This window comes from Ideonella sp. (genome assembly GCF_041287625.1).
Lineage (GTDB): Bacteria > Pseudomonadota > Gammaproteobacteria > Burkholderiales > Burkholderiaceae_C > Ideonella.
In genome coordinates this window covers 56,358-112,599 of record NZ_JBGGNH010000058.1, presented here as the reverse complement: position 1 = coordinate 112,599, position 56,242 = coordinate 56,358, and the positions used below count along the sequence as shown (strand labels likewise).

Annotated in this window: 48 protein-coding genes (1 of these 48 running past the window's edge); 29 read left to right on the top strand and 19 right to left on the bottom strand. The window is 70.1% G+C overall.

The features are described from left to right. Window positions 1-23 precede the first annotated feature (23 nt). From ACAH41_RS21665 to ACAH41_RS21585, 17 genes are all read left to right on the top strand, one after another. Window positions 24-1,040 carry a sulfate ABC transporter substrate-binding protein gene (locus ACAH41_RS21665; RefSeq protein WP_325653813.1) on the top strand — a complete coding sequence of 339 codons (1,017 nt, stop codon included), beginning with the start codon at window positions 24-26 and terminating at the stop codon, window positions 1,038-1,040. A 282-nt stretch (window positions 1,041-1,322) separates the two neighbouring features. Beyond that, window positions 1,323-2,150, top strand: a complete 828-nt coding sequence (gene cysT, locus ACAH41_RS21660; RefSeq protein WP_325653926.1) for a sulfate ABC transporter permease subunit CysT — start codon at window positions 1,323-1,325, stop codon at window positions 2,148-2,150. A gap of 35 nt (window positions 2,151-2,185) precedes the next feature. Next, window positions 2,186-3,124, top strand: coding sequence for a sulfate ABC transporter permease subunit CysW (gene cysW, locus ACAH41_RS21655; protein ID WP_325653815.1), 939 nt, complete (start codon window positions 2,186-2,188; stop codon window positions 3,122-3,124). A 19-nt stretch (window positions 3,125-3,143) separates the two neighbouring features. Next, the gene (locus ACAH41_RS21650; protein ID WP_325653817.1) at window positions 3,144-4,166 is read left to right on the top strand and encodes a sulfate ABC transporter ATP-binding protein; all 1,023 of its coding nucleotides are present in this window, start codon (window positions 3,144-3,146) and stop codon (window positions 4,164-4,166) included. A gap of 232 nt (window positions 4,167-4,398) precedes the next feature. Beyond that, window positions 4,399-5,472 (top strand): CysB family HTH-type transcriptional regulator, encoded by a 1,074-nt coding sequence (locus ACAH41_RS21645; RefSeq protein WP_325653819.1) that lies wholly within the window; start codon window positions 4,399-4,401, stop codon window positions 5,470-5,472. A gap of 144 nt (window positions 5,473-5,616) precedes the next feature. After that, window positions 5,617-6,660 carry a serine acetyltransferase gene (locus ACAH41_RS21640; protein ID WP_325653821.1) on the top strand — a complete coding sequence of 348 codons (1,044 nt, stop codon included), beginning with the start codon at window positions 5,617-5,619 and terminating at the stop codon, window positions 6,658-6,660. A gap of 121 nt (window positions 6,661-6,781) precedes the next feature. Next, window positions 6,782-8,113: an SfnB family sulfur acquisition oxidoreductase gene (locus ACAH41_RS21635; protein ID WP_325653823.1), complete on the top strand. Its 1,332-nt coding sequence runs from the start codon at window positions 6,782-6,784 to the stop codon at window positions 8,111-8,113. Window positions 8,114-8,139: 26 nt separating this feature from the next. Beyond that, window positions 8,140-9,393 carry an SfnB family sulfur acquisition oxidoreductase gene (locus ACAH41_RS21630; protein WP_325653825.1) on the top strand — a complete coding sequence of 418 codons (1,254 nt, stop codon included), beginning with the start codon at window positions 8,140-8,142 and terminating at the stop codon, window positions 9,391-9,393. 119 nt (window positions 9,394-9,512) lie between these two features. Beyond that, window positions 9,513-11,237, top strand: a complete 1,725-nt coding sequence (locus tag ACAH41_RS21625; RefSeq protein WP_325653827.1) for a methyl-accepting chemotaxis protein — start codon at window positions 9,513-9,515, stop codon at window positions 11,235-11,237. 151 nt (window positions 11,238-11,388) lie between these two features. Further along, entirely contained in the window at window positions 11,389-12,588 is a 1,200-nt protein-coding gene (locus tag ACAH41_RS21620) for an acyl-CoA dehydrogenase family protein (RefSeq protein WP_325653829.1), read from the top strand. Window positions 12,589-12,625: 37 nt separating this feature from the next. After that, the gene (locus ACAH41_RS21615; RefSeq protein ID WP_325653830.1) at window positions 12,626-13,471 is read left to right on the top strand and encodes an ATP-binding cassette domain-containing protein; all 846 of its coding nucleotides are present in this window, start codon (window positions 12,626-12,628) and stop codon (window positions 13,469-13,471) included. Window position 13,472: 1 nt separating this feature from the next. After that, complete coding sequence (locus tag ACAH41_RS21610) at window positions 13,473-14,162, top strand: methionine ABC transporter permease (RefSeq protein ID WP_370538460.1); 690 nt, start codon at window positions 13,473-13,475, stop codon at window positions 14,160-14,162. 75 nt (window positions 14,163-14,237) lie between these two features. Beyond that, window positions 14,238-15,074: a MetQ/NlpA family ABC transporter substrate-binding protein gene (locus tag ACAH41_RS21605; RefSeq protein ID WP_325653832.1), complete on the top strand. Its 837-nt coding sequence runs from the start codon at window positions 14,238-14,240 to the stop codon at window positions 15,072-15,074. Window positions 15,075-15,082: 8 nt separating this feature from the next. Then, window positions 15,083-16,462 carry an LLM class flavin-dependent oxidoreductase gene (locus ACAH41_RS21600; RefSeq protein WP_325653833.1) on the top strand — a complete coding sequence of 460 codons (1,380 nt, stop codon included), beginning with the start codon at window positions 15,083-15,085 and terminating at the stop codon, window positions 16,460-16,462. A gap of 23 nt (window positions 16,463-16,485) precedes the next feature. Continuing rightward, the gene (locus ACAH41_RS21595) at window positions 16,486-17,457 is read left to right on the top strand and encodes an aliphatic sulfonate ABC transporter substrate-binding protein (protein WP_325653835.1); all 972 of its coding nucleotides are present in this window, start codon (window positions 16,486-16,488) and stop codon (window positions 17,455-17,457) included. Window positions 17,458-17,468: 11 nt separating this feature from the next. Continuing rightward, window positions 17,469-18,314, top strand: coding sequence for an ABC transporter permease (locus tag ACAH41_RS21590; RefSeq protein ID WP_325653836.1), 846 nt, complete (start codon window positions 17,469-17,471; stop codon window positions 18,312-18,314). Beyond that, on the top strand, window positions 18,311-19,063 hold the full coding sequence (locus ACAH41_RS21585) for an ABC transporter ATP-binding protein (RefSeq protein WP_325653838.1): 753 nt from the start codon (window positions 18,311-18,313) through the stop codon (window positions 19,061-19,063). Before ACAH41_RS21590 ends, ACAH41_RS21585 begins: the two co-directional genes overlap by 4 nt. Before the next feature lie 200 nt (window positions 19,064-19,263). Here ACAH41_RS21585 and ACAH41_RS21580 read toward each other — a convergent pair whose 3' ends face one another. Next, complete coding sequence (locus ACAH41_RS21580; protein WP_325653839.1) at window positions 19,264-20,166, bottom strand: LysR family transcriptional regulator; 903 nt, start codon at window positions 20,164-20,166, stop codon at window positions 19,264-19,266. 116 nt (window positions 20,167-20,282) lie between these two features. Between ACAH41_RS21580 and ACAH41_RS21575 the strand changes: the two genes are divergently transcribed. Continuing rightward, complete coding sequence (locus ACAH41_RS21575) at window positions 20,283-21,302, top strand: zinc-binding dehydrogenase (RefSeq protein WP_325653840.1); 1,020 nt, start codon at window positions 20,283-20,285, stop codon at window positions 21,300-21,302. A 112-nt stretch (window positions 21,303-21,414) separates the two neighbouring features. Here ACAH41_RS21575 and ACAH41_RS21570 read toward each other — a convergent pair whose 3' ends face one another. The 3 genes from ACAH41_RS21570 to ACAH41_RS21560 all read right to left on the bottom strand — a co-directional run bounded on the left by ACAH41_RS21570 (window position 21,415) and on the right by ACAH41_RS21560 (window position 24,416). Further along, window positions 21,415-21,645: a DUF3565 domain-containing protein gene (locus ACAH41_RS21570; protein ID WP_325653842.1), complete on the bottom strand. Its 231-nt coding sequence runs from the start codon at window positions 21,643-21,645 to the stop codon at window positions 21,415-21,417. Between the two features lie 9 nt (window positions 21,646-21,654). Beyond that, complete coding sequence (locus ACAH41_RS21565) at window positions 21,655-22,863, bottom strand: HPP family protein (protein ID WP_325653844.1); 1,209 nt, start codon at window positions 22,861-22,863, stop codon at window positions 21,655-21,657. Between the two features lie 62 nt (window positions 22,864-22,925). Beyond that, entirely contained in the window at window positions 22,926-24,416 is a 1,491-nt protein-coding gene (locus ACAH41_RS21560; protein ID WP_325653846.1) for an FAD/NAD(P)-binding protein, read from the bottom strand. A 204-nt stretch (window positions 24,417-24,620) separates the two neighbouring features. On the opposite strand from ACAH41_RS21560, the gene ACAH41_RS21555 reads away from it, so the two are divergent. Next, window positions 24,621-25,526, top strand: coding sequence for an EamA family transporter (locus ACAH41_RS21555; RefSeq protein ID WP_325653848.1), 906 nt, complete (start codon window positions 24,621-24,623; stop codon window positions 25,524-25,526). Window positions 25,527-25,576: 50 nt separating this feature from the next. Beyond that, window positions 25,577-27,397 (top strand): AI-2E family transporter, encoded by a 1,821-nt coding sequence (locus ACAH41_RS21550; RefSeq protein ID WP_325653850.1) that lies wholly within the window; start codon window positions 25,577-25,579, stop codon window positions 27,395-27,397. Between the two features lie 26 nt (window positions 27,398-27,423). On the opposite strand, the gene ACAH41_RS21545 is transcribed toward ACAH41_RS21550, so the two are convergent. The 15 genes from ACAH41_RS21545 to ACAH41_RS21475 all read right to left on the bottom strand — a co-directional run bounded on the left by ACAH41_RS21545 (window position 27,424) and on the right by ACAH41_RS21475 (window position 46,694). Next, on the bottom strand, window positions 27,424-31,089 hold the full coding sequence (locus ACAH41_RS21545; protein WP_325653852.1) for a CheR family methyltransferase: 3,666 nt from the start codon (window positions 31,087-31,089) through the stop codon (window positions 27,424-27,426). 144 nt (window positions 31,090-31,233) lie between these two features. Further along, on the bottom strand, window positions 31,234-33,204 hold the full coding sequence (locus ACAH41_RS21540) for an alkaline phosphatase PhoX (RefSeq protein ID WP_325653854.1): 1,971 nt from the start codon (window positions 33,202-33,204) through the stop codon (window positions 31,234-31,236). Window positions 33,205-33,330: 126 nt separating this feature from the next. Continuing rightward, window positions 33,331-35,472 carry a TonB-dependent receptor gene (locus tag ACAH41_RS21535; RefSeq protein WP_325653857.1) on the bottom strand — a complete coding sequence of 714 codons (2,142 nt, stop codon included), beginning with the start codon at window positions 35,470-35,472 and terminating at the stop codon, window positions 33,331-33,333. Window positions 35,473-35,634: 162 nt separating this feature from the next. Further along, entirely contained in the window at window positions 35,635-36,171 is a 537-nt protein-coding gene (locus tag ACAH41_RS21530; protein WP_325653859.1) for a hypothetical protein, read from the bottom strand. A 76-nt stretch (window positions 36,172-36,247) separates the two neighbouring features. Continuing rightward, the gene (locus tag ACAH41_RS21525; RefSeq protein WP_325653861.1) at window positions 36,248-36,703 is read right to left on the bottom strand and encodes a hypothetical protein; all 456 of its coding nucleotides are present in this window, start codon (window positions 36,701-36,703) and stop codon (window positions 36,248-36,250) included. A 94-nt stretch (window positions 36,704-36,797) separates the two neighbouring features. Further along, window positions 36,798-37,772 (bottom strand): ATP-binding cassette domain-containing protein, encoded by a 975-nt coding sequence (locus tag ACAH41_RS21520; protein WP_370538459.1) that lies wholly within the window; start codon window positions 37,770-37,772, stop codon window positions 36,798-36,800. Next, window positions 37,769-38,611 carry an aliphatic sulfonate ABC transporter permease SsuC gene (gene ssuC, locus ACAH41_RS21515; protein WP_325653864.1) on the bottom strand — a complete coding sequence of 281 codons (843 nt, stop codon included), beginning with the start codon at window positions 38,609-38,611 and terminating at the stop codon, window positions 37,769-37,771. Before ssuC ends, ACAH41_RS21520 begins: the two co-directional genes overlap by 4 nt. A 22-nt stretch (window positions 38,612-38,633) precedes the next feature. Continuing rightward, entirely contained in the window at window positions 38,634-39,866 is a 1,233-nt protein-coding gene (gene ssuD, locus ACAH41_RS21510; RefSeq protein ID WP_325653865.1) for an FMNH2-dependent alkanesulfonate monooxygenase, read from the bottom strand. 31 nt (window positions 39,867-39,897) lie between these two features. After that, window positions 39,898-40,884, bottom strand: coding sequence for a sulfonate ABC transporter substrate-binding protein (locus ACAH41_RS21505; RefSeq protein WP_325653867.1), 987 nt, complete (start codon window positions 40,882-40,884; stop codon window positions 39,898-39,900). An 11-nt stretch (window positions 40,885-40,895) separates the two neighbouring features. After that, window positions 40,896-41,471 (bottom strand): NADPH-dependent FMN reductase, encoded by a 576-nt coding sequence (gene ssuE / locus ACAH41_RS21500; protein ID WP_325653869.1) that lies wholly within the window; start codon window positions 41,469-41,471, stop codon window positions 40,896-40,898. A gap of 192 nt (window positions 41,472-41,663) precedes the next feature. Continuing rightward, window positions 41,664-42,566 (bottom strand): phytanoyl-CoA dioxygenase family protein, encoded by a 903-nt coding sequence (locus ACAH41_RS21495; protein ID WP_325653871.1) that lies wholly within the window; start codon window positions 42,564-42,566, stop codon window positions 41,664-41,666. A 30-nt stretch (window positions 42,567-42,596) separates the two neighbouring features. Further along, window positions 42,597-43,763, bottom strand: coding sequence for a glycosyltransferase (locus tag ACAH41_RS21490; protein WP_325653873.1), 1,167 nt, complete (start codon window positions 43,761-43,763; stop codon window positions 42,597-42,599). 15 nt (window positions 43,764-43,778) lie between these two features. Next, the gene (locus tag ACAH41_RS21485; protein ID WP_325653875.1) at window positions 43,779-44,618 is read right to left on the bottom strand and encodes a DUF692 domain-containing protein; all 840 of its coding nucleotides are present in this window, start codon (window positions 44,616-44,618) and stop codon (window positions 43,779-43,781) included. Continuing rightward, on the bottom strand, window positions 44,573-46,378 hold the full coding sequence (locus ACAH41_RS21480) for a hypothetical protein (RefSeq protein ID WP_325653877.1): 1,806 nt from the start codon (window positions 46,376-46,378) through the stop codon (window positions 44,573-44,575). The genes ACAH41_RS21485 and ACAH41_RS21480 overlap by 46 nt, the downstream gene beginning before the upstream one ends. Window positions 46,379-46,559: 181 nt before the next feature. Beyond that, a complete protein-coding gene (locus ACAH41_RS21475; RefSeq protein ID WP_259372474.1) occupies window positions 46,560-46,694 on the bottom strand; it encodes a hypothetical protein in 135 nt (44 codons plus the stop codon). A 526-nt stretch (window positions 46,695-47,220) separates the two neighbouring features. On the opposite strand from ACAH41_RS21475, the gene ACAH41_RS21470 reads away from it, so the two are divergent. The 9 genes in view from ACAH41_RS21470 to ACAH41_RS21430 are tightly spaced (at most 54 nt apart) and all read left to right on the top strand, a layout consistent with a single transcriptional unit that may run on beyond the window. Next, window positions 47,221-48,804: an AMP-binding protein gene (locus ACAH41_RS21470; protein ID WP_325653879.1), complete on the top strand. Its 1,584-nt coding sequence runs from the start codon at window positions 47,221-47,223 to the stop codon at window positions 48,802-48,804. Continuing rightward, window positions 48,794-49,762 carry a tryptophan 2,3-dioxygenase family protein gene (locus ACAH41_RS21465; protein ID WP_325653881.1) on the top strand — a complete coding sequence of 323 codons (969 nt, stop codon included), beginning with the start codon at window positions 48,794-48,796 and terminating at the stop codon, window positions 49,760-49,762. Before ACAH41_RS21470 ends, ACAH41_RS21465 begins: the two co-directional genes overlap by 11 nt. After that, window positions 49,759-50,988, top strand: coding sequence for a kynureninase (kynU, locus tag ACAH41_RS21460; protein ID WP_325653883.1), 1,230 nt, complete (start codon window positions 49,759-49,761; stop codon window positions 50,986-50,988). The genes ACAH41_RS21465 and kynU overlap by 4 nt, the downstream gene beginning before the upstream one ends. Further along, window positions 50,985-52,337, top strand: a complete 1,353-nt coding sequence (locus tag ACAH41_RS21455; RefSeq protein ID WP_325653885.1) for an NAD(P)/FAD-dependent oxidoreductase — start codon at window positions 50,985-50,987, stop codon at window positions 52,335-52,337. The genes kynU and ACAH41_RS21455 overlap by 4 nt, the downstream gene beginning before the upstream one ends. Continuing rightward, entirely contained in the window at window positions 52,331-52,987 is a 657-nt protein-coding gene (locus ACAH41_RS21450) for an ABC transporter ATP-binding protein (RefSeq protein ID WP_325653887.1), read from the top strand. Before ACAH41_RS21455 ends, ACAH41_RS21450 begins: the two co-directional genes overlap by 7 nt. After that, window positions 52,984-54,303, top strand: a complete 1,320-nt coding sequence (locus tag ACAH41_RS21445; protein ID WP_325653890.1) for a hypothetical protein — start codon at window positions 52,984-52,986, stop codon at window positions 54,301-54,303. Before ACAH41_RS21450 ends, ACAH41_RS21445 begins: the two co-directional genes overlap by 4 nt. 54 nt (window positions 54,304-54,357) lie before the next feature. Further along, on the top strand, window positions 54,358-54,645 hold the full coding sequence (locus ACAH41_RS21440) for an acyl carrier protein (RefSeq protein ID WP_325653892.1): 288 nt from the start codon (window positions 54,358-54,360) through the stop codon (window positions 54,643-54,645). Then, window positions 54,645-55,901, top strand: coding sequence for a beta-ketoacyl-[acyl-carrier-protein] synthase family protein (locus tag ACAH41_RS21435; protein ID WP_325653894.1), 1,257 nt, complete (start codon window positions 54,645-54,647; stop codon window positions 55,899-55,901). Before ACAH41_RS21440 ends, ACAH41_RS21435 begins: the two co-directional genes overlap by 1 nt. Then, window positions 55,898-56,242 carry the 5' portion of a 3-hydroxyacyl-ACP dehydratase gene (locus tag ACAH41_RS21430; protein WP_325653896.1) on the top strand. It continues 159 nt past the right edge of the window, so 345 of the gene's 504 nt are visible here — the first part of the coding sequence; it begins with the start codon at window positions 55,898-55,900; the stop codon falls past the right edge of the window. The genes ACAH41_RS21435 and ACAH41_RS21430 overlap by 4 nt, the downstream gene beginning before the upstream one ends.

Below are 56,242 nucleotides of genomic sequence, written 5' to 3'. Positions count from 1 at the left end.
CCAACGACCCGAGGAACCCTCCGATGCCGTCCCGCCGTACCACGATTGCCCAGTTTGCCGCCGCCGCGCTGCTCGCCCTGACCGGCGCCGCCGCCATTGCCAAGGACGTCACGCTGCTGAACGTCTCCTACGACCCCACCCGCGAGCTCTACCAGGACTACAACAAGGCCTTCGCCGCCTACTGGAAGACCAAGACCGGCGACACCGTGACGGTCAAGCAGTCGCACGGTGGCTCCGGCAAGCAGGCGCGCTCGGTGATCGACGGCCTGGAGGCCGACGTCGTCACGCTGGCGCTGGCCTATGACATCGACGAGATCGGCGAGAAGGCCAAGCTGATTCCGCCCGACTGGCAGAAGCGCCTGACGCACAACAGCTCGCCCTACACCTCGACCATCGTGTTCCTGGTGCGCAAGGGCAACCCCAAGGGCGTGAAGGACTGGGACGACCTGGTCAAGCCCGGCCTGCAGGTCATCACCCCCAACCCCAAGACCTCCGGCGGCGCCCGCTGGAACTACCTGGCGGCCTGGGGCTACGCGCTGAAGAAGCCGGGCGGCAATGACGCCAAGGCCAAGGATTTCGTCACTGCGCTGTTCAAGAACGTGCCGGTGCTGGACTCCGGCGCGCGCGGTGCGACCACCACCTTCGTCGAACGCGGCATCGGCGACGTGCTGATCGCCTGGGAAAACGAAGCCTTCCTGGCGGTCAAGGAACTGGGCCCGGACAAGTTCGAGATCGTCGTGCCCTCGGTCAGCATCCTGGCCGAGCCACCGGTGACGATGGTCGACAAGGTGGTCGACAAACACGGCACGCGCGCCGTGGCCCAGGCCTACGTCGAGTACCTGTATTCGCCCGAAGGCCAGAAGATTGCCGGCGAAAACTACTACCGCCCGGTCGACGCTAAGGCCGCCGCGCAATTCACCAAGCTGTTCCCGGCCGTGAAGCTGTTCACCATCGACGACACCTTCGGTGGCTGGGCCAAGACCCAGAAGACGCACTTCAACGACGGTGGCGTGTTCGACAGCATCTACGTCAACAAGTGATGCACCTGCCGGGCGCAGCCGTGGCGCCCGGCCAGCGCGCTTGCGCGGTTTTCCTGCCTGGGCGCGGCTTTCCGCCGCGTTTCTCATAAGCAAGCGCGTTTTGCTTCGTTCCTCGACTTGATGCTGCTGCCTAGCATCAGTTCACGCATGAAGACATGCGAAAAGCCGCCGTAGCGCCAAGACGACACGCGGTCCCACCCCACCCCATCCAGCCCAGGACCCGCCGTGACCACCGCCTCTCTTGCCGCCCATCCCGCCAGCCGTCCGGCGCGCGGCCCCTGGCTGTCGCGCCTGCTGCTGCGCCGCCGCAGCGTGCTGCCCGGCTTCGACCTGGCGCTGGGCATGACGGTGCTGTACCTCAGCATCATCGTGCTGATCCCCCTCTCGGCCGTGTTCCTCAAGACCTTCACGCTGAGCTGGGACGGCTTCTGGGCCGCGGTCGCATCGCCGCGGGTTGTCGCTTCGTACCGCCTGACCTTCGGCGCCTCGTTCGCGGCGGCCTTGCTCAACGGCGTGTTCGGCATGCTCGTGGCCTGGGTGCTGGTGCGCTACACCTTCCCGTTCAAGCGCATCGTTGACGCGCTGGTGGACCTGCCGTTTGCCCTGCCCACCGCGGTGGCCGGCATCGCGCTGACGGCCCTGTACGCGCCGACCGGCTGGATCGGCCAGTACGTGCCGTTCAAGGTCGCCTTCACGCCGGTGGGCGTGTTCGTCGCGCTGACCTTCATCGGCCTGCCGTTTGTGGTGCGCACGGTGCAGCCCATCCTCGAAGACCTGTCCAAGGAACTCGAAGAGGCGGCGGCCACGCTGGGCGCCTCGCGGCTGCAGACCTTCACGAAGGTGATCCTGCCTTCGCTGGCACCGGCGCTGCTGACCGGCTTTGCGCTGGCCTTTGCCCGCGCCCTGGGCGAATACGGCTCGGTGATCTTCATCGCCGGCAACATGCCGATGGTCTCGGAAATCACGCCGCTGCTGATCATCACCAAGCTGGAGCAGTACGACTACGCCGGCGCCACCGCCATCGCCGTCGTGATGCTGAGCATTGCCTTCACGATGCTGCTGGTCATCAACCTGCTGCAGGCCTGGGCCCGCAAGCGCCAAGGCCGCTGAAGCCTCCCCAAATCATTGTTTTTGCCGAGGTTCGCATGACCACCGCCCAGATTCCATTGACCGACGCGGCCACGCCGCAACAGGCGCCGCCCGTCGCCCCCGTTTCGCAGCGAGGCACGCGCGCGCGTTCCGCGCTGTCGTCCACCACAGAACCCGCCTGGGTCCGCACCACGCTGATCCTGGTCGCGCTGCTTTTCCTGTCGCTGTTCCTGTTCGTGCCGCTGGTGGCCGTGTTCGTCGAAGCCTTCAAGAAGGGCTGGGAGGTCTACGTGGCCGCCATCGTCGAGCCAGACGCGCTGGCCGCCGTCAAGCTGACGCTGATCGCCGCTGGCATCTCGGTGCCGCTGAACCTGGTGTTCGGCGTTGCCGCGGCCTGGGCGATTGCCAAATTCGACTTCCGCGGCAAGGACCTGCTGCTGACGCTGATCGACCTGCCGTTTTCGGTCAGCCCGGTGATTGCCGGCCTGATCTACGTGCTGGTCTTCGGCCTGCAGGGCTGGTGGGGCGAATGGCTGCGCGACAACGACCTGAAGATCATCTTCGCGGTGCCCGGCATCGTGCTGGCCACCGTCTTCGTGACCTTCCCGTTCGTGGCCCGTGAACTCATTCCGCTGATGCAGGCGCAAGGCCAGGAGCAGGAAGAAGCCGCCCGCGTGCTGGGCGCTTCGGGCTGGCAGATCTTCTGGCGCGTCACGCTGCCCAACGTCAAGTGGGCGCTGCTGTACGGCGTGATCCTGTGCAACGCCCGGGCCATGGGCGAATTCGGCGCGGTGTCGGTGGTGTCGGGCCATGTGCGTGGCTTCACCAACACCATGCCGCTGCACATCGAGATCCTCTACAACGAGTACCAGTTCGCGGCCTCGTTCGCGGTGGCCTCGCTGCTGGCCGGCCTGGCGCTGGTCAGCCTGGTGCTGAAGTACATCGTCGAACAACGCGTGAAGCGCGAATCGTCAGCCGCATCCGGCAGCCACTGAAAACCGAGAGAAATTCATCATGTCGATTGAAGTCAAAAACCTGGTGAAGCGCTTTGGTTCGCTCGCCGTCTGCAACAACCTGAACCTGGAGATTCCCTCCGGTGAACTGGTCGCCTTGCTGGGCCCATCGGGCTCGGGCAAGACCACGCTGCTGCGTATGATTGCCGGGCTGGAACAGCCGGACTCGGGCAGCGTGCTGTTCCACGGCGCCGACGCGACCTTCTCCGACGTGCGCGAGCGCAACGTCGGCTTCGTGTTCCAGCACTACGCGCTGTTTGGCCACATGCGCATTGCCGACAACATCGCGTTCGGCCTGCGCGTGCGGTCGCGTGAAACGCGTCCGTCCGAAGCGGCGATCAAGAAAAAGGTCGCTGAATTGCTGAAGCTGGTGCAGCTGGACGCCATGGCCGACCGTTTCCCGCACCAGCTCTCCGGCGGCCAGCGCCAACGCGTGGCGCTGGCCCGCGCACTGGCGGTCGAGCCCAAGGTGCTGCTGCTGGACGAGCCCTTCGGCGCGCTGGACGCCAAGGTGCGCAAGGAACTGCGCCGCTGGCTGCGCCGCCTGCATGACGAGATGCACGTCACCAGCGTCTTCGTCACGCACGACCAGGAAGAGGCGATGGAAGTGGCCGACCGCATCGTCGTGATGAACGACGGCCGCATCGAACAGCAAGGCGCACCGGACGAGGTCTACGACAACCCGGCCACGCCGTTCGTGCTGAAGTTCCTCGGCGACGTGAACCTGTTCCACGGCCGCAATGCCGCCGGCACTGCCGAAGCCGATGTCAGCTACGTGCGCCCGCACGAGCTGGAGATCGTCGCCACGCCCGAGGCCGACACCTGGGCCGTGACGCTGGCGCAGACGCTCACCGTCGGCCCGAACACGCGCATCGAGTTCAAGCGCGACGATGACGGCAGCTACGTGGACGTGGAGCTGCCGCGCGAAGCCTGGATCAGCGCGCGCGACCGGCTGAAACTGATCAACGGCTGCCGCGTGCACCTGAAGCCGCGCCGCGTGACGCGGTTTGCAGCGCCGATCTGAGGGCTACCCTCCTCCCTGTTCCCGCTATGAAAGGGGCTGCTTCGGCAGCCCTTTTTTCATTGGTGAGCAGACGTGTCTGCCGCTGTGCAGCCGGGTCATGAGTTAAGGCGGAAAGCTTCCTTCGCGACCAGGGGCCGCCTCCCCAGAATGCACGCTCAAACCCACGTCAGCGTGGGAGTGCATACCGCGTCGTGAGCCACCCGCCTGCGATGCACAGAACGGGGACACCGCCTTGAACTTCCAGCAACTGCGTTCCGTCCGCGAAGCCGCGCGCCAGGGTTTCAACCTCACCGAAGTGGCCCAGGTGCTGCACACCTCGCAGCCCGGTGTCAGCCGCCAGATCCGCGAGCTGGAAGACGAACTGGGCCTGGCCTTGTTCGCCCGCAGCGGCAAACGCCTGGTGGGCCTCACGCCGCCGGGCGAGCGCATGCTGCCCATCGTCGAACGCATGCTGGTGCATGCCGAGAAGCTGCGCCATGTCGGCCGCGACTACGCCAGGGAAGCCTCCGGCCAGCTGACGATTGCCGCCACCCATTCGCAGGCGCGTTATGCCCTCCCGCCGGCGGTGATGTCCTTCCGCGCCCAGCATCCGCACATCGGCCTGACGCTGCACCAGGGCTCGCCGGACCAGGTCGCCAGGCAGCTGCTGCGCCGCGAGGCCGACATCGGCATTGCCACCGAAGGACTGGCCCGCCATGCAGGCCTGCTGACCCTGGCCTGCTACAGCTGGACCCACCTGGTGCTGGTGCCCAAGGGCCATCCGCTGACCGACGGCAAACCGCTGACGCTGGCCCGGCTGGCGCGCTTCCCGCTCATCACCTACGAACGCGGCTTCACCGGCCGCGCCTCGCTGGACCAGGCCTTTGCCGCAGCCGGCCTGGCGCCGCAGCTGGCGATGGAAGCGATGGACGCCGACGTGATCAAGACCTACGTCGAGCTGGGCATGGGCGTGGGCATCGTCGCGGCGATTGCGCACCAGCCCGAGCGGGACAACGAGCACATGGTGGCGCTGGATGCGCGCCACCTGTTCGCGCCCAACCTGACCCGGCTGGCGGTGCGCCGCGGCGAGCCGCTGCGCGACATCGTGTTCGAGTTCATCCGCGCCTTTGCGCCGCCGCTGACGCGTGAAGTCGTCACCGCCGAGCTGCAGAAGGAGCTGCTGCGTGAGGGCGTGAGCCGGCCCGAGCTGCAGCATCCCGAACTCGCTGGCAGCCTGGGCAATGTCGGCAACAGCGTGCCGAGCGCCAACAGCGCGCTGCTGAACGGCCCCGGCGCCGCGCGCCTGTCGGTCGCACAGAACATCTGATTGGCCGGCGGCGTCATCAGAAACCGAATAAGCAGCGGCCCTTTGATTCGTTCCATCGTCGCAGCCCGGCCCTTACGCTGAAGCCATTCGCAGGAACCCTTCTTCCTTTGTCTTCGACCTTCAACGCCTACCGCCGAGCCCGCCATGAACGCCACCGATCTGCTGCAATCGCTCACTCGCCCGGCTGCCACGCAGCCGCTGGGCGCGCCTGACCCCCACGGCCCCATCATGCCCACGCCCGTGCCGCTGGAACCCGTGAACGACGCGCTGAGCCCGGCCGACGCCCAGCTGGACCTGGACCAGATCGTCACCTCGCTGCGCACCGTGCGCCTGAGCTGGCGCGAGGCCAGCGGCCGCTCGCGCGAACCTGCCGGCCGTGAACTGCCGTCGCCCGACACCGTCGCCCACATCATGGACGACCTCTGCGGCGTGCTGTTCCCGATGCGCCTGGGCCCGCCCGAGCTGCGCCCGCAGGAAGAAGACATCTATGTGCGCCGCACGCTCGGCCAGACGCTGCAATTCCTGCAAGGCCAGGTGCGCCTGGAGCTGGCACACGACGCCCGCCTGCTGGACGAGGAACAGCGCAACCGCGGCGAGCTGCCCGAGCTGGCGCGCCAGGTCGTCAACAACCTGGCCCGTTCGCTGCCGGTGATCCGCTCGCTGCTGGACAGCGACGTCGCCGCCGCGTTCCATGGCCAACCCAGCGCCCGCAACGTCGACGAGATCCTGCTCTGCTGCCCCGGCGTGCGGGCCATGATCCACCACCGCGTGGCCCATCGCCTGCACCGCCTGGGCGCCCGCCTGCTGGCCCGCATGGTGTCCGACCTGGCGCACAGCCGCACCGGCATCGACATCCATCCCGGCGCGACCATCGGCGCCGGCTGCTTCATCGACCATGGCAACGGCGTTGTCATCGGCGAAGGCGTGCGCATCGGCCGCCAGGTGCGCATCCACCAGGCCGTCACGCTGGACGCCGGCGACAGCCCGCGCCAGCCCGGCAGCACCGCGTTGCTGGCCTACCCCACGGTGGGCGACGACGTGGTGCTGCACGCCGGCGCCACCGTGCTCGGCGGCGTGAGCATCGGCCAGGGCGCCCGCATCGGCGGCAACGTCTGGCTGACCGACGACGTGCCGGCCGGCGCGCTGGTCAGCCAGGCCACCTTGCGCCAGGGCCCGGCACGGCCTTGAGGCGAGTCCTGCAGCGAGCCCGGCGGACGCTGTGCAAGGGCAAGGGCAAGGCTTGAGCAGATAAGCAAACCCGAATTCCTTCGTGGCTTGCCAGCAAGCCATGCGCTGCAATGCCGGCAACATGACCGTGATCACCGCACCCGCGCTGGCCACCGCCCACGAGGCGGTGGCTGAAGGAACCTCCGCTCCATCATCGCCAGCTCGCGCATCGCCACCGCGCCCGGAACCGCACCGCGTGCACCACATCCGCGGCGACGCCGAAGCCTTGCAAGTCGCCAGGCAACTTGCCGCCGAGTTCGCCCCCGGCGCCGCCGAGCGGGACCATGAACGCCGCCTGCCGTGGGACGAATTGCAGCGCTGGTCCGAGAGCGGCCTGGGCGGCATGACGGTGCCGCGCCGCTTCGGCGGCGCCCAGGTCTCGTGCCTGACGCTGGCCGAAGTCTTCGTCACGCTGTGCGCCGCGGACCCGGCCCTCGGCCAGGTCCCGCAAAACCATTTCGCGCTGCTGGGCGTGCTGCGCGAAGCCGGCAGCGAGGCCCAGCAGCAACGCTTCTACGCCGAGGCCCTTGCCGGCCTGCGGCTGGGCAACGCCGGGCCGGAGCGCAAGTCCGCCGAAGCGCCCACCCTCCTGCGTGGCGGCCCCAAGCTGGCCACCCGCGAGGACGGCGGGCTGACCTTGAACGGCCAGCGCTTCTACTCGACCGGCGCCTTGTTCGCCCACCGCATCCCCACCCGCGCGCTGGACGCCAAGGGCCGTCCGGTGCAGGCCTGGGTGCCGGCCGATGCGCCCGGCGTGCAGGTGATCGACGACTGGGACGCCTTTGGCCAGCGCACCACCGCCAGCGGCAGCGTGCGGTTCGACCAGGTGCAGGTCGACCCCGAGGACGTGCTGCCGCTGTGGCGGCTGGCCGAGCGGCCCGGCCTCTACGGCCCGGTTTCGCAGCTGATCCAGGCCGCCATCGACCAGGGGATTGCGCAGGCCGCGCTGGCCGACGCATTGCTGTACGTGCGCGAACACGCCCGCCCCTGGGTCGACTCCGGCCTGGCGCGCGCCAGCGACGACCCGCATTTGATCGCCGAGGTCGGCCGGTTGCAGATCACGCTGCATGCGGCCCACGAGCTGCTGCGCGAGGCCGCCGGCACGCTGGACGAACTGGCGGCCAGCGCGCTGGATGCCGAAGGACGCTGGACACCTTTGAGCCCCGAAGCCAGCGCGCACGCCTCGGTCACCGTGGCACAGGCCAAGGTGATGACGACCCGCGCTGCGCTGGCCGCCAGCGAGCAGCTGTTCGAACTCGCCGGCTCGTCGGCCACCCGGCTCTCGCGCCACCTGGACCGCCACTGGCGCAACGCCCGCGTGCACACGCTGCATGACCCGGTGCGCTGGAAGCTGCAACTCATTGGCAACCACCATCTCAACGGCGTGCTGCCGGCGCGCCACTCGTGGAACTGAGCGCCCCGTCAGCCTCGACTTCCCCCATGTCCCTGCTGCTCACGCCCACCCCCGCCCCAGCCCGCCAGCTCAAGCCGGCCGACCCGCCCCTGCAGCGCCCGGCCCGCCTGCCGGACGACGCCGCCGCCGTGCGCGCCGCGCGCCAGCTGGCCGCGGAATTCGCGCCCGGCGCCGCCGCCCGCGACCAGTCGCGCACGCTGCCCTGGGCCGAGCTGGACGCGTTTGTCGCCAGCGGCCTGTGGGCCATCAGCGTGCCGCGCGAGCACGGTGGCCTGGGCGCCAGCAGCGCCACGCTGGCCGAAGTCACCGCGCTGATCTCGGCGGCGGACGGCTCGCTGGGCCAGATCCCGCAGAACCACTTCTACGCGCTGGAAGTCCTGCGCGTGGGCGGCAGCCGTTCGCAGCAGCGCTTCTTCTACGAGCGCGTGATGGCCGGCGAACGCTTCGGCAATGCGCTGGCCGAGATCGGCCACAAGGACTTCAAGCGCCGCACGCGGCTCACGCGCGCCGGCAGCGGCTGGCGCATCGAAGGCCGCAAGTTCTATTGCACCGGCGCGCTGTATGCGCACTGGATCCCCACGCTGGTGGCCACCGAGGAAGAGGGCCGCGAAGTGCAGTACCTGGCCTTTGTGCCGCGCAACGCACCCGGCGTCACCGTCACCGACGACTGGGACGGCATGGGCCAGCGCCTGACCGGCAGCGGCAGCGTGGCGTTCGACAACGCCGAGGTCGAACCCGGCTGGGTCGTGCCCTTCCAGGCCTCGTTCGAACAACCCACCACCATCGGCCCGTTTGCGCAGATCCTGCATGCCGCGATCGACCTCGGCATTGGCCAGGGCGCCCTCGCCGCCACGCTGCCCTTCCTGCGCGAGCATGCCCGCCCGTGGATGGACAGCGGCCTGGCCCGCGCCGCCGACGACCCGCTCGCCATCCAGCAGGTCGGCGAACTGAAGGTCCAGCAGGCCGCGGCCCACGCGCTGCTGCGCCGCGCCGCCCGCTTCCTGGACGCCGCCCAGCTGCGCCCGACCGAACGCAGCGTCGCCGAAGCCTCCATCGCCGTGGCCGAAGCCCGCGCGCTGAGCACCAGCTTCTCGCTCGACGCCAGCACCCGCCTGTTCGAACTCTGCGGCACCGCTGCCACGCTGGGCAAGCTCGGCCTGGACCGCTTCTGGCGCAACGCCCGCACCCACACGCTGCACGACCCGGTCCGCTGGAAATACCACGCGGTCGGCAACTACGTGCTCAACGACAAGCTGCCGCCAAGGCACGGGGCGTTGTGAGCCCGCCGCGGCCCGGCATCAGCCCAGCGCAGTGACGCTTGCGTCATCCTTCAGCAAACCACAGGGCGGCCGATAAACCCCGAGCAACGAACTCGGAGTGCCCCATGCGGTTTCACGACATGAAGATTTCCACCCGGCTGGTGCTGGGCTTCGCGACGATGGCGATCCTGGTCGCCGTGCTGGGCGCGATTTCCATTCTCAAGGTCAACGCCATCAACGCCAAGCTGGAGCTGGCGGTGCGGGACCGCTTTCCCAAGGTGCAGCGCTTCCTGATCATCAGGGAAGCCAATGCCACGGTGGCCAGCAACATCCGCGAGCTGTTCATCGTCACCGATCCCGCCGGCGCCAAGGCGCTGTATGACGACATCAACGCAGTCAGCAAGCGCACTTCCGAGCAATTCGAAGCGCTCAAGAACATCATGACCACGCCCAAGGGCAAGGAAGGCTTCGAGAAGCTGGCCGCCGCCCGGGCTGCCTACCGCGGCCCGCGTGACAAGGTGCTGGGCCTGCTCAAGCAAGGCAACCTGGAAGAGGCCAAGACCGTGCTGCTGACCGAGGTGCGCCCGCGCCAGGTGGCCTACATGAGCGCTGTCGAAGAGATGGTGACGCTGGGCGGCAAGCTGATGGAACTGGCTGGCGAAGAGGCGGACAAGGAAGTGGCCAGTGCGCAGGCGATGATCGCCGCGCTGATCGGCCTGGCGCTGGCCGCGGCGGTGGCCGTGTGCGTCTGGACGGTGCGCAGCACCACCCGGCCCATCCATGAGGCCGTGCGCGTGGCGCGTGGCGTGGCCGACGGTGACCTGACCGCCGAGTTCGACGCCAGCGGCGAAAACGAGACCGGCCAGCTGCTGCGCGCGCTGAAGGAAATGCAGCAGCGCCTGGCCGGCATCGTGGGCCATGTGCGCCAGAACGCCGAAGGCGTGGCCACCGGCTCGGCACAGATCGCCTCCGGCAACAGCGACCTCTCGGCCCGCACCGAGCAGCAGGCCGCCGCGCTGGAAGAAACCGCGGCCTCGATGGACGAGCTCGGCGCCACCGTGCGCGCCAATGCGGACAACGCCCAGCAGGCCAACGAACTGGCGGCGACCGCCAGCGACGTGGCCGGCCGCGGCGGCGTGGCGGTGCAGCAGGTGGTGGAGACCATGCGCGGCATCAGCGAAAGCTCGAAGAAGATTGCCGACATCATCGGCACCATCGACGGCATTGCCTTCCAGACCAACATCCTGGCACTGAACGCCGCCGTCGAAGCGGCGCGCGCCGGCGAGCAGGGCCGCGGCTTTGCGGTCGTCGCCTCCGAAGTGCGCAGCCTGGCGCAGCGCTCAGCCGAGGCTGCCAAGCAGATCAAGGGCCTGATCACGCTGAGCAGCGAGCGGGTGGAGCAAGGCACCGCGCAGGTGGACCAGGCCGGCACAACCATCGACGAGGTGGTGCGCTCCATCGGCCGCGTGACCAGCATCGTCGGCGAGATCAGCGCGGCCTCGCGCGAGCAAGCCGCAGGCGTGGCCCAGGTCGGCCAGGCCGTCACCGCGATGGACCAGGCCACGCAGCAGAATGCCGCGCTGGTGGAAGAGTCCGCCGCCGGCGCCGAAAGCCTGAAGCAGCAGGCCCAGCAGCTGGTGGCCGCCGTCGCAGTGTTCAAGCTCCGGCATGGCGAGACGGTGGCACCGGTGAAGGTGCAGGCCGCTGCGCCCAAGCACACGTTTGCACCTGCGAAGGCCGCGGCCGCCAAGCCCGCAGCGGCGGCAGCGCGCGTGGCCGCCAAGGCCAGCCCCGCGCCGCGCGCTGCCAAGCCGGCAGCGGCGGCCGTGACGGCCGATGCCTCGGCCGATTGGGAAACCTTCTGACGGCAGGGCCGATACGCCATTGAACAGGCCCTGCGGGGCCTGTTCTGCGTTTGGGGGCGGGACGACACGGCGCGGTCCCTGCTCGATTTCGCAACAAGCACAAACGGAAACGTTCGTTGGCCGGCATGGCGCGCCACGCAACACTGGCCGCATGGACGCTGTCACCCTTGTTGCCGATGCCACAGAGCGCCTCGCGCGCCGCCTGGAGGCGACCGCCGTCGAACGCGACCGCAGCGGTGGGCACGCCGCTGCGGAGCGCGTGGCCATCCGCGACAGCGGCCTGCTGGGGCTGACGATTCCGCGCAGCGCCGGTGGCCTGGGCGCCGACTGGCCGACCTTCTACGGCGTGGTGCGGCGGCTGGCGCAGGCCGACAGCGCGCTGGCGCATGTGTTCGCCTTCCATCACCTGCAGATCGCCACCGTGCTGCTCTACGGCAGCGAAGCGCAGCAGCGTGAACTTCTGCCCCGCTCGCAGGCCGAAGGCTGGTTCTGGGGCAATGCGCTGAACCCGCTGGACACGCGGCTGGTGGCCACCGTGGTGACCGGCGGCTGGCAGCTGGACGGGCAGAAGAGTTATGCCTCCGGCTCGGTCGGCTCGGACCGGCTGGTGGTCTCGGCCGTGGCGCCGCGCAGCAACCTCGAGATGGAGACCCAGCACGCGCCCGCGGGCCGGCTGATCATGCACCTGGCCACCAACACGCCCGGCGTCACGGTGCGCGAGGACTGGGACAGCTTCGGCCAGCGCCAGACCGACAGCGGCACCGTGCTGTTCGAGCGCGTGTTCGTGCCGCAGCGCGACCTGCTGCAGGGCCCCGACACGCCGCCCACGCCGCGCGCCACGCTGCGCACGCTGGTCTCGCAGCTCATCATGGCCAACCTCTACCTCGGGTTGGCCCAGGCCGCCTTCGAGGCCGGCCGGCGCCACACGCTGGAAAAGTCCCGCCCGTGGCTGAACGGCAATGCCGCCAGCCTGGCCGACGAACCGCTGGTGCAGCACCGCTACGGCGAGCTGTGGCTGCAGTTGCGCCCGGCCCAGCTGGTGACCGACACGGCCGCGCTGACGCTGCAGGCCGCGCTCGACATTGGCGAGGCGCTGACCGCCGCGCAGCGTGGCGAGCTGGCCGTGGAAGTGGCCGAGGCCAAGGTGCTGGCGCACCGCGCGGCCATGGCCATCAGCACCGACGTCTTCGAGCTGGCCGGCGCCAGCGCCACCAGCCAGCGTCTGGCGCTGGACCGCTTCTGGCGCAACGCCCGCGTGCACACGTTGCACGACCCGGTGGACCTGAAGCAGCGCGACATCGGCCGGTTCAGGCTGGATGGCCGCCCGCCCGAACCCAGCCCTTACGCCTGACCGGGCGCCCACTGAAGTCCATGCCGAGGATCACCCGATGAGCCTGCTCTCGCTCGCGCCCGCCACCCCGGCCCCGTCCGAGCCGCTGATCCGGCTGGACGACGTTGCCAAGCGTTTCCTGCTGCCGGGCGGGGGCCACTTCGATGCGGTCAAGCCGCTGTCGCTGGAAGTGCAGCGTGGCGACGTGTTTGGCCTGGTCGGCAAGAGCGGCGCGGGCAAGAGCACGCTGCTGCGGCTGATCAACCTGCTGGAGCGGCCGGACCAGGGCTGCGTGTGGGTGGCCGGCCGCGAGCTGACGGCGCTGAGCAAGCCGGCGCTGCGCGACGCGCGCCAGCAGATCGGCATGATCTTCCAGCAGTTCAACCTGCTGCAGAACGCCAGCGTGTTCGACAACGTGGCCTTCCCGCTGCGCCTGCACAAGCTGCAGGGCGGCAAGGCTGCGGGCATTGCCAGGCGCGTGCACGAATGCCTGGCGCTGGTCGGCCTGTCCGACAAGCAGCACAGCTTCCCGGCCCAGCTCTCGGGCGGCCAGAAGCAGCGTGTGGCGATTGCCCGCGCGCTGGCCAGCCAGCCCTCGGTGCTGCTGTGCGACGAGCCGACCTCGGCGCTGGACGCCGAGACCACCGAATCGCTGCTGGCCACGCTGCGCGACATCAACACCCAGCTGGGCGTGACCATCGTCATCGTCACGCACGAACTGCCGGTGATCGACACGCTGTGCCGCCATGTCGCAGTGATCGAAGACGGCCAGATCGCCGAACAGTTTGCGGTGGGCGACAGCCGCACGCCGGCGCTGACCCGGCTGGGCCGCGAGCTGCAGCAGCTGCGGGCGCGCGAACAGGCCCTGGCCCGCCTGGCATGGCCGGAGGCCGCCCTTGCCTGACATGTCGCTTGAGACCCTGACTTCGCTGTTGCCACCCAACATCGCCGCACTGCTGCCTGACCTGGGCACCGCGCTGGGCCAGACCGGGCTGATGCTGGCGCTGGGCCTGGCCGCGGCCGTGCTGCTGGGCGGACCGCTGGGCATCTGGCTGTTCCTGCTCGGACCGGGGCAGACGCTGCAGCGGCCCTGGCTGCATGGCCTGGTCGGCTGGGTCGTCAACACGGTGCGCTCCTTTCCTTTCATCATCCTGCTGGTGGCGCTGGCGCCGGTGACCCGCGTCGCCGCCGGCAGCTCCATCGGGCCGGTCGCGGCCGCGGTGCCGCTGTCGTTTGCGGCCATCGCCTACTTCGCGCGGCTGGTCGAGCAGAACCTGCGCGAGGTGCCGCGCGGCGTCATCGAAGCCGCCCAGGCCATGGGCGCATCGGACCTGCAGATCGTCCTGCGCGTGCTGCTGGTCGAGGCCCGCTCGGGGCTGGTGCTGGCGCTCACGGTGCTGGCCATCAGCTTCCTGTCGTACTCGGCGGTGGCTGGTGTGGTCGGTGGCGGCGGCATCGGCGACCTGGCGATCCGCTACGGCTACTACCGTTTCCAGACCGACGTGATGGTCTTCACCGTCGCGCTGCTGGTGCTGCTGGTGCAACTGCTGCAGTTCACCGGCAACAGCGTGGCGCGCCGGCTGGACAAGCGCTGACCCGCTTGCCACCAGCGGCCGTCACGTCGCTTTTTCCGGGCCGCCGCGCCCGTGTTCGCCAAGAAGGATGTTCCGATGACCCTCGCCCGCCGTGCCTTGCTGGGTGCCACTGCCGTGCTGCTGCTGGGCAGCCTGGCCACGCTGCCTGCGCTGGCCCAGGAAGCCAGGAAGACGCTGACGATAGGCGCCACCGCCGGTCCGTATGCGGACCAGGTCAAGTGGGGCATCAAGCCGCTGCTGGAGAAGAAGGGCTACACCGTCAAGGTGGTCGAGTTCAACGACTACATCCAGCCCAACTTCGCGCTGGCCCAGGGCGCGCTGGACGCCAACGCCTTCCAGCACATCGTCTACCTGACCAAGTTCTCGACCGAGAACAAGCTGGCCCTCAGCGAGCTGCTGAAGGTGCCGACCGCCCCGATTGCGATCTACAGCCACAAGCACAAGACGCTGGACGTGAAGCCCGGCGCCGCCGTGGCCCTGCCGAACGACCCGACCAACGCCGCCCGCGCGCTGATGGTGCTGCAGGAGATCGGCTGGATCAGGCTGCGCGAGGGCGTGGACCCGATCCGCGCGTCTGAAAAAGACGTGGCGGTGAACCTCAAGCAGATCAAGCTGATCCCGCTCGAAGCGGCGCAGCTGCCGCGCTCGCTGGACGACACCGACTATTCGTTTGTCAACGGCAACTTCGCGCTCGCCTCCGGCATGAAGCTGACCGAGGCACTGGCGCTGGAAAAGACCGGCCCGACCTACCAGAACGTGGTCGCGGTGCGCACCGAGGACCTGGCCAAGCCCTGGGTCAAGGACATTGCCGAGGCCTACCGCTCGCGCAAGTTCCTGGCCGTCACCGAGCAGCGCTTCGCTGGCTTCGTGAAGACGGATTACCAGCAGGCATTGCAGACCGCGACCAAGTGAGCGCCGGCATGGCCCGCAACTTGATCCGGTTCAACGCATTCCAGATGAACGCGGCGGGGCACCAGTCGCCCGGCCTGTGGGCGCACCCGCGCGACCGCTCACACCACTACCGGGACGCCTCGCACTGGATCGAACTCGCGCAGCTGCTGGAGCGCGGGCTGTTCGACAGCGTGTTCCTGGCCGACGTGCTGGGTGTCTACGACGTCTACCGCGGCAGCCTGGATTCCTCGCTGCGCCATGCCACGCAGGTGCCGCTGAACGACCCGCTGGCCCTGGTGCCGCTGATGGCGCAGGCCACCACGCACCTGAGCTTCGGTGTGACATGCGCGCTGACCTACGAGCATCCGTACCCGTTCGCGCGCCGCATGAGCACGCTGGACCACCTGACCGGTGGCCGCGTCGGCTGGAACATCGTCACCGGCTACCTGGACAGCGCCGCGCGTAACCTCGGGCTGGACCGCCAGCTCGCGCACGACGACCGCTACGACCTGGCCGACGAGTACATGGAAGTCGTCTACAAGCTCTGGGAGCAGAGCTGGGACGACGACGCGGTGCGCCTGGACAAGGCCGGCCGCGTCTTCACCGACCCGGCCAAGGTGCATGCCATCGCCCACCACGGGACGCACTTCCAGGTGCCCGGCATTCACCTGTGCGAGCCCTCGCCGCAGCGCACCCCCGTGCTCTACCAGGCCGGCACCTCGTCGCGCGGCAAAAGCTTCGCCGCGCGGCATGCCGAGTGCGTCTTCATGAGCGGCCCGAGCCAGGCGGTCATCGCACGCCAGGTCGACAGCCTGCGCAGTGCGCTGGCCGAGGCTGGCCGGGCGCCCGAGTCGCAGCGCATCTTCACGCAGGCGCTGGTGATCACCGGCGAAAGCGAGGCCCAGGCGCAGGACAAGCTGGCCGACTACCGGCGCTACATCGACATCGACGCCTCGCTGACCCTGCTGTCCGGCTGGACCGGCGTGGACTTCAGCCGCTACCCGCTGGACGCGACCATCGAATACATGGACACCGAGGCCGGCCGCAGCGCGCTGGCCTCGTTCAGCGCGGCCGACCCGAGCCGCCGCTGGACCGTGCGCGAAGCGGCAGAGTTCGTCGGCCTGGGCGGCCGCGGGCCGGTTCTCGTCGGCAGCCCCACGCAGGTGGCGGACCAGCTCGAAGACTGGGTGGACCGCACCGGCATCGACGGCTTCAACCTGACCTACGCGCTGAGCCACGAAACCATGGAAGACGTGGTGCGCTGGGTCGTGCCCGAGCTGCAGCGGCGCGGCCGCTATCGGCAGTCCTACACCCCCGGCTCGCTCCGCCACAAGCTGTTTGGCCAGGGCGACAGGCTGCCGGCCGGGCACGCCGGCCGCCAGGTCACGCTGGGCCAACCGACCTCCTGATCCCTCAACGAAAGCAGTACCCGATGCACCGTCGTTCCGTTCTCTCGCTGGCCGGCGCCACGCTGGCAACGCCCATGCTGGTCCGTGCAGCGGACAGCCCCACGGAGTTGCGCCTGGACTACGCCACCTACTCGCCCGTCAGCCTGGTGCTGAAGAAGTTCGGCTGGCTGGACGAGGACCTGAAGCGCGACGGCATTGCCGTCAAGTGGGTTTTCAGCGCCGGCAGCAACCGCGCATTGGAATACCTCAATGCCAACAGCATCGACATCGGCTCCTCCGCCGGGCTGGCTGCGCTGCTGGCCAAGGCCAACGGCAACCCGATCCGCACGCCCTACATCTTCTCGCGCCCCGAGTGGACCGCGCTGGTCGTGCCCAAGGATTCGCCAATCAAGACCCTGGCCGACCTGGAGGGCAAGAAGGTCGCCGCGACCAAAGGCACCGACCCGTACCTGTTCCTGCTGCGCGCGCTGCAGACGGTGAAGCTGCACCGCAGCGACATCGAGCACGTCGGCCTGCAGCATGCCGACGGCCGCGCCGCGCTGGAGCAAGGCCGGGTGGACGCCTGGGCCGGGCTGGACCCGATGATGGCCGCCAGCGAGCTGGACGCCGGCTCGCGCCTGCTCTACCGCAACGTGGCCTTCAACACCTACGGTTTCCTGAACGTGCGCGAGGACTTTCTCGCCGGGCAGCCGGCGCTGGTCAAGCGCGTGATCGCCGCCTACGAGCGGGCCCGGCTGTGGACCATGGCCAACACCAGCGAGGCCGCACGCATCCTCAGCGAGGAGGCCAAGGTCTCGCTGCAGGTGGCACTGCTGCAGCTCAAGCTGCGCACCGACCTGAGCCAGCCGCAGCCGTCCACAGAGCACATCAAGGCCTTGCAGGCCGCCGCGCCCATCCTGCTGGAGGAGCAACTCGTCAAGCCCGGCACTGACCTGGTCAAGACGGTGGAGGCGCTGGTCGACACGCGCTTTGCGCAAGGCCTGATCAAGACCTGAGGCTTCCTGACATGGCCGCCGACCCGACGATGCTGGACGCTGCCGCCGCGCCGCGTGAAGACACCGCAGCGCCAGCGGTGAGCGCCCGGCCGCCGCGCCGCTGGCCGGTCGGCTGGCTGCTGCCAGCGCTGGTGCTGCTGTTGGCCGAAGCCGCGCCGCGACTGGGCTGGATCAGCGCCCACTTGCTGCCACCGCCCAGCACGGTGCTGGAAACGCTGCTGGCGATGGGCCCGCAAGGGCTGGCCGCGCACATCGCCGCGAGCACCGCGCGCGTGGCCGCAGGCTTTGCGCTGGGCGCGTCGCTCGCGGTGCTGGCCGGCGCGCTGGTCGGCCTGTCGCCGCTGGGCGCGCGGCTGCTGGACCCGAGCTGCCAGGCGCTGCGCGCCATCCCGTCGCTGGCCTGGGTGCCGCTGCTGCTGCTGTGGCTGGGCATCGACGAGGCGCCCAAGGTGGTGCTGATCGCCATTGGCGCGTTTTTTCCGGTCTACATGGGCGTGTCCTCCGGCTTTCGCGACGTGGACCGCAAGCTGGTCGAGGTGGCACGGCTGGCCCGGCTGTCGCCGCTGGGGCTGGTGGGCCGCGTGCTGCTGCCGGCCGCGATGCCGGCGCTGTTCACCGGGCTGCGCAACGGCCTGAGCCTGGCCTGGATGTTCATGGTCGCGGCCGAACTGATCGCCGCGAGCAAAGGCCTGGGCTACCTGCTGACCGACGGCCGCGAAACCAGCCGCGCCGACATCGTGCTGGCCGCCATCCTGCTGCTGGCCGTGCTGGGCCAGCTGAGCGACCGGCTGATGCAGGCGCTGGAGCGCAGGCTGCTGGCCTGGCGCGACACCTTCGAAGGCGGGGCGGGCGCATGAGCACGTCCCACCGCAGCGAGCCGCTGCTGCAGATCGACCTGCGCCGCCAGGCCTTTGGCGAGCGCTGCGTGCTGCAGGGCGTGCGCACGCAGGTGCAGGCTGGCGAGATCGTCGCCATCGTCGGCGCCAGCGGCTGCGGCAAGAGCACGCTGCTGCGCATCGTCGCCGGGCTGGAAACCGGCTTCGAAGGCCGCATCACCTTGGCGGGCCAGCCACAGCACGGTTTGAGCCGCGAGATCGGCTTCATCTTCCAGGAGCCGCGGCTGTTCCCATGGCTCACGGTGGCCGAGAACGTCGCCTTCGACATCGGCCGCCGCGGTGCCAAGAATGCTCGCGTGGCCGAGCTGCTCGCCGAGGTCGGGCTGGATGGCCTGGGCAGCGCCTTGCCCAAGCAGCTCTCCGGCGGCCAGGCCCAGCGCGTGGCGATTGCCCGCGGCCTGTTCAGCCAGCCGCGCGTGCTGCTGCTGGACGAGCCCTTCTCCGCCGTGGACGCGTTCACGCGCATGCGACTGCAGGACTTGCTGCTGGGCCTGGCGCGGCGCCATGCCAGCACCTTGCTGCTGGTCACGCACGACATCGACGAAGCGGCCTACCTGGCCGACCGCGTGTGGGTGCTGGACAGTCAACCGGGGCGATTGGCGGCGGACATTGAGGTGCCGCTTTCGAGACCCCGTGCCCGGGACGGCGCAGCGCTGGCCCAGTCCCGCGCCGAGGTGTTGCATGCGCTGCAGGCGGTGCGGGCGATCTAGCCGCAGCCCACGCCCAATGCCAAGTGGGCGGCCGACAGACGACTTCGCGTTCTGGGACAAGCGCTTGACGCAGCACCATGCGAAGGCGGATTGCCTGCCGCATCGGCGGGCGATGCATCGGGCGACGATCCTGGGGGAGCGGCCGTTCTTTTGAGCCGGCCGGCTGCTTGCTGGCTTGTGCTTCGGGATGGCACCCAAGCCTATCCAGCCAACCATTGCGCTTCCCACGCCCCCGCCATCACCAGCAACTGCGCCGCCAAGGCTTTCAACCCGGCATGCCTGGCGTATTCCGGCCGCGTCACCAGCCAATAGCGCATCGGTGCCGGCGCCAGCAGCGCATCGGCCAGGCGCAACTTCTTCGCCGCCAGCGCGCCGGCCGCAAGTGACAGCCGCGCCAAGCCAACGCCATCTGTGGCGACCAGCGCCTGCACCATTGCCGCGGCATCGTTCCACACCAGCGCGGCGTCCCTGTGCCCTTGTGGCTCAGGTGCCTGCGGCTGCCAGTCCTCCCACAGCGTGCCTTCATGCCGCACCCAGGCCGACGCCGGCCAAGCCGCAGGGTCGCGCCCATGGCGGCGCAGCGCGGCCGGCGTGGCCAGCAGCACCAGCCTGTCCTGCATCAAGGCCGTGGCCTTCAGGCCGGGCCAGCGGCCGCTGCCATAGCGCAGGCCCAGGCGGGGCCGGTCTGGCGGGAAACTGGACAGCGCGTAGTGGGTTTCCACACGCAGTTGCAAGCCGGGCAAGGCTTCACGCAAGGCCGGCAGCCGCGGCGCCAGCCACAGCGAAGCAAACGAGGCCAGCGTGGCCAGTTCCAGGCGCTCGCTGGCAGGGACGTCGGGCTGCAGCGCCTGGCGCAGCTGCAACAGCGGCTCGCCGAGCCGGCCCAACAACTCGCGGCCGGCGGGCGTGAGCGACAGCCGCGGGCCCACCCGTGCCAACAGCCGCTCGCCAAGCTGCGCTTCCAGCCCGCGCACCTGGCGGCTGATGGCGCCGTGCGTGAGGTGCATCTCCTCGGCGGCGCGCGAGAAGCTCAGGTGGCGCGCACTGGCTTCGAAAGCCTGCAGTGACTGCAAGGGCGGCATGCGATTGGGCAAGGTGGGCATGCCTGCATTGTGAGTTGATGATCGAATGATCGTGAATTCGTTTCGATGGCGCGCCGATGCAACCAGGGCCACCATCGGCAACTTCTCCACTCCCGGCGCGCAAACCCGCGACTGCCATGCAAGGCTTTGAACTGACCCGATTCGGCGGACCCGAGGTGATGCAGCTCGCCGAGCTGCCCGAGCCGGAACCTGATGCCCACAGGCCGGTGCGCGTGCGCCTGGCCTGGGCCGGCGTGAACTACGTGGACACCTACCAGCGCGAAGGCCGCTACCCGGGCGCTGCGTTGCCCTGGCGGCTGGGGCTGGAAGCCGCTGGCGTGGTCGACGCGGCGCTGCCAGGAAGTGGCTTCGACGTGGGCGACCGGGTGGCGATGGTCGCGCCGGTACAGGGCTGTTATGCCGAGGCCATCACCGTCGCGCCTTCGCTGCTGGTGCCGGTGCCGGACGCGCTGCCGCTGGAGACGGCTGCGGCGGTGCTGGAGCATGGGCTGACGGCGCAGATGATCGTCGAGACCGTGGGCCGCGTGCAGGCCGGCGAGCGGGTGCTGGTGCATGCGGCTGCCGGTGGCGTGGGCGCGCTGGCGCTGCAGTGGGCGCGGGCGCTGGGCGCCGAAGTGTGGGGCACCGTGTCCAGCGAGGAAAAGGCGGCCGCAGTGGCGGCGCTGGGTGGCATTCCGCTGCGCTACGGCCCGGGCTCGCACACGCCATGGCCCGATGCGCTGCGCCGCGCCTGCCGTTCTCTGGCGGCTGTGGGCACGATCGAGCCCGAGGTGGGCGTGGACCTGGTGCTGGACGGCGTGGCGGCCGACACGCTGGAAGGCAGCCTGCGCGTGCTGCGGCGGGGCGGCCGGCTGGTGCTGTACGGCTCGGCCAGTGGCGCAGTGCCGACGCTGTCGGTCCCGGCGCTGATGAGCCATTCGCTGACCGTCACCCGGCCGGTGTTGCCGCATTACCTGGGCGGACCGGGCGTGCTGCAGGCCAAGGCCGCGGCACTGTTCGCGCGGGTGCTGCGCGGCGAACTGCAGGTGCATGTGCACGACCGGCTGCCGCTGGCTGAAGCGGCGGCGGCGCACACGCTGCTGCAGTCGCGTGCGACGCGCGGCAAGCTGCTGCTGCGCATCTCGGGCGCGGCGTGAACGCGCGCTCACCCGAGGCCACGGTGCGTGGCTTCTTCGAACACATCCGCAGCGGCCAGCCACTGCACCGCGCCGCCGAGTTCCGCTGCCCCGCAGCTGCTGAGTGGGGGGGCTATGCCGGACGGGGCGCGCCGACCTGGATCCGGTCCGGCGGCGCGCCGGCATCGCACTTGCGGCATTCGAGCACCTGGCCGATCACCCTGTGCCGGCCTTCGACCGTCTGCGTCCACGGCCGGTTTTGCCACGGCGGGTCGTGGCGCACGTGCTGGTTGTGGCCGCAGGCCAGCTCGGCGACCCAGTGGCCTTCTTCGTCCTGGTGAAAGCCGGTGATGGGCTGCAACATGGGGGCAGCTCAGGCCGGCACGGGCGTGCGCAGTTCGGCCAGGCTGGTCTCGTACAACGCGGCGACCAGGTCGGTCTGGGTCACGATGCCGACCAGGCGGCGCTCGCCGTCGACCACCGGCACATGGTGCAGGCCGGCATCGGCCATCAGCGGCACCAGTTCGGCAATCGGCAGTTCCTGCGGCACGGTGCGCACGGGCGTGTGCATGATCTGGCCGACCACCTCGTGCTTGCTGGAATGGCTGTGCGCAGTGCGACGCAGGAAGGCGCCCAGCCGGGTGCCCACGCTGCGGTAGTCGCCCAGGTCCACGTGCTGCAGGAAGTCGCCGCGGGTGACGATGCCGATCACACGGCGCGCCCGGTCCACCACCGGCAGCGCCTGCACCTGGTGCGTGTGCATCAGCCGCCAGGCCTCGGCCAGCTCGGTGGCGTAGTCGACCGTGAGCACATCGCGCGACATCAGGTCGCGGCAGCGGGTCTCGCCGAAGCGGCGGCGGAAAGCCTGGCGCTCGGTGCGGTGGAACAGCGTGTCGAGGTCGTCCACGCTGATGTCCAGCACCTGGCCGTAGTCCTTCAGCACCGCCAGCAGGTCTTCCGGCTTGAAACCCAGGCGCGCGGTGGGCGCCAGGTCGGCCGTCGCGTGGGACGGCGCCGGCGCGAGGCGCTGCGCATGCGGGTAGCGCCGGCCCAGCATGCGGTTGTAGACCAGCGCCACCGCCAGCAGCAGCAGGCTGTTCAGCAGCACCGGCACGAACACAAAACCGAAGCCGGCGGCCTTCACGGCGGGGCCGCCGAGCACTGCCGTGAGTGCCACCGCGCCGCTGGGCGGATGCAGGCAGCGCAGCGCGAACATCGCGCCGATCGCCAGCGCGATGGCCACGCAGGCGGCTGCCACCGGGATGGCGATGAGCTTGGCGCAGCACACCCCGATCAGCGCCGCGCAGAGGTTGCCGCCAACGATGGACCAGGGTTGCGCCAGCGGGCTGGCCGGCACCGCGAACAGCAGCACGGCCGACGCACCCATCGGCGCGATCAGCCAGAAGGCCTGCGCCGAAGGGCCCAGCAGCATGGCGCTCAACACGCCGCACAGCAGGATGCCGATCAGCGCGCCGCCGCAGGAGCGAAGCCGCTCGGCGGCGCCGATGGCGGATTCGGCCGGCCACAGGCTGCGCAGCCAGGCCGGGGCGTCTTCAAAAGCTCGGTTCGGGGTGCGGCTCACGCCCGAATTACATCACCCCATGACACTTCCGGCGGCAATGCCGAATTGCCGGCCGCCGTGGCTCAAGCCGCCGCGCGTTCCACCTGGCACCGAACAGCGTATTCCGCGAGCACCGCCTGCGCGGTCTGTGCGGCATGCTGGCGCAGCTCGGGGATGGCGGTGGCTTCCCAGTGCTGGGCCTTGAGCATCGGGCCAATGTAGAACAGGTCTTCGACGGCCACGCCGCTGCTGTCCAGCGGGCGGTACTGGCCGTCGGTCAGCAGGCCCAGGCCCAGCGCGTCGGCGCTGAGCATGCCGCGTTCGCGCAGCGAGGCCAGCAGCGGGTCGGCGGCGTGGCGCAGCGCGCTGGTCGGGCCGGTGCAGTTGATGACGGCCTGCACCTCGGCGGCTTGCAGCTCGGTGCTGCCGCGGGGCTGCCATTGCAGGGCCCAGCGGCCATCGGCCAGCGGTTCGGCGTGGCGCAGCCGGCCGGCCACGCTGGCGACGCGGCCTGCGGCCATGTCGTCCTGCAAGGCCTGCCAAAGCACCGGCGCCAGGCGATGGCGGTGGGTGTCCCACCAGGGCTGCACGTGGCGCAGGAACTGGCGCCGGTCGCGCACCGTGAGGCGTTGCCAGAGCTTGGGTGTGCAGCTGCGCAGGCTGGCCATCACGTCGCGCCAGTCGCGGCCATCGGCTTCGGCCTCGGCGACCCAGCGGCGCACGGCGCGCAGCACCAGCCGCAGCTTCAGGTCCGGGCCGAGTTCGGAGATGGGCGACAGGCCAGGCCGCGGGCGGGCTTCCAGCACCCGGTGCGGCTGCGGCAGCAGGCCGCGGCGCGAGAGCATGGTGATGCGGCCACGGTGGCCCTGGTCGCGCAACTGGGTGACCATGTCGATGGCGGTCAGGCCGCTGCCCAGCAGCAACACGTCGGCATCGGCCGGCAGTTCGCACCAGCCGGGCTGGGCCCAGGGATCGGCAAACCAGCCGGGCGCGTGCCAGGCGCTGTCGCCGCTGCTGGCATCGGCCACCGGCGGGCGGGCCGGCGGCAGGTGACCGGTGGCCAGCACGACTTGCGAAGCGGAAAGCGTGCTGCCGTCAGACAGCTGGAGGCGCCAACAAGGCCCCTGGCGCACCAGGCCGGTCACGCCGGGCAAACCGCCACGCACGCGCACGCCGCGGGCCTGCGCGGCGTCGATCGCCAGCGTCAGCCCATGTTCGAGGTAGCTGCCGAGCAGACGGCGCGGCGCGAAATCAGCCGCGGCCAGTGGCTGGCCTTGCGGGTCCAGCGCGCCGCGTTCGGTCAGCCAGGCCAGGAAGCCGGCTTCGTCTGCCGGGTCCCAGCCCAGCCGGCCGGCCGGCACGTTCAGCAAATGGCTGTCGCAGCGCGTGCCGTAGGCCACGCCGCGGCCGGCGCTGTCGCCCTGCTCCAGCAAATGCAGCGTGGCGCCCGGCGGCAGGCTGCGCAGCAGGTGCAGCGCGGTGGCCACGCCGCTGAAACCCAGGCCGACGATGGCGACGCCGGCATCGCCGCTCAAGGGAAAGTTGCTGTCGCTGCTGATGCTGCTGAGGTCCATGCGCCGGGCTCCCGCGGCGGCTCGTGGCCGCCTGGATGGGTGGTGAATGCCCGCATGCTCGCGCGCCGCCGGGTCGGCGTGAACGCAGATTGCTGCATAAGCTCATACGCGAAACGGCATAAGCTTGGATTGAAATGAGCATATAGAGGCGAGCCCCCGCCAGGCTCGCCGGACGCCGCGTGGGTTGAGAGAACAATGGCGGCCATGAAACAAGCTTCCCTCCGGCCCGCGGATCTTGCGCTGGCCTTGTTGGTCATCGTCGTCTGGGGCGTCAACTTCGCGGTCATCAAGGTGGGCGTGGCGGGCGTGCCGCCGTTCCTGCTCGGCGCGATGCGCTTCGCGCTGGCGGCGTTTCCTGCGCTGCTGGTGTTCCGGCCGCCCAAGCTGCCGCTGCGGCTGTACCTGGCCTACGGGCTGACGATCTCGGTCGGCCAGTTTGCCTTCCTGTTCACCGCGATCCACCTGGGCATGCCTTCGGGGCTGGCCTCGCTCGTGCTGCAGTCGCAGGCCTTCTTCACGATGTTCTTCGCGGCCTTCTGGCTGAAGGAGCGCTGGCAGGCCAACCAGTTGGTGGGCCTGCTGCTGGCGGCCGGCGGGCTGGCGCTGATCGGCAGCGCGCATGGCGCGAGCATGCCGCTGGTGGGCTTTGGCCTGACGGTGGCGGCTGCCGTGATGTGGGCCTGCGGCAACATCGTCACGCGTTCGCTGAACCGCTACGCGCCGTTCAACCAGACGGCGTTCGTGGTCTGGGCCAGCCTGGTGCCACCGCTGCCGTTCCTGGCGCTGTCGTACCTGCTGGAAGGCCCGCAGGCCATTGGCGCCGCGCTGCGCAACTTCAGCCTGCCGTCCTTCGGTGCGGTGGCCTACCTGGCCTGGGCCGCCACGCTGTTCGGCTACGCGGTATGGACCCGGCTGATGGGCCGCTACCCGGCCAACCGCGTGGCGCCGTTTTCGATGCTGGTGCCGGTGGTGGGCCTGAGCACCGGCTGGCTGGTGTTCGGCGAAGCGCTGCAGCCCATCCACTTCGCAGGCGGTGCGCTGCTGATGCTCGGGCTGCTGGTCAATCTGTTTGGCGGGCCCTGGTTGGCAAGGCTGCGGCCGGCGAACTGAGCCCCGCAGCCTCGATACTCGCCGCTTCGCTGCATTCCCTGGGCACCCTGATGACGACGACGGCACCGCACGAGGCCTGGACCTCGTCCCTGGCTTTGAAGATCCTGGCCGGCAGCGCCGTGCTGGGGCTGCTGTACCTGGGCCGCGGCGTGCTGGTGCCGATCACGCTAGCGGCCATGCTGGGCTTTGTACTGGCGCCGCTGGTGAAGAAGATCCGCGGGCTGGGACTGGGCCAGGCGGCCGCCGCGATGCTGGCGCTGATCGTCGCCGGGCTGGCCGCTGCCGGCGTGGCAATGGCGATCCTGGTGCAGCTGGGCACGATGTCCGACAGCATGCCGCGCTACGAGGCCCATGTGCAGGCCAAGATCGCGACGCTGCGCGAGCTGACGCTGGGCCGGCTGGCCGAGGCACAAGGGCGAGCCGGCCGGCTGATCGGCAACCTGGCGCCTGCGGCCGACCCTGACCACGGGGCCGATGCGCCCCAGGCCGACGGCGGCCCGTCCGGCCTGCTGCTGCGCTTCGTCTCGTCGATCTGGGCGCCGCTGGGCACGGCCGGCGTGGTGCTGCTGGTGCTGGTCTTCGTGCTGCTGGAGCAGGACTCGCTGCGCGACCGGCTGATCCGCCTGACCGGCGGGCCGGACGTGCGCGCCGCCACCAACGCCTTCAATGACGCGGGGCAGCGCCTGTCGCGCTACTTCGCCTCGCAGTTCTCGGTGAACCTGGGCGTGGGCCTGGTGATCGGGCTGCTGCTGGCGGCCATCGGCGTGCCGCAGGCCGCCGTGTGGGCCACGCTGGCCGGCCTGCTGCGCTTCATTCCCTACGTGGGTTTTCCGGCGGCCGCCGTGTGCGCCGGTGCCTTTGCCGCTGCCGTGGTGCCGGGCTGGGAGCTGATGGGGGCCACGCTGATGGTCTACCTGGTGGTCGAGGTGGTGGTGGCGCATGTGGTCGAGCCGCAGCTGTACGGCCACACCACCGGGCTGTCGCCGTTTTCAGTGGTGGTGGCGGCGATCTTCTGGGGCGCGCTGTGGGGGCCGGTGGGGCTGCTGCTGTCCACGCCGCTGACGCTGTGCCTGGTGGTGGCCGGCCGGCATGTGCCGGCGCTGGCCTTCCTGGACATCCTGTTCGGCGACACCCCGGCGCTGACGCTGTCGCAGCGCTTCTACCAGCGCTGCATCAGCGGCGATTCGGTGGAGATCCTGGCCGACGCACGGGCCTTCCTGAAGCGCAAATCGCTCGCCGCCTATTGCGACAAGATCGTCATGCCGGCCTTCGAGCTGGCGGCGGTGGACCTGGAGCAGGGGCTGATCAGCGACGAGCAGCGGCTGATGGGCCAGCAGGTGATCGCGCGCACCTTCAGCGAGCTGGCGCACGAGCCGCGCCGCGCGCGTGGTCCCCGCGTGGCGGTGCTGGACGCGCCCAACCTCGGCATGGCGCTGCGCCAGGGCCGCCTGCAGGTCGAGGGCCAGTGGCAGGGCCGGCTGGACGTGCCGGCGGGTTCGGTCACGCTGTGCATCAGCATGGCCGGCGACCAGGCCCAGCTGACCACCGAGCTGCTGGTGCGGGTGATGCGCGCCGAGCACCTGGATGCACGCCACGTGACGATTGCCGAGCTGGCGGACCCGCCGGACGAAGCCAGGCCCGAGACCGTGGGCTCGGTGTTTGTCGTCGGCACGGCAATGGACCAGGCGGCGAGCACGGACAAGCAGTTGCTCAACGAGGTGCTGGCGGCGCTGCCGCCGGTCGAGGTGGTGCTGATGCTGCTGGCGATGCAGGGCCAGGGGCCGGTCGACCCGATCAACGCCGACCTGCCGCACCGCACCGCCTACTCGTTCGAGGAAGCGCTGGCGCTGATCCGCACCGAGCGCCGCTGAGCTGGTGCGGCGCCGCCCGGCGGCGCTCAGCGACTGTGCCGCAGCCGCGCGGCCGCGACCGTCAGCCGCTCGATCAGCGCGGCTGCGTCGACCGGCTTGGCGGCGTGGTCGTCGAAGCCTGCCACCAGCGCGGTGTCGCGGTCCTGCAGCGAGGCCAGGCCGGACAGCGCGATGGCGTAGCTGCGGGACAGGCCTTGCTGCAGCTCGCGGGCACGCACCAGGCGCAGCAGCTCGAAGCCGTCCCGGCCGGGCATCGCCAGGTCGCTGACGATCGCGTCGAAGCGCTGGCCGTCCAGCGCCTGCAGCGCCTCGGAGACCGAGCCTGCCGTCTGCACCCGCGCGCCCATCAGCTGCAGCAGTTCGCGCATGGCCGTGCGCGCCTCGGCGTCGTCGTCCACCAACAGGATGTCCAGCGGCAGGTCCTGGGCAGGCACCATCGGCTTGGGCTGCGGCGCGCGGGCCTCGGCAGGCAGGTCCAGCGCGGGGAACCGCAGGATCAGGCGCAGCCCCTTGCCCGCCCCGTCGCTCAGCGCGGTGACGCTGCCGCCATGGGCCAGCGCCAGGTGCTTGACGATGGACAGCCCCAGCCCCAGCCCGCCGTACTCGCGCGTGCGGTGCATGTTGGACTGCGAGAAGCGGTCGAACAGGCGCGGCAGCAGGTCTTCCGACACGCCAACGCCGGTGTCGCAGATCGACAACTCCAGCAAGCCGTCCAGCCGTGTCGCGACCACCTCGATGCGCCCGCCAGCCGGCGTGAACTTGATCGAGTTGCCGACCACGTTGCTGACGATCTGCTGCAGCCGCCGGCTGTCGCCATTGACCATGTGGCCGGCCTTCAGCCCGCTGCCGGTCAGCACCAGCTGCCTGGCCTGCGCGGTGGGCTGCAGGCCTTCGAGCACGGTGGCCACGCAGTCGCCCAGGTCGACCGGCCGCGTCTCGATGGCAAAGCGCCCGGAAGTGATGCGCGAGGCATCGAGCAGGTCGTCGATCAGCTGCGCCTGGACCTTGCAATGGCGCAGGATGGTCTCGACGGCGCGCACCTGCCCCTCGGGGGCGCCGTCGCGCTTGCCGGGCGAGCCCTGGGTGCGGGCCAGCACCGAGGCCCAGCCGGAAATGACGTTCAGCGGCGCGCGCAGTTCGTGCGAGACCAGGGCCAGGAAATCGTCCTTGGCGGCATTCGCATGCTCGGCCTCGCCGCGCGCCAGCTGGGCTTGCGAGACGGCCTGCTTCAGGTCGTTGACATCCTGGAAGGCGATCACCGCGCCGTCGATGCGATCGTCCGCGGTGCGGTAGGCGCGCACGTTGACCAGCCACCAGTGCCCTGCGGCGTCCTGGTACTCATGCTTCACCGACGCGAGGCCGCGCACCGCGGTGTTGACCATCTCCTCGATGTCGCTGACCGCAAAGCGGTTGTTCAGTGACGGCATGGCCTGCCCCACGCCGTCGGCAGGCAGGCCGAACAGCGTGGCGGCCTGCGGCGTGAAATGCCGCAGCCGCAGGTGCCGGTCCAGCAGCACGACGGCCAGCGGAATGCCTTCGACCAGGTTGCTCAGGTCGTCGTTGGCGACCGCCAGCTGGTCATTGCGGTCCTTCATTTCCTCGTTCAGCGAATGCAGCTCCTGGTTCGCGCATTCGAGCTCCTGCTTGGCGCTCTGCAGCTCTTCGTTGGCGCTCTGCATTTCCTCGTTGGCACTGAGCATCTCCTCGTTGGAGGTGCGCAGTTCCTCGTTGGCCGACTCGAACTCCAGCACCATGGTCTTGAGCTGCGCATGGACCGACTCCAGCTCGGCCGACAAGGTCAGCACCGTGCGCTCCAGGTCGCTTTCACGGGTGAAGTGGCCATCGGTCCGGCTGGGGCCGACGGTGGCTGTCTCGTCAGGCTGCAACTGCAGGGTGACGAGGAAGTGCCGTGCCTCGGTCCCCACCGCCAGCGGCAAGGCCTCCAGCGCATAGCTGCGTTCGCCCACCGGCACCCGCTCGCGCCGCACCGGCGCGGCCGACTGCTTGGCCTCCAGCAAGGCGGTGCGCACCGGCACGTTCAGCTCGGCGCGCAGCAGGCGCGACAGCGCCAGCGTCGCCTCGCCTGTGGCCGGCGCGACGAACTCGGCCACGTCGCCGCGGAACTGCACCACGTCGCCGGCCTCGTTGACGACAAAGCCCGGCGGCAGATAACGCGCCAGCGCGCACCGGTTGACGGCCTGCTCCAGCTGCTCGGTGTGGGTCTTGGCGCGCAGGCCGGGGTCGGGCCGCGGCTCGGCCCAGGGCAGCAAGGCCTCCACCGGCCAGGCCCGGCGCGGGCGCTTGCTGGCCAGCTTGCGGTACAGGTGCGGCGCACCGGCATGCTCGAAGCCCTGGTCGACCGAGGCCGCCTCGGCCCGGCCCAGCAGCACGCAGCCGTCTGGCCGTGCGGCGTAGTGCAGCACGCTCATCACATGCTCCTGGGCCTCCTTGCGCAGGTAGATCAGCATGTTGCGGCAGCTGATCAGGTCCATGCCGAGAAAGGGGGCGTGCGTCATCACGTTGTGGCGCGCGAACACGCACATCGCGCGGATGTCCTTGCGGATCGCGAAGCCCCCGGCGGTCTGCGCCATGGCCTTGGTGCGGTAGCTCTCGGGCAGGCCCTCGACGGCGGCTGCGGCATACAGCCCGGCGCGCGCAGTCTCGATGGCGCGTTCATTGATGTCGGTGCCGAAGATCTGCACCTTGGTGCCCAGGCCGCTGGCGTCCAGCGCGTCGCGCAGCAGCATCGCGATGGTGTAGGCCTCTTCGCCGGTCGAACAGGCCGGCACCCAGATGCGGATCGGGTCATGCCGCAGCTCGATCAGCTTGGGGATCACCGTCAGGCGCAGCACGTTGACGAACTCGGCGTCGCGGAAGAATGCGGTCACGCCGATCAGGATGTCGTCCTGCAGCGCAGCCGCCTCGCCCGGGTCGGTGCGCAGGTGCTGCAGGTAGCCGGCCACGTCGCGGTCCTTCTGCAGCAGCACGCGGCGCAGGAAGCGTCGCTTCAGGTTGGTGTCCTTCACATAGCCGAGGTTGGTGCCGGTGCGCTCCTGCACGATGGCCAGCGCGGCGCTCAGCGCGGCGCCATGGTCCTCGCCCGGCACCGGCGGTGCATTGCCGAAGCGCTGCACCAGGCGGGCGGCGATCTCTTCGACCGGCAGCACCTCGTCGACCAGCCCGGTGTTGATCGCCGCGGTGGGCATACCGTCGTAGTCGGCCGAGCCGGGGGCCTGCACCAGCACAAAACCGCCGGTCGACTTCAGGTCGATGACCCCGGCCTCGCCGTCGCTGCCGGTGCCCGACAGGATCACGGCAGCGGCCTCGATGTCCGGGTCCTGCGCCAGCGAGGCCAGGCTGATGTCGATCGGGCGGTGCACGCCGGGCGGCCGCTGGCCGAGGCGGAAGTGGCCGTCCAGCGCGGTGACGCTGGCGCCCTCGGGCAGCACGTAGACCGTGTCGTGCTCGATCTTGCGCATATGCGTGAGCCGCTCGACCGGCAGCGAGGTGCGCCGCCGCAGGATCTCGTCGAGCTCGCTCTTCTGCGACTGGTCCAGGTGGCTGACGACCAGCAACGCAAAACCGGGTTTGTCCGGCAGACCGGACAGCACGGTGCCAAATGCATCGATGCTGCCCGCCGAACCGCCCAGAACGGCCACCTTCACCAGTTCCTTCTGATCTTGCAGGTCCACGGCGTCGCCTCGTTATTGACGAACGAGTCTACCGCCATGGATTGCCCCGACACGAGCGAGGGAAGGACCGAACCGGTCCCGCATGTGGCTGACCGGGCGCGGCTTGCGCAGCAGCGGACCCCGGCATCGTTTCAGGTGGCGCTGTCAAGCCTCCAGCTTGATCTGCGTGCTGGTCGCGGTCACGTAGCCCACCGCGGCGCCGAAGCGGTCGTCATAGTTGGCGCGCACCAGCGGATCCAGCGTCGGCTTCACGATGTCGTGCAGCGGCGTCTCCCAGTCGCCCGGGTGCTGGAAGTTGCTCATCACGTAGGTCCAGCCGTTGATCTCGTCGACGGCCTGCAGCCCCGTGGACTCCGCCCCCGACGGGCAGCTCAGCACGCGGCTGAGCTGCTTGCTGTCGACGTTGTAGGCCCACAGGAAGTTGTTGACGTGCATGCCGCTGTCTTCGCCGATGAACAGCGTGCGCATGGCTTCGGAGAACTTCAGGTTGTCCGGGTTGCCGATCTTGTCGGCATTGGCCAGGTTGCCCAGCGCGTCGGCCGTGGCCAGGTCCTCGCCCAGCAGGATGAACTGCGAGCTGGCCGGCACCCATTCGCTGTTGATGGCGTTGCCATCGCTGTCCTTCAGGCCTGCCGCCAGCGTGTGCTCCAGCACGCCGCCGGAATTGATGGCGGCCGGGAAGACCACGTTGTGCGCGGCGACGAAGCCGGTCTTGCCGCTGACCATCGAGTCCTTGATGGCCGAGATTGCCGAGTAGGCCTTTTTGTCCTTCACGTTGACCGTCGTGCCTTCCATCTTGGTGAAAGCCATGCTGCCGCCCTTCAGCGCGGCGTAGCGGTGCGTTTCCAGGAAAGCCGCGGCCTTCTCCTGGCCAGGCTTCACGCGCACCCACAGCGTCTTCTTGTTCAGCACGATCTGGGTGTAGCTGCCGTCGGCCGGGTCGGTGGTGACCGAGTCCATGATGTCGGTGGCGACGATGCCGCCGTCCACTAGCGCCTTCACTTCCGCGCTGGTCGTGGCGCCCAGTTTGATCCAGCTGATGCTGCCGCTGGCGGTGGCGTTGAGCTCGCTGGTGTACTTGGCCACGTAGAGCGTGCCGGCCGAGAGGTCCTTCTCCTTGTCGGCCACGAACATGAACAGCGCGCCGTTGGTCGCGTCGTCGCCCATCAGCGCGGTGCGGTTGTCGGGCATGACCTGGATCAGCTCGTGCGAGATGCGGCCCAGGCCGTAGTGCTTCTGGATCGTGCCGGTGCCATCGGCATTCACCGTCACTTCAGGCAGGTGGCCGTAGTCGTACGGGTTGGCGGTGGTGGTGTCGCCGAAGACGTTCTGGCTGTAGCCGTGCAGCACCGAGAGGGACTGGCCCAGGGCGCCCTGGTCGAAGGCGTCCGGTTCGTACTCTTCGGAGGACAGGTGCGTGCCCCACGGCGACAGGCTGGCGCCGCAGGTGATCCACAGGCCCTTGACGCCCGAGGTGTCCACGTTGTGGTACTTCACCAGGCTGAGCTTGCCGGTGTCCTTGTCCTGGTCCAGCGTCAGCACGGCGATGGGCGACGGCAGCAGGCCGTACATCGAGGCCTGCGCCTGGTTGCGCGTGGCGTATTCGAACTGCACGACAGCAAACACGGTGTTGCCCTTGACGCCGGCCACGCTGGCGCCACTGACCGTCAGCAGCGAGGTGCCGTCCGGGCAGTCGGAGAAGAACTGGCGCTCGGCGCCCGGCACCGAGCCGTCGACGATGGGCTGGTTGTCGATGTCGTAGTAGCCACCCGCCACCACCGTGCCGCCGGCGCCGTTGGGCACCGCAGTGCCGGTGATGAAAAACGGCTGGTAGCCCAGCGTGAAGCTCTGGGTGCTCTGGTCGTCGAAGCTGGCCACCAGCGTCGAGCCGACGGTGGTGGTGGCCATCGCGGCGGCGGTGGCCAGCGAAGGCGCAGCCATCGAGCTGAAGCTCACGCCGGTCAGCGTGGCCGCCGGGCTGTCGCCGTCGTTGCTGTCGTCGCAGGCGCTGAGCAGGCCGGCCGAAGCCAGTGCGCTGCCGAGCGGCAGCAGCGGCACACCGGCAAGCATCTTGACCAGGCTGCGGCGGGAGGGCTGGAAGGTGGAAGAAGTCATGGGTTCTGGCGATGGCTGGAGGAACAAACGCCTGGGCCGAAAGGCCCATGGCTCATCGCGTCAATGTAGGAAGCGAGCATGTCAGTTTCATGACCCTGTCGAGCGCCTGTCACATTGACGGCGGACCTAAAAAGCAGACCTCAGCGTGACGCGCAGCGTGCGCGGCTCGGCCGGGTGCACGATGCGGCCTTCGGTGGCCGCCTGGTTCGGCAGCTGGTACGCATAGAGGTACTGGATGTCGTTAACCTTGCGGTCGAACAGGTTGAAGACGTCCAGCGTCAGCGCCGAGTCGCGGCCGGTGAAGCGCTTCAGGTCGTGGCTGAGGCGCAGGTTGAAGGTTGAGGCCGGGTCGGAACGCTGGCTGTTGTCTTCCACCAGTGCGCCACTGCCCAGGTAGCGCCACTGCAGGCTGGCCGACCACGGCCCGAGGTCCTGCAGCGTGGCGGCCACCGAGGCGACCTTGTCGACCGCGTTCGGGATGTGGTCGCCGTTGTCGAAGCGGGCATGCGTGAACGCAAAGTCGGCGTCCAGCAGGAAGTGCTTGCCGGGGGTCCAGCGGTTGTTGAACTCGATGCCGTGGCGGCGGCTGCCGTCGCTGGCCTCGGTGGCGCCCGCGTCACCCACGTAGACCAGTTCCGAGCCGAAGCGCAGCTGCCACAGCGCCAGCGAGCTTTGCAGCCCCGGCAGCAGCTCGGTGCGCAGGCCCAGCTCCATGCCGCGCGAGGCCACCAGGCCCGGCACCTTGTCCACCGGCTCGCCGGTCTTCGGGTCCAGCTGTGCGGTGGTGCCGCGGGCGTCGTTGCTGTGGAAGCCTCGGCCGGCGTTGAAGAAGAACTCGGTCTTGTCCCAGGGGCCCGCAATCAGCGACAGCTTGGGCGACCACTGCGTGGCGTCGGCCTTGCCGCCATTGGCGGGCGTGAGGCGGCTGTCCACGTCGAAGTGCGCCTGGTCCAGCCGCAGGCCGACGATGCTGCGCAGCCACGAGGTGAGCGCGATGCTGCTCTGGCCGTAGAGGCCGGCCATGGTTTCGCGCACGTCGTCCTCGCGCGTGGTGCCGACGAGCTGCCGCGCCTCGGTGTCGAACAGGCCGACGTGGATGTCGTCGTAGCGGAGCTGCGCCCCCACTTCGCTGCGCGCCTCCAGGCTGCCCAGCATGTGGTTCCAGGCCTGCGAGGCCTGGGCGCCGAAGACGCTGCGCGCGTCCTGCTGCGAAAACTGGTCGCCGGTGTCCGGCCGTTCCAGCGCATAGGTGAAGTTGGAGAACAGCTTGAGCCGGTAGCGCATCGCGTAGGCCGAGACATGGGTCTCGCTGTCGCCGCCCACGCGGTGCCATTCGCCGGCCAGGCTGTAGCGCGAGGTGCTGCCGCCGTCGGTCGGGTCCAGCGAGTCCCAGCGCGAAAACGGCTTGCCGTTGTACTGCCCGGCGGCGATCAGGTCTTCGGGCACCTGGTCGGTCGAGGTCCAGCTTGCGTCGTAGCCCATCAGGCTGACGCTGGCGCCTTGTGCGCGCGTGCCTTGCGAGAGCTTCAGCACCGCGTTCTTGCGCTTCAGCTCCTCGGGCACCGTCCACGGGCCGTCGTTGGCCATCCATTCGACGGCGGCAAAAAGACGGGTGTCATCGCTGGTGTCCTCGCTCAGCGGTGTGCTGACGGCACCCACTGCGCGGCGGTAACCGTTCTGGCCAGCGGTGAGCTGCACGAAGGGCGCGTCCAGCCGGGTCTTGTAGGCCATGTCGGCCGCGCCGGCCGACGCGAAGTCGCCATGCGTGGCGAAGTACGGGCCCTTGCGGTAGTCGATGTGGTCCACCAGCTCGGGGATCAGGAAGTTCAGGTCCGAGTAGCCCTGGCCGTGGCCGTGCGTGGGCATGTTGACCGGCATGCCGTCGACGCTGGTCGCGAAGTCGGTGCCGTGGTCCAGGTTGAAGCCGCGCAGGAAGTACTGGTTGGCCTTGCCGTCGCCCGAGTGCTGCGTGACGATCAGCCCCGGCACGAACTCCAGCACTTCGCCGGGCCGCAGCGCCGGCCGGCTCTTCAGCAGCTCGGCGCGGATCACGCCTTGCGACGCGGCGTCGCTGCTGCCCACCGCGTTGTCGTAGTGGCGGCCGGTGACCTGCACGGTTTGCGGCGCGTCGGCCATAGGCGCTTCATCGGCGCGCGCGTTGGCCGCAGCCAGGAACAACAAGGCGGCCAGGCAGACCGGCGTGCGGTTCGGCAAGGCGCGAGAAAAGACGGGGCAAGGCATGCCCACGAGGTACAGGGAAGACAACATTGGTTTTGCCAACAGGCGGTATCGGGGAAGAGAAAAGCGAACGCCTGGCCGCCACGCGGCGCAGCGGGTGGCAGGCATGCAGGCGCATCGCCCCGGGCTGCGCGCGGCAGCACCAGGACGGCGGTGGCGGGAACACGGGCCCCTGGGCGGGGCCCCCGGCGCTCACGCGCGGGGCGGGCGCTCCAGCGGCAGCGAAGCCGCGCTGGCCCATGAGGCCGCGACGGCGGTCGGCCAGGCCAGGCTTCGGGCCGGTGGTGCCGGCACGGCATGAACGCCCACCGGCAGGAACGGCAGCATTGCGCTGCCGACGGCGGCCAGGTCGACCATCACCGAAGCATCGCTGGCGCCCAGCAGTTCCACGCTGGCGTCGCCGGCTGCGTGGTGGTGGTGCTCGAACAAGCCGTGGTGGTGCGGCGCGGCCTCGTCGTGCAGACTGGCCTGCAGCTGCGCGCTGGCCAGCAATGCGGCAGCCTTGTCGCCAATCAGGCTGCGAAGGCCTTGCTGCAGCCAGTCGCCCCGGTCTTCATGCGAAGGGGGCACCGGGGACTGGGCCTGCACGTGCCGGTGCGCCGGGCCGACCACGCCGAGCAGCACGCCCGAAGTGCCGTACAACGGCACCGCGGCGAGCAGCAGCAACACCAGCCACCGGTGCAGGCACCGGCGCAAGGCTTGCAAAAGCGGGGGGAAGACCAAACGCATGGGGCGATGCTGCCGTCGTTTCGTGAAACGGTGACGACAGTGATACGCGGCCCCGCGCGTTGTGGATGCAGGCGGGCTATTCGAAGACGCCGCTGCGGAAACCGGTTTCGCCGGCCACGCGCACTTTCAGCGTGAACTTCAGCGGGAAGACCTGTTCAAGCGGCTGGCCCAGCGCCGCGGCCAGCTCGCGGCGCGGCTTGATCGGGCGCAGGTGCTCCGGGCCAGGCAGGAACAGATGCCTGCCATCCAGGAACACGGCGCCCGGGCCGTATTCGAACTCGATGGTGCTGCTGACCTCGACCAAGCCGTCCAACTGTTGGCCGGAGGCGGTCTCGAAGCGGGCGGCGGCCGAGGTGCCGTCCAGCAGCTCGCCGAGCTCGCTGCCCGCCACCGGCCGGACCCAGGTCTCATCCTGGTCCTCGTGGCCGGGCAGGCCTTCTTCGTCGTAGGCGTATTCCCAGATCGGGAAGGCGGCCATGTCTTCGGCCGACAGGTCGTCAGCCAGTTTGCGGGTGTTCAGCGTGATGGGCATGGGCGCGGCGATGCGGCCGGCGGAAAGCGGCCGCCGGTCGGCATCATGCACCCGCGTGGCCCGCGCGTTGCGCCGCGGGGCTGTCCGTTCGCTGTCAGATCGCGAAGCGCGGACCGCTTGACCACGAAGACACCGGCACCGGCTCGATCTTCGGCAGCTCGGGCTGCTGCAGCACGCGGCGCAGCACCCGGTCTTCCATTGCGGCAAAGCCCGCGGCACCGCGCGAGCGTGGGCGGGCCAGCAGCACCGATTGGTCCAGCGCGATGTGCTGTTGCTCGATCAATACCACGCGGTCGGCCAGCGCCACCGCCTCGCTCACATCGTGCGTGACCAGCAGCGCGGTGAAGCCCTGCTCCTTCCACAGCCGTTCGATCAGTTGCTGCATGTCGATGCGCGTCAGCGCGTCCAGCGCGCCCAGCGGTTCGTCCAGCAGCAACAGGCGCGGCCGGTGCACCAGCGCGCGGGCCAGCGCCACACGTTGTTTCTGGCCGCCGGACAGCACCGCCGGCCAGTCGTTGGCCCGGTCGGCCAGGCCCACGTCGCGCAGCGCCTTCAGCGCGCGCTCCTTCGGGTTCGGTCCGCCGACGCCCAGCGCCACGTTGTCCAGCACGCGCTTCCACGGCAGCAGGCGCGCGTCCTGGAACATGATGCGCACGTCGCCCCGGCCACCGATCTGCTGGCGCACCTGGCCGTCCAGCTGCACGCTGCCGCGGTCGGCATGCTCGAGCGCGGCGACGTGGCGCAGCAAGGTGCTCTTGCCGCAGCCGCTGCGGCCGACGATGGCGACGAACTGGCCCGGCGCGATGTCCAGGTTCACGTCGCGCAGCACGGCGCGGCCGGCGTATTGCTTGGTCAGGCCGCGCACCTGCACGGCCAGGCCATGCGAGGCCGGACTGGCCGCCGGCACGGCGGCGGGCGAGCCCGCGCGGTGCGGCGCCGGCTCCAGCTCGCCGGGCACGGTCACATGGGCTTCGGCGCCCAGCCAGTCGCGGGTCTGGCCGCCGTCGCGCTCGAAGTAGGACATCGCGTCTGCTCCTGGAAGTTGCTTGGGTTCGGCCGGGATGCTCATGTGGACTGGTAACCCGGGTGCCAGCGCAGGCACAGCCGCTCCAGGCCGCGGGCGACCTCGTCGGCCAGCTTGCCCAGCAGGGCGTACAGCAGGATGCCGACCAGCACCACGTCGGTCTGCAGGAACTCGCGCGCGTTCATCGTCATGTAGCCGATGCCGGCCTGAGCCGAGATGGTTTCGGCGACGATCAGCAGCACCCACATCAGCCCCAGCGAGAAGCGCAGGCCCACGAGGATGGACGGCAGCGCGCCCGGCAGGATCACCTCCCGGTACAGCGACCAGCCCGACAGGCCGTAACTGCGCGCCATCTCGATCAGGCCCTTGTCCACATTGCGGATGCCGTGGAAGGTGTTCAGGTACAGCGGGAAAAACACGCCCACCGCGACCAGGAACAGCTTGGCGCTTTCGTCGATGCCGAACCACAGGATGACCAGCGGGATCAGCGCCAGCGCCGGGATGTTGCGCAGCATCTGGAAGCTGGTGTCCAGCAGTGTTTCGGCCAGCCGGAAGCTGCCGGTGGCCAGGCCCAGCAGCAGGCCCAGCCCGCCGCCGATGGCCAGGCCGGCCATCGCCCGGCCACTGCTGACCGCCACGTGATGCCACAGCTCGCCCGAGCGCGCGAGTTGCCAGAAGGCGCTGGCCACCGCGTCCGGTGCCGGCAGCACGCGGCTGGACAGGCTGCCGCTGCGCGACGCCAGCTCCCAGGCGACCAGCAGCAGCAGCGGCACCAGCCACGGTAGCGCCTGACGCGAGATGCGGCGCCAGGCCTGCGACCTGGCCTTGACGGGGATGCCGACGGACGCCGGCACCGACGAAGAGGGAACAGCTTGCGTGGTCATGGCGACAGCACCCGGCCCGGCTTCAGCTCGCGGCGCGCGCGAGCACCGAGGGCTCGCTGGCGGCAGCGGTCTTCCCGGCGCTGTTCTCCGCACTGTTGGCACTTGGCACATGGTTGTTGGCGACGATCTCGCCGAACGGACCGGTCAGCGAGGGCTGGCCCAGGCGCTCGCGCACCGAGAGTGGCAGCAGCGGGAACACCAGCTCGGCGAAGCGGTAGGCCTCTTCCAGGTGCGGGTAGCCGGACATGATGAAGTAGTCCAGCCCCAGCGCCGCGTACTCCTTGATGCGGTCCGCCACCTGCTGCGGGTTGCCCACGAGCGCGGTGCCGGCACCACCGCGCACCAGGCCCACGCCGGCCCACAGGTTGGGCGACACCTCCAGGCCTTCGCGGATGTTCTCCGGGTTGTACTTGCCGGCATGCAGCGCAGCCATGCGGCGCTGGCCTTCGGAATCCATCTTCGCGAAGGTGGACTGGGCGCGGGCGACGACCTCCGGGTCCAGGTACGAGACCAGGTCCGCCGCGGCGGCCCAGGCCGCCTCTTCGGTCTCGCGCACGATCACGTGCAGGCGGATGCCGTAGCTCAGCGTGCGGCCCAGCTCGGCCGCGCGGCGGCGCACGCCTTCGACCTTTTCGGCAACGGCCGCGGGCGGCTCGCCCCAGGTCAGGTAGGTGTCCATCTGCTGGGCCACCAGCTCGTGCGCCTCGGCCGACGAACCACCGAAGAACAGCGGCGGGTACGGGCGCTGCACCGGCGGGTAGAGCAGCCGCGCGCCCTTGACCTGCAGGTGCTTGCCGTCGAAGTCATGCGACTCGCCGGTGTGGCTCTTGCGCATGATGTCGCGCCAGAGTTGCATGAACTCCGAGGCCTGCGCATAGCGCTCGCCGTGCGGCAGGAACTGGCCGTCGCCTTCGAGTTCGGCCTGGTCGCCGCCGGTGACCAGGTTGATCAGCAGCCGGCCGCCGGAGAGGCGGTCGAAGGTGGCCGCGATGCGGGCGTACTGGCTCGGTGTGATCAGCCCCGGGCGAAGCGCGACCAGGAACTTCAGGCGCTGGGTGAAGCCCATCACGCTGGAGGCCACGGTCCACGGGTCTTCGCAGGAGCGGCCGGTGGGGATCAGCACGCCTTCGTAGCCCATGGTGTCGGCGGCAATCGCGACCTGCTTGAAGTAGTTCAGGTCGGCCACGCGCGCGCCGTGCGAGGTGCCGAGGTAACGGCTGTCGCCGTGGGTCGGGATGAACCAGAGCATCTTCATGATGGCGGCTTCCTTGTTCGGTAAAAAGGGGTCAGCGCTCGGTGGCGACGCGGGTCGTGCCGGCAGCGCCAGGCAATGCGTCCACGATGCGGATCGGCTTGGGGATCAGCTTCAGGCTGTAGAAGCTGTCGGCAATCAGTTGCTGCTCGGCGGCGATGGCCGGGGTCACCGGCTGCACGTTGAACTGGTAGCGGTGCAGGCTGAGCTTGACCACTTCCACGTCCAGCCCCTGCAGTGGCGCGATCAGCACCGCGGCCTCGTCCAGGTGGGTTTTCAGCCAACGGCCCTGGGCCTGCGTGTCCTCGAACAGGGTGGCAATCACCTTGGGGTACTTCTGTGCGTAGCCGCGTTCGGCCAGGTAGAAGTTGTAGTCGCTCACCAGGCCCTTGCCGTCGGCCAGGATGCGGGCATTGCTCTGCTTTTCGACGGCGGCCAGGAACGGATCCCAGATCACCCAGGCATCCACCGCGCCACGCTCGAAGGCGGCACGTGCGTCGGCCGGCGGCAGGAAGACGGGCTGGATGTCGGTGTATTTCAGGCCGGCTTTTTCGAGTGCCTTGACCAGCAGGTAATGCACGTTCGAGCCCTTGTTCAGGGCGACCTTCTTGCCCTTCAGCTCGGCCACGCTCCTGATCGGCGAGTCCTTCGGCACCACCAGCGCCTCGGCTTCCGGTGCTGCCGGATCGTTGCCGATGTAGACGAAGTTGGCACCGGCGGCCTGCGCGAAGATGGGCGGCGCTTCGCCGACAAAGCCGACGTCGATCGCGCCGACGTTCAGGCCTTCGAGCAGCTGCGGCCCGGCCGGGAACTCGACCCATTGCACCGCGACACCCAGCGGCTGCAGGCGTTTTTCCAGCGTGCCCTGGGCCTTTTGCAGCGTGAGCAGGCTGGCAGATTTCTGGAAGCCGATGCGCAGCGCAGACGGCGAGGCCGGCGCGGCGGCAAAGGCGCCAGCCGCGCCCAGGCCGATCGAAAGGGCCAGCAGTTGGCGGCGGGTGCGGGACAGCAGGGACAACATGAGGGCTTCTTTCAATGCTGCGGAACGGCGGCCAGCGCTGCCAGGGTGGCAGGCTGCACACGAAGCGGCGGCTGCAGCGGCGCCAGCGCGCGGCCCAGCCGGTCCAGCACCGCTTCGGAAGGAATGTGCCGCTGCAGCGCGTGGTCGCGCTCGAACTGGGTGTCCTCGGCGTAGACGACATCCAGCACATGGCGCGCGCCCAGTGCCGACAGCACCGGCTTCAACGCATAGTCCAGCGCCAGCAGGTGGCCGATGCTGCCGCCGGTGCCCAGCGCCAGCACGGTCTTGCCGCGCAGCCCGTCCTGCGGCAGCAGGTCCAGGAAAGCCTTCAACGCGCCGCTGTAGGCGGCCTTGTAGATGGGCGTGGCGACCAGCACCACGTCGGCCGCGGCGACCTGCGCCAGCGCCTGGGCGATCAGCGGGTCACGTGCGTCGGCGGCCAGCAGCGGCACGGCCGGCAGCAGGCGGACTTCGATCTCGACTGCGCCCGGCCCCTGGGGGCGGGCCAGCGCGGCCAGCGCGGCGCGCAGCAGCGCGGTGGAGCGGGACGGGCTGGTGGGGCTGCCCGCAATGCCGACGATGTTCATGAACCTGCCTTCGACCCAGCACCCCCACAGGAGGCGAACCACACGCGACATGCGCGAAACATGCTTACCGCGGGGGAGACCCTGCAGCCAGCGTGTTCACGATAACGAGCGCCCTCCGCCAGACGAAGGAAGGTTTTCGGCTTTGGTTATCGGCTTTGGTTATCGGCTCGGCGAAGGCCTGGGTTCAGCCTGTCAGACCACCACGCGTTCCCACACCGGCTGGCCTGTGGACTCGGGCTGCACCTCGGGTGCGGTGCCCAGCGGGCCGAAGTGGGCAGGCAGTTCGGCGCGGTCTTCCAGCAGCGCGAGGAAGTCGGGGCGCAGCGGCACGCGGGCGGCCTCCAGCGCCAGCTTGCGGGCGTTCAGCAGCGGCGGGTTGCCGACGATGGACGCAGCGCGGAAGGTGATGTTGACCAGCGTGCGGCGCTGCGCGGTCACGTTGATGCCCTGGCTGTGGATGGCCATCGGGTCCAGGAAGACCAGCGAGCCGCGCGGCGCGAGGATCTGCACCGCGCTCGGGAAGTAGGCCTGGTCATAGACCAGGTAGTTGATGCCTTCCTCGCGCACGCCCGCCTCGGTGTGCTTGAAGTAGTAGCCGGGTTCGCGCAGGCGGTGGCTGCCGGGCACGACAAAGGTCGCGCCGTTCTCGGCCGTCAGGTCGGTCAACAGGATGAAGGCATGCAGGTAGCTGGGCAGGATGGGCCCGTCCTTCCACAAGGTGTCGCGGTGGTAGCTGAGCCGGCCGCCCAGGCCGCGGGCCTGGCTGCGCGGGTCCGGCATGTTGGTCTGCAGCAGGCAGTCGCGGATCACCGCGCCGCCCAGGTAGGTTTGCGCCATGGCCTGCACCCGCTGCGACATGGCCAGCGCCTGCAGCTCCTCCGAGACGCAGTAGGCGCAGCGCGTGGTCAGCAGCGGCCAACCGTGGGTGAAGTTCACCTTGCCTGCGGTCTTGGCGTAGTGCTCGACTTCGGCCTCGAAGGCGGTCAGCGGCGGCAGCAGCGCGGCCAGCTGGTCTTCGCTGACAAAACCGGGCAGCACGACAAAGCCGGCGGTCTGCAGGCAGAACAGGTCACGTTCGAATTGGGCGATGGTCATGGCGTCATGGGGGTCATGGGACGGGTCCGTTCAATGAAGCCAGGCCTGCAGGCGCTCGGCGCAATCGGCCGGGGCCGGCATGGCGGCAATCTCCTGCTGCAGGCGGCGCGCCGCCTCGCGGTGGCCGGGCTGGTGCAGCAAGGCGGCGACCGCCGGGCCGACGGCCTGCGCGGTGGCGGCTTCTTCGCTCAGGTGCAGGCCGGCGCCGACCCGCTCGCAGTGCACCGCATTGCGGTACTGCGAGGCACCGCCGCGCGGCACGATCAGCAGCGGCAGGCCATGCGCCAGCGCGGCAATGGTGGAGCCGGCGCCGCCGTGGCAGATCACCGCGTCGCAATGCGGCAGCAGCTGGCGGTGGGGGATGAAGGCGCTGGCGTGCACATTGGCGTAGCGGCTGAAGTCCAGCGACTGCAGCGCCGCGCCCGTTGTCAGCACCACGCGCACCGGCTCGCGCTGCAGGCCGTCCAGCAGGCGCAGCAGCAGTGCGGGCGCCTGGTTGTAGGCGTCCACCGTGCCCAGCGTGAGGTGCACCACCGGCTCGCCGGGCTGCAACAAGGCCTCGGGCAGGGCATCCGCCGCGCTGCCCGGCGGGGCGTCCACCAGCTCGGGCCGCAGGGCCCAGGCGCCAGGAAAGGCAGCGGCCGCTTCGGTCTGCAGCGTCGGCGGGCAGGTGTCGATGAACCGCTGGTACAGGCCGGCGTAAGGCGGCGGCTGCAGGCCCTGCGCCTGCCACTGGGCATCCATGCGCTGGGTGACGTTCTGCAGCACCTGCAGCGGCCGCATCGCGACCGGCCAGCCGACGGTGGCGCAGCGTGCGCCGACCAGTGCCGCCACCAGCGGCCCGGCGAATTCGCCTTCCTCGTGCAGCACCAGCGCCGGCCGCCAGTCGCGCAGCTGCGGCAGCAGCATGGCCAGCAGGCGCTCGGGGTAGAGGCGGGTGAACATGGTGGCGGCGCGCTCGGACGCCGGCATGGCGGCTGTCCCGTTCTCTGCCAGCTGGGCGTCCAGCAAGGCGTTCAGCTCATCGGTCTCGGCGCCGGCCTCCAGGCATTCGAAGCCCATGCGCCGCACATGCTGCGCGAAGCGCGGCGGCGCGGCGAAGCGCACCGCGTGGCCGGCCTGCTGCAGCGCGCCAGCCAGCGGTGCCAGCACCTCGAAGCGGCCACGGCCGGGAATGCACAGCAGCAACACGCGCATGGGGCGTTCTCCGGTTCAGGCGGCCAGCGCCTCGGTTTGCAGCAGGATCTCGCGGGCCCGGGCCACGCTGTCGAAGATGTCGGCCAGGTCGAAGTTGATGTCGCGCTCGATGATGATGGCGCGTGGCTGGGCGCGTTCGCAGACGTGGCGCAGCAGCTCCCAGACCGGCTCGACGATGCGGTGGCCGTGGCTGTCGATCATCAGCTCGTCGCGCACGAAGCCGCCGGCCAGGTGCAGCTCCACCACGCGGCCGAGGTCCAGCCCGGCCAGGTATTCATAGGGGTCGAAGCGGTGGTTCTGGGCATTGATGTGCAGGTTGTTGACGTCCAGCAGCAGCCCGCAGTCGGCCTGCTGCAGGATGCCGTTGACGAAGCTCAGCTCGTCCATCTCCTCGTCGCCATGCTCGAAGTAGTAGGTGATGTTCTCGACCAGGAACGGCGTGGCGCTGGCCTGCTGGATCTGGCGGATCTTGGCGGCGATGCGCTGCTGGTTGGCCACGCTGCGGCGCACCGGCATCAGGTGCCCAACGTCCAGCTCGCCCACGCGCGAAAACGCGATGTGGTCGCTGAACCAGAGCGGCTGCCAGCGCTGGACCGCCTGCAGCGTCGCGGCCAGGTGGTCCGGGTCCAGCGGCGCGGCGGTGCCCAGCGAGGTGCTGACGCCGTGCAGCACCAGCGGCTTGTCGCGCATCAGCCGGCGCAGCGGCTCGCCGACCTGCTCGTCCTGCAGGATGTTGTCGGAGATGACCTCCAGCAGGTCCAGCTCGTCGAGGCGGTCGATGATCTCGGCCTCGATCTCGTGGCGGTGGTTCAGTCCGACGCCGAGGCAGTGGGGATTGCAGTCACGCTTGGGCATGCCGGGTCCTGTTCAGGAGGGGAAACGGAAGGGCCGGACAACACCAGGGGCGCGATCACGCCGGCCTCGGCGAGCTTGTCCAGCGTGGCGGCCAGCGCCTGCGGGGTGGACAGCGCATAGCCCTGGCTGCGCAGGTGGTCCGGCAGGTCGGCCAGCGAGCGCCGGCCATCGCAGGCCGACAGCAGCAGCAAGGTGCGCGCGGTGATGCGCAGCACCCGCACCTGGGTGTCCTGCCAGGTTTCGTAGAACAGCAGCAACTCGTCCTGCGCGGGCACCGCCACCGCCTGGTCGCGCCAGGCGGCCAGCGCCGGCTCGCGCATGTCGGCAGGCTGCTGCACGGCAGCGCGCAGCGTGCGGACCAGTGGCGAGATGGCGCGCTTGAAATGCAGGGTCTCGCTGTTGGCGACCAGGGCCGGACCCAGGTAAGGCGGGGACACCGGCGCTGCCTTGCCGCGGCGCGCCGCGCGGTCGCTGACGCGCAACAAGGCCTCTTCGTAGCGCATCACGTCCAGCACCGGGTCACCCTCTGCCAGCGCCGGGCCGGGCTCGGCCACGCAGGCGGCGCAGAAGGCCCGGCAGGCTTCGGCGACGGCGGGCGTGGCGGTGTCGACCTGCGCGTCCTTGTAGCGGCGCCACAGCTGGCGGGCCTGCTCGGGCGACAGCAGCGCAGCGCTCAGCGGCAGCGCGCGCAGCACCTGGTCCATCAGCCGCTGGTCCAGGATGCTGGCGAGGATCTTCAGGCGCCGGCTGTTGCGCTGCACCGTGGGTGCCAGCAGCGCCAGCGCCTTGGCCGGCAGCTCGCCGAAGGTGATGGCCGCGCCCTCGCTGACGCAGCGCGCCAGCAGCCCGCTGTTGCAGACCAGTTGGGCCACGGCCTGCTGCAGCAGGTATTCGGCCTGCTCGTCGCTGGGCTCGGTGCGCGCGCTGTCGGCCACGGTGGCGGTGGCGGCGTGGGCGGCCAGCAGGCGCTGGTGCAGCTGCATGAAGCGGCTGCGATCCTCCGGGCCCAGCGAGGCGGCCAGCCGGTCACCGCAGGCCAGCGCGGTGGCCAGGTCGGCGCGCACCAGCTGCTTGTAGGCCTCCAGCCGGATGCGCGCATCGCCCAGCTCGAAGATGCGCGCCAGCAGCCCGGCCGGCGCCGGCCGGGCCAGCGCCTTCAGCAGCACCAGCACCGTCTGCAGGTTGCGCCGCGAGGGCCGGGCCGGGTCGCGGTAGAAGTCCAGCGGGTTGACTTCGTCGTCGAACCACAGCGTGTCGTTGGCGCGCTGCGCCCTGTCCTCGGAATCGTTGAAGACATGCAGCGTGACGCTGGGTGCCGTGGTGTCGGGATTGCCCAGCGCGTGGATGCAGGGCGGCACCAGGAAGCCGGTCTGGCCGCGGGCGGCCACGAAGCGCTGGGTCGGGTTCAGCGTTTCGCTGGCGGCGTCGCGCTGGTAGAGCGCCACGTCGAGCCGGTTGTGCATCACGCCGCTGACGCTCCAGGTGTTGTGCTGGTGCGGCGCATTGGTGAAGCCCGGGTCCCACAGGAACAAGGCCATGCGCCAGCAGCGCCCGTGCTCGATGTGCAGCGGCTCGTAGGGCGCGCCTTCGAGCAGGCAGCGGGCGGCCTTGTCGGTGGTGGCTTCGGCGCATTCGAGCACGAAGCGTTCGTCCAGCATCGCGCTGCCGACGATGGGCCGCACCGCGTGCACCACGTCGGCCGGCGACAGGTGCTGGTCAACCGCATCGTTGATGCCTTGGATCAGGGTGGTCAGTGCCATGCACGGCTCCCGCTGCACGCGAAGCACTCGCCGGTGCAGCGTCATCAAGGAACTCGCCGAGCGAACCGCAAGCTCGGACCTCGAAACAGGGGCACCCCGACCCGGCACGCTGTTGACATGCCGCACCAAGGTGCCTGGACGGGGCTCAGGCGAAACCGCCCGGGCCGCGTCCGTCAACAGCTCACGAGCAGCTCAGGCAACCGACGGCCTGGGCAGCCACGGCGTCGACGCTCTGGGTGTCGACGATTTCGAACGCGTCGACTTCTTGCAGCAGCGCGACGTCAGCGGCCGAGATCACGGTGGTTTCGATGCTCATAGTTTCTCTCCTTGAGTGTTAAGAAAAAACCCAGCATGGACAGGCCTGGGTGGCGGGTTTTTACATGCCATCGCCCTGTTTCCGACATCCCCTGACATGGGGGGTTATTCAAAACAATGGCGATCGGCTGCAAACCAAACCCGCGTAACGCCAGGAAACCAACCTGAATTCATTTGTATCTGCAGTTTCATTACCGCACAGCCAGGCACGCCACTTACATCCACGCACACTCCTCAGCTTGGCCTAATGCTCGCCTAACGCAGCGTTTCCGCAGCTGCGCTACTGGCGTGTGTGCGGTGGCGCGGCGCACGCATCAGCGCGCATATACCAGGGCTGAAAGATATTCGAAAGTGCTGCTTTCAAGGCGTTACAGCCCCACCCTGTCGGGATATCGGCTATTTCCATTCCGAGAATATCCAACCCCCTTCAACGTGGGATATCGAGCCGGATTCGCGCGGTGTGCAATCAGCGCGCAGGAGATCCCGAAAAAGGTTTCCCAAAACCCCCACAAACCAGGGCGAGAAAAATGAACCACATCGACTGGACCGCGCTGCTGGCGCAGCCGCAGATCAATCTGGCGGACTGCCTGGTGCAACGCCATGTGCGCGAAGGCCGCGGTGTGCGGCCGGCGCTGCTGTTCCACGACACCCGGCTCAGCTACGACGCGCTGCAGCAGGCCATGGCCCGCAGCGCCCACCTGCTGCAGCGCCGCGGCGTGTTGCCTGGCGACCGGGTGCTGCTGGTGGTGCCGGACAGCCCGGCCTTCGTCAGCAGCTTCTACGCCATCCTGGCGCTGGGCGCGGTGGCCGTGCTGGCCAACCCGCTGCTGCCGCCGGCCGACCTGGTCTACATGGCCCAGCATGCCGGGGCCCGTTTCGCGGTGATGCACCAGGGCATTGGCGCCAAGGCGCAGGCCGTCGGCGAAGCGGGCGTGCAGGTGCTGCAGTGCGGCGACGGTGCCGGCGAGCGCGGCGAACTGGAACGCGCCGCCGCTGGCGAGCCCAGCGTCTTCCCGATTGCCGAGACCGCGGCCGACGCGCTGGCCTACGTGCTGTTCAGCTCCGGCACCACCGGCAAGCCCAAGGCGATTCCGCGCCGCCACCGGGACATCCTGCACTGCACGCGGGCCTTTGGCGACGACATCCTGGCGATGGACGAAAACGACCTGGTCGTCGCCGTGCCCAAGCTGACCTTCGGCTATGCGCTGGGCGGCTCGCTGCTGTTTGCCGGCGTGGCCGGCGCGGCGGCGGTGGTCTTCCCGCTGCGCTCGACCGCGGCCATGGTCGCCGAGCAGATCGAGCGCCACCGGCCTTCGGTCTTCCTGGCCACGCCGCGCATCCTGGCCGAGCTGCTGAAGAGCCCGGGCGCCGAGGCGCTGCTGGACACGGTGCGCATCGCCACCTCGGCCGGCGAACCGCTGCCGCCTTCGGTGCTGCAGGCCTGGCGCGCGCGGCTGGCCGCGCCGCTGATCGATGGCTTCGGCTCGACCGAGGTCGGCCACATCTTCCTGTCGAACTCGGTCGACGACATCCGCGAGGACAGCTGCGGGCGCTGCCTGTCCGAGTTCCGCGTCAAGCTGATCGGCGACGACGGCCAGTCCGTCAACGAAGGCGCCTCGGGCCGCATGTGCATTGCCGGCCCCAGCGTGGCCAGCGGCTACCTGAACGACCCGGAGCGCTCGGCCGCCAGCTTCGACGGCGAATGGCACATCAGCAGCGACCTGTTCACCTGCCGCGACGGCGCCTACACCTACGTCGGCCGGGCCGACGACATGGTCAAGAAAGGCTGCGGCGAATGGGTCTCGCCCTACGAGGTGGAAGACGCGCTGATGAAGCTGGACGCGGTGCTGGAGGTCGCGGTGGTCGGCAGCCGCACGCCGGCCGGCGTGATCGGGCTGAAGGCGTTTGTCGTCACCACGCCGGACACACCGGTCTCCGAAGCGCTGGTCGCCACGTTGATCGAGCACACCCGCCAGCGCTGGCCCGACTTCCCGCACAAGCACCTGGACGAGGTCGAGTTCATTGCCGAGCTGCCACGCAACGTGGCCGGCAAGGTGCAGCGCCAGCAGCTGCGCCAGCAGTCGCTGACCGAGTTCTCGTATGACTGCTGAGGCCTGCCCGCTGGGCAGGGGCGGCGCAGCGCAGGCCGGGCCCCATGCCGGCCTGCGCTATGCCGGCTACCTGCGGCTGGACCAGGTGCTGGGCGCGCAGGCGCCGCTGAGCGCGGACACCGCGCAGCCCATCCACGACGAGCACTTCTTCATCGTGCTGCACCAGGCCCACGAGCTGTGGTTCCGCCAGTGGCTGGTCGAGGCCGGCGCGGTGCTGCAGGCCGATGCGCAAGCGCCCGGCTTTTTTGCCGAGGCACTGCCCAAGCTGCACCGCATGGTCGAGATCCAGGCGCTGCTGAACCAGCAGCTGGGCCTGCTGGCCACGCTGGACCCGCTGCAGTTCCTGGCCATGCGCCCGCTGCTGGGCAGCGCCTCGGGCAGCCAGAGCCTGCAGTTCGTGCTGATGGAAGCGACGCTGGGCACGCTGGACGAAACCCGCGCGCCACAGGTCTGCACGATGATGACGCCGGCCGAAAACGCGCAGGTGCTGGCCACCTGCCGCCAACCCACGCTGCACGACCAGTTGGCACGCGGCCTGGCCGCCGAATGGCAGCGCCAGCAGGCCACGCCGGCCGCCAAGGCCTGCCAGGCGCAATGGGCCCAGGCACTGACGGAACGCGAGGCCGCCCAGGGCTGGCCGGCACTGGCGCTGCCGGCGGCCTTTGCCCGGCTGCCCCGCGCGGCTGCGCTGGCGGCGCTGCTGGCGCGCCCGCGCAGCCAGCCACGCGAGCGGCTGGTCGACGATGCGCTGGACCGCCTGTGCCAGCTCGAACAGCAGCTGCACCGCTGGCGCCTGCTGCATGCCGAGCAGGTGCGTGAGCTGCTGGACGAGCTGCCCGGCACCGGCGGCAGCAGCGGCCACCGCTACCTCAGCGCCAATGCCGCCGCGCAGCCGCATTCGGCGCTGCGCACGCTGCGCCAATGGGCCGCCCGGCCAGGCATCCAGGTGCCTGCATGACGTTGCAGCCCGCCCTGGCCCACGACGCCTTCTGCCGCCCGCTGGCCGCAGACGGCCAGCCGCTGAGCTACCTCTGCGGCCATTCGCTGGGCCTGGCGCCACGCGCCGCGGCGGAGCGCGTGGCGCACGAGATGCACCGCTGGACCACGCTGGGCGTGCGCGGCCATTTCGAAGGTGCGGAGCGTGGCGACACGCCCTGGGCCCGGGCCAGCGAGCCGCTGCGCGCGCCGCTGGCACGGCTGGTCGGCGCCTCGGTCGACGAGGTGGTGGCGATGAACAGCCTCAGCGTCAACCTGCACCTGCTGCTGCTGAGCTTCTTCCGGCCGCAAGGCGCGCGCTCGCGCGTGCTGCTGGGCCGCAACGCCTTTCCTTCGGACCGGCTGGCACTTGAATCGCAGTGCCGGCTGCACGGGCTGGATCCCGCGGTCTGCCTGGTCGAGGCGCAGGCCGCCGAAGGCGTGTCGATGACGGACGCGGTGCTGCGCGAACTGCACCGCCACGGCGAGCGCGTGGCGCTGGTCTGGCTGGACGCGGTGGACTACACCACCGGCGAGGTGGTGGACATGGCCCGCGTGGCCCGCGCCGCGCAGGCGGCGGGCGCCCGCGTGGGTTTCGACCTGGCGCATGCCATCGGCAACCTGCCGCTTGCGCTCAGCGAAGATGGCGTGGACTTTGCCGTCTGGTGTGGCTACAAGTACCTCAATGGCGGGCCGGGCGGGCTGGGCGGCGCCTATGTGCACCGCCGTTTCCATGGCGACGCGCAGCTGCAGCGCCTCGAAGGCTGGTGGGGCCAGGCCGCCAGCTCGCGTTTTGCCTGGGGCCAGCAGCCGCGCGAGCGGGAGGCCGGCGCTGGCGCCTGGCAGCTGAGCAACCCGCCGGTGCTGGCGGCGGCGGCGCTGGCCGCGTCGCTCGAACTGTTCGACCATTTCCCGGCCAGCACCTGGCGCGCGCGCAGCCTGGCACTGACCGCGCTGGCACGCGACAGCATCGAGGCGCTGGACCGGCCGCCGCTGCGCATCCTGACCCCGGCCGAACCGGCGCGCCGGGGTTCGCAGCTGTCGCTGGACCTGCCGGGCCAGGCGGTGGCGATGGAACACGCGCTGCTGCGCCACGGCGTGGTCTGCGACGCGCGTGGCGCCGACATCCTGCGGGTCTCGTTCTGCCCGCTCTACAACGACGCCGACGACGTGCGCGCGCTGGCCCAAGCCCTGGAGCAACTGCTGTGAAACGCGTCTGCATTGCCGGCGCCGGCCTGGCCGGCCTTTACCTCGCGGTGGCGCTGGCCCGCCGCGGCATCGCGGTCGAACTGCACGAGCGGCGCGAGGCTTCCGAACTGGGCCTGACGGAAGACGCCAAACGCCGCTCGATCGCGCTGGCGCTGTCGCACCGCGGCCTGCATGCGTTGCGCAGCCTGGGGCTGGAAGCCCGGGCCAGCGAGATCGGCAGGCGCATGCTCGGCCGGGTCATCCACCAGGCCTCCGGCGAACTCGCCTTCTCGGCCTACGACCCGACGGGCCAGGGCCGCATCCTGGCGGTGCAGCGGGCCGAGCTGTACGAGCTGCTGGCCGAGGCGGCGCGCCGCGAGCCGCTGGTCACGCTGCGCTTCGGCCAGGGCTTGCGGGACTGGGCGCATGGCGAAGACGGCCAGGTGCAGGTGCGTTTCGACAAGCTGGCGCAGCCCGCCACCTTCGACGCGCTGCTGGGTGCCGACGGTGCCGACTCGCGCACCCGCGCGACGCTGGAACGCCAGCGCGGCGTGGCCTTCCAGCGGGTCGATTTCGAGCAGGCCTACAAGGAGGTGCGGCTGCGCGTGGCGCCGCGCCCGGCCGGGCAGGACGGCCTGCACATCTGGCCCCGCGACGAGGTGATGCTGATCGGCCTGCCCGGCCGCCAGACCGGCGAGCTGGACGGCACGCTGTTCCTGCCGCGCGCCGCCGAGGCCGCTTGGTTCGGCCTGGACGCGGCAGCGCTGCAGCAGCGTTTTGCCGCGCTGTTCCCGGACCTGCAGTTGCCGCCAGGCGAAGCCGAGGCGCTGCGCAGCCGCCCGCTGGGCCGCATCAGCACCATCGAAGGCGGGCCGTGGTGCGACGGGCCGGTGCTGCTGGTGGGCGACGCCGCGCACGCGGTCACGCCGTTCCTCGGCCAGGGCATGAACTGCGCGCTGGAAGACTGCGAGCTGCTGCTGGACTGCCTGGACCAGGCCAGCGGCTTTGCACCGGCCTTCCTGGCCTTCTACCAGCAGCGCCGCGAGGACGCGCAGGCGCTGGGCCAGATGTCCACCCGCAACCTGCAGGAAATGATGGTCGAGACGCGCACCCCCGCCTATGCTCGCCAGAAGCAGTTGGAGGCTTGGCTGGCCACGCGCTTTCCCGGCGTGTTCCTGCCCAGCTATTCCGCGATCACCTTTGGTCGCATGCCTTACGCCAAGGTCTTGCGCATGAAGACACTCCAGGAAGCGCTGCTCGCGCGCTTGCAGACCACCAGCGGCGAGCCGCCCGCCGCGGCCCAGGCCGAGCGCGAGGTGGCCGCCTACCAGGCCGCGTTTTCTTCGCTGATGGCGGAGCCGGCATGCTGAACACCCACGCCCCCACGGCCCCGCTGCTGCAGGTGAACCAGCTCGGCAAGCAGCTGGGCGCCCGCGTGATCTTCCGCAGCCTGAGCTTTGCCTGGGCCCGGCCAGAGCTGGTGTGCGTGCGGGCGCCCAACGGCGCCGGCAAGACCACGCTGCTGACCATGCTGGCGGGTGCCGCGCTGCCCGATGCCGGCCGGGTGCTGCTGCAGGGCCTGGACCTGGCGCGCTCGCGCGAACAGGCTGCGCGCCAGCTGGCCTTCGTGCCGGACGGCTGCCCGATCTACCCTTTCCTGACGGGCCGCGAATGGCTGGCCTTTGCCGCCTCGGTGCACGGCAACAGCCCGGCCGCGAGCGACGAGCTGGTGGCGCGCTTCCAGATCACGCCGCACCTGGACACCCGCTTCGGCGCGATGTCGCTGGGCACCGCGCGCAAGTTCCTGCTGGCCTCGGCACTGGCCAGCGACGCGCCGGTGCTGATCATGGACGAGCCGACCAACGGCCTGGACACCCGCTCGCTGGCCGTCTTCAAGGACTGCCTGGACCAGCGCCGCAGCCGCGGCCTGGTGGTGCTGACCTGCCACGACACGCAGCAACAGCAGCTGCTGGGGGTGCGCACCGTCGAGCTGGCGGACCTGGAGGCGGCGCCAGCGTGAAACCGACCGAGTCCATGTCGGCGCCCACGCAGATGGCACGGGCCGAGCGCCCCGCCGAGCCCCAGCCGGCCCGCCTGCCTTCAGGCAAGCGTTCGACCGCGCCCTCTGCCGGCGGGCAGACCACGTTCCGCAAGCTGTTCTGGTGGCGCATGCACCACGTCGCCAGCGTCGGCTTCCGGCTGCTCACGCGGCGCTGGCAGGCCGCCATCCTGGTGCTGTTCATGGTCTCGCCCAAGCTGATGCCGCTGGCCCAGCAGCTGGAGATCCTGGGCTCGCCGGTGCTGCGCCTGACCGAGCCCGGCGCGCCGGCCACCACGCTGGGCGTGTGGCTGCTGATGCTGAGCCTGGCGGCCAGCTGGTGCGCGCTGCAGGCCGGCCTCCTGAGCGGCGGCCCGGCCTGGGCCTACCTGCGCACGCTGCCGCTGCCCAGGCACCTGACGCGCCGGGTCGACCTGGCGGTGCTGGCGGTGGCCGACCTGCCGCTGCTGCTGCCGTTTTTCGCGGCCCAGTACACGCTGCACCACGAGGCCGGCCATGCCCGGCTGGCCGCCACGCTGGTGCTGGCCGCGCAGCTGCCGCTGGTCCAGCTGCTGGGGCTGCAGCGTTCGCGCGCGCTGCTGCCGCTGCTGGCCGCGCAGGCACTGGCGCTGCTGGCGGTGGCGCTGGGCCTGGGCAGCGGCTGGCTGGCGCTGCTGCTGCTGGCCGCCAGCGCCGCGGCGCTGTGGCTGCCGGACGCGGTTCGCCAGCGCCGGCCGCGCACACCGCTGCCACCACCGGCCTGGCTGCGCATGGGCGCGCAGCGGGCGCCGCGGGCCAACCTGCTGCGGCTGGACCTGCGCTTCCTGCTCGCCCCTGCGCAGCTGCTGCGCCAGCTCGGGCTGCTGACGGCCACCGGGCTGCCGGTGCTGCTGTGCTGGCTGCTGCCGCGGCTGGGTGTGCAGGCGGTGGTCGTGCACTACATGCTGCTGATGCTGCTGGTGCCGCTGCTGTTTGCGCTGGCGGGCCGGGCCTTCGACCTGCGCCAGCTGCACGCGCCGATGGCCGCGCTGCATGCCAGCCAGGGCATCAGCCCGCGGGCCACGATGCAGGTTGGCCTGCTGGTCCTGCAGCTGCTGGGCCTGCTGGCGCTGCTGCCGCTGACGCTGGCGCTGCTCTACAGCCTGGGCGCCGCCCGCGCGCTGTGGCTGCTGCCGGCCGGCCTGCTGGCGCTGCTGGTGCTGGCCGCGCTGAACTACCGCGGCGACCAGGGCATGTTCATTCCCAAGGTCCTGATTGCCGTGGCCGCCAGCGGCGGCCTGATGTTTGCGCTGCTGTGAGCGGCGCCGCTTGCCCATCCCACGTTGCCCTTCCCACACGCCCGGAGGAATGCCATGAACCCCATCGACAGCATCAAGGCCCTGACCATCGACTACCTGGTCAACACCGCACAGATCCCGCGCGAGGAGCTGGCCAACGGCGCGGTCAAGCTGTCCGCGCTGAACATCGACTCGCTGTCGCTGGTCGAGATGCTGTGGATGGTGGAGGAGCAATACGGCGTGACCATCGGCCGCACCGAGGCGCTGCGCAACATGACGCTGGACGACATGGTCGCCGAGCTGGCCGAGCAGCACCGCCAGCGCGGCCAGGCCGGACTGGACCCGCTGCCGCTGGCATCGTGATGCGGCGCGCGGTGGCCATCACCGGGCTGGGCGCGGTCACCCCGCTGGGGCTGGACTTTGCCAGCAGCATGGCCGCGCTGCTGGCCGGGCAGAGCGGCGTGCGCGCCGCGCCGGCGCCCATCCTGGCGGCGGCGCCCACGGCGATTGCCGCCTCGGTGCCCGAAGGCTTTGCCGCGCACATCGCACCGGCCGAGGCGGGCTACGACCGCGTCACGCTGCTGGGCCTGGCCGCTGCCCGCGAGGCGGTGGCAGACGCCGGGCTGGCGCCCGATGAAGCACAGCGCGAGCACATCGGCGTGTTCACCGGCATGGGCATGGGCGGCCTGCTGACGCTGGAGACCACGATGCGCGACGTCGAGGCCAAGAAGGCGCAACGCGGCCCGAACGGGCCCATCCTGGTCCACCCGTTCACGGTGCCGCGCATGATGCCCAACGCGCTGTGCGCCTGGCTGGCCATCGAGCTCGGCCTGCACGGGCCCACGCAGAGCTACAGCGTGGCCTGCGCCTCTTCGGCGGTGGCGCTGGGCGAGGCGATGCGCTGCATTGCGCACGGTTATGCCGACGCCATCGTCGTCATCGGCGCCGAAGCCTTGCTGTCGCCCGGCTCCTACGCCGCCTGGCAGGCGCTGCGCGTGCTGGCCACGCCAGATGCTGAGGACCCGGCGCGCAGCCACAAGGCCTTCGACCTGAAGCGCTCGGGCTTTGTGCTCGGCGAGGGCAGCGCCGCGCTGGTGCTGGAAGCCGAGGACTTCGCGCGCCGCCGCGGCGCCCGCATGCACGCGCTGCTGGCGGGCTACGGCAACAGCACCGACGCGCAGCACATCACCAAGCCCTCGCGGCCCGGCCAGGCCGCAGCCATGCGCGCCGCGCTGCGCGATGCCGGGCTGCCTGCCGATGCAGTCGGCTACGTCAATGCCCACGGCACGGCCACGCCGCTGGGCGACCTGGTCGAGTCGCAGGCGATCCACGACGCTTTTGGCGCGCACGCCAACCACCTGGCCGTCAGCGCCACCAAGTCCATGCACGGCCACCTGATCGGTGCCGGCGGTGCGCTGGAGTTCGCGATCAGCGTGCATGCGCTGGCCAGCGGCTCGATCCCGCCGACCGCCAACCTCAGCGAGCAGGACCCGGCCTGCGCACTCGACGTGGTGCCCAACATCGCGCGCCACGGCCAGCGGCTGGATGCGGTGATGTCCAACTCGTTCGCGTTTGGCGGCAGCAACGTGTCCTTGATCGCCACGCGGGCGCCAGCATGAGCGCGCTGTTGGCGCCGGCGGCGGCACCCTTGCCACTGTTGGAATTGGACCGCAGCGCGATCGAGCAGCTGATCCCGCACCGCGGCGACGCGCTGTTCGCGCACAGCGCCGAAGTGCTGGGCGAGGGCCGCTTTGCCGGCAGCGCCTGCTGGTCCGCCGAGCTGGCGGCGATGCAGGGCCATTTCCCGGGCCGGCCCATCGTGCCGGCGGTGCACCTGGTCGAGGCCGCGGCGCAGATTGCCGGCGCCGCGCTGCGCGCCAGCGAGCCGCAGGTCCAGGCCGCAGGTGGCGGCCAGCTGGGCGTGCTGGCGATGATCCAGCGCTGCAAGTTCCTGCGCCCG

What these genes read in the sequence shown, in the direction of transcription:
- ACAH41_RS21610 (WP_370538460.1), top strand. Translation starts at nt 13,473, where the DNA reads ATGTCGCTTGAGACCCTGACTTCGCTGTTGCCACCCAACATCGCCGCA.
- ACAH41_RS21525 (WP_325653861.1), bottom strand. Translation starts at nt 36,703, where the DNA reads ATGCCCATCACGCTGAACACCCGCAAACTGGCTGACGACCTGTCGGCC.
- ACAH41_RS21435 (WP_325653894.1), top strand. Translation starts at nt 54,645, where the DNA reads ATGCGGCGCGCGGTGGCCATCACCGGGCTGGGCGCGGTCACCCCGCTG.
- ACAH41_RS21590 (WP_325653836.1), top strand. Translation starts at nt 17,469, where the DNA reads ATGGCCGCCGACCCGACGATGCTGGACGCTGCCGCCGCGCCGCGTGAA.
- ACAH41_RS21485 (WP_325653875.1), bottom strand. Translation starts at nt 44,618, where the DNA reads ATGCCCAAGCGTGACTGCAATCCCCACTGCCTCGGCGTCGGACTGAAC.
- ACAH41_RS21475 (WP_259372474.1), bottom strand. Translation starts at nt 46,694, where the DNA reads ATGAGCATCGAAACCACCGTGATCTCGGCCGCTGACGTCGCGCTGCTG.
- ACAH41_RS21440 (WP_325653892.1), top strand. Translation starts at nt 54,358, where the DNA reads ATGAACCCCATCGACAGCATCAAGGCCCTGACCATCGACTACCTGGTC.
- ACAH41_RS21580 (WP_325653839.1), bottom strand. Translation starts at nt 20,166, where the DNA reads ATGCCCACCTTGCCCAATCGCATGCCGCCCTTGCAGTCACTGCAGGCT.
- ACAH41_RS21635 (WP_325653823.1), top strand. Translation starts at nt 6,782, where the DNA reads ATGACCGTGATCACCGCACCCGCGCTGGCCACCGCCCACGAGGCGGTG.
- ACAH41_RS21505 (WP_325653867.1), bottom strand. Translation starts at nt 40,884, where the DNA reads ATGTTGTCCCTGCTGTCCCGCACCCGCCGCCAACTGCTGGCCCTTTCG.
- ACAH41_RS21595 (WP_325653835.1), top strand. Translation starts at nt 16,486, where the DNA reads ATGCACCGTCGTTCCGTTCTCTCGCTGGCCGGCGCCACGCTGGCAACG.
- ACAH41_RS21605 (WP_325653832.1), top strand. Translation starts at nt 14,238, where the DNA reads ATGACCCTCGCCCGCCGTGCCTTGCTGGGTGCCACTGCCGTGCTGCTG.
- ACAH41_RS21520 (WP_370538459.1), bottom strand. Translation starts at nt 37,772, where the DNA reads ATGAGCATCCCGGCCGAACCCAAGCAACTTCCAGGAGCAGACGCGATG.
- ACAH41_RS21450 (WP_325653887.1), top strand. Translation starts at nt 52,331, where the DNA reads ATGCTGAACACCCACGCCCCCACGGCCCCGCTGCTGCAGGTGAACCAG.
- ACAH41_RS21480 (WP_325653877.1), bottom strand. Translation starts at nt 46,378, where the DNA reads ATGGCACTGACCACCCTGATCCAAGGCATCAACGATGCGGTTGACCAG.
- ACAH41_RS21600 (WP_325653833.1), top strand. Translation starts at nt 15,083, where the DNA reads ATGGCCCGCAACTTGATCCGGTTCAACGCATTCCAGATGAACGCGGCG.
- ACAH41_RS21570 (WP_325653842.1), bottom strand. Translation starts at nt 21,645, where the DNA reads ATGTTGCAGCCCATCACCGGCTTTCACCAGGACGAAGAAGGCCACTGG.
- ssuD (WP_325653865.1), bottom strand. Translation starts at nt 39,866, where the DNA reads ATGAAGATGCTCTGGTTCATCCCGACCCACGGCGACAGCCGTTACCTC.
- ACAH41_RS21575 (WP_325653840.1), top strand. Translation starts at nt 20,283, where the DNA reads ATGCAAGGCTTTGAACTGACCCGATTCGGCGGACCCGAGGTGATGCAG.
- ACAH41_RS21530 (WP_325653859.1), bottom strand. Translation starts at nt 36,171, where the DNA reads ATGCGTTTGGTCTTCCCCCCGCTTTTGCAAGCCTTGCGCCGGTGCCTG.
- ssuC (WP_325653864.1), bottom strand. Translation starts at nt 38,611, where the DNA reads ATGACCACGCAAGCTGTTCCCTCTTCGTCGGTGCCGGCGTCCGTCGGC.
- ACAH41_RS21490 (WP_325653873.1), bottom strand. Translation starts at nt 43,763, where the DNA reads ATGCGCGTGTTGCTGCTGTGCATTCCCGGCCGTGGCCGCTTCGAGGTG.
- ACAH41_RS21535 (WP_325653857.1), bottom strand. Translation starts at nt 35,472, where the DNA reads ATGTTGTCTTCCCTGTACCTCGTGGGCATGCCTTGCCCCGTCTTTTCT.
- ACAH41_RS21665 (WP_325653813.1), top strand. Translation starts at nt 24, where the DNA reads ATGCCGTCCCGCCGTACCACGATTGCCCAGTTTGCCGCCGCCGCGCTG.
- ACAH41_RS21540 (WP_325653854.1), bottom strand. Translation starts at nt 33,204, where the DNA reads ATGACTTCTTCCACCTTCCAGCCCTCCCGCCGCAGCCTGGTCAAGATG.
- ACAH41_RS21620 (WP_325653829.1), top strand. Translation starts at nt 11,389, where the DNA reads ATGGACGCTGTCACCCTTGTTGCCGATGCCACAGAGCGCCTCGCGCGC.
- ACAH41_RS21630 (WP_325653825.1), top strand. Translation starts at nt 8,140, where the DNA reads ATGTCCCTGCTGCTCACGCCCACCCCCGCCCCAGCCCGCCAGCTCAAG.
- ACAH41_RS21650 (WP_325653817.1), top strand. Translation starts at nt 3,144, where the DNA reads ATGTCGATTGAAGTCAAAAACCTGGTGAAGCGCTTTGGTTCGCTCGCC.
- ACAH41_RS21470 (WP_325653879.1), top strand. Translation starts at nt 47,221, where the DNA reads ATGAACCACATCGACTGGACCGCGCTGCTGGCGCAGCCGCAGATCAAT.
- ACAH41_RS21560 (WP_325653846.1), bottom strand. Translation starts at nt 24,416, where the DNA reads ATGGACCTCAGCAGCATCAGCAGCGACAGCAACTTTCCCTTGAGCGGC.
- ACAH41_RS21585 (WP_325653838.1), top strand. Translation starts at nt 18,311, where the DNA reads ATGAGCACGTCCCACCGCAGCGAGCCGCTGCTGCAGATCGACCTGCGC.
- ssuE (WP_325653869.1), bottom strand. Translation starts at nt 41,471, where the DNA reads ATGAACATCGTCGGCATTGCGGGCAGCCCCACCAGCCCGTCCCGCTCC.
- ACAH41_RS21615 (WP_325653830.1), top strand. Translation starts at nt 12,626, where the DNA reads ATGAGCCTGCTCTCGCTCGCGCCCGCCACCCCGGCCCCGTCCGAGCCG.
- ACAH41_RS21465 (WP_325653881.1), top strand. Translation starts at nt 48,794, where the DNA reads ATGACTGCTGAGGCCTGCCCGCTGGGCAGGGGCGGCGCAGCGCAGGCC.
- kynU (WP_325653883.1), top strand. Translation starts at nt 49,759, where the DNA reads ATGACGTTGCAGCCCGCCCTGGCCCACGACGCCTTCTGCCGCCCGCTG.
- cysW (WP_325653815.1), top strand. Translation starts at nt 2,186, where the DNA reads ATGACCACCGCCCAGATTCCATTGACCGACGCGGCCACGCCGCAACAG.
- ACAH41_RS21495 (WP_325653871.1), bottom strand. Translation starts at nt 42,566, where the DNA reads ATGACCATCGCCCAATTCGAACGTGACCTGTTCTGCCTGCAGACCGCC.
- ACAH41_RS21640 (WP_325653821.1), top strand. Translation starts at nt 5,617, where the DNA reads ATGAACGCCACCGATCTGCTGCAATCGCTCACTCGCCCGGCTGCCACG.
- ACAH41_RS21625 (WP_325653827.1), top strand. Translation starts at nt 9,513, where the DNA reads ATGAAGATTTCCACCCGGCTGGTGCTGGGCTTCGCGACGATGGCGATC.
- ACAH41_RS21555 (WP_325653848.1), top strand. Translation starts at nt 24,621, where the DNA reads ATGAAACAAGCTTCCCTCCGGCCCGCGGATCTTGCGCTGGCCTTGTTG.
- ACAH41_RS21550 (WP_325653850.1), top strand. Translation starts at nt 25,577, where the DNA reads ATGACGACGACGGCACCGCACGAGGCCTGGACCTCGTCCCTGGCTTTG.